The 56427-nt window shown below is 59.9% G+C and carries 56 protein-coding genes (1 of these 56 only partly in view); 20 read left to right on the top strand and 36 right to left on the bottom strand.

Annotated elements, in window-relative coordinates; translation table 11 throughout:
- Together PMI26_RS14505 and PMI26_RS14510 are read right to left on the bottom strand one after the other, a co-directional pair.
- On the bottom strand, window positions 1-767 hold the 5' portion of the coding sequence (locus PMI26_RS14505) for a catalase family protein (RefSeq protein ID WP_007974988.1). It extends 370 nt beyond the left edge of the window; the window shows 767 of its 1137 coding nt (coding positions 1-767); it begins with the start codon at window positions 765-767; its stop codon lies off the left edge, out of view.
- A gap of 28 nt (window positions 768-795) precedes the next feature.
- Window positions 796-2598: a di-heme-cytochrome C peroxidase gene (locus PMI26_RS14510; RefSeq protein ID WP_007974986.1), complete on the bottom strand. Its 1803-nt coding sequence runs from the start codon at window positions 2596-2598 to the stop codon at window positions 796-798.
- A 267-nt stretch (window positions 2599-2865) separates the two neighbouring features.
- Here PMI26_RS14510 and PMI26_RS14515 point away from each other — a divergent pair, with 267 nt between their 5' ends.
- The 5 genes from PMI26_RS14515 to PMI26_RS14535 all read left to right on the top strand — a co-directional run bounded on the left by PMI26_RS14515 (window position 2866) and on the right by PMI26_RS14535 (window position 5562).
- A complete protein-coding gene (locus tag PMI26_RS14515; RefSeq protein ID WP_007974985.1) occupies window positions 2866-3582 on the top strand; it encodes an FKBP-type peptidyl-prolyl cis-trans isomerase in 717 nt (238 codons plus the stop codon).
- A gap of 292 nt (window positions 3583-3874) precedes the next feature.
- On the top strand, window positions 3875-4330 hold the full coding sequence (locus PMI26_RS14520) for a YkvA family protein (RefSeq protein ID WP_007974982.1): 456 nt from the start codon (window positions 3875-3877) through the stop codon (window positions 4328-4330).
- 114 nt (window positions 4331-4444) lie between these two features.
- A complete protein-coding gene (locus PMI26_RS14525; RefSeq protein WP_007974980.1) occupies window positions 4445-4786 on the top strand; it encodes a helix-turn-helix domain-containing protein in 342 nt (113 codons plus the stop codon).
- Window positions 4783-5154: a hypothetical protein gene (locus tag PMI26_RS14530; RefSeq protein WP_003223109.1), complete on the top strand. Its 372-nt coding sequence runs from the start codon at window positions 4783-4785 to the stop codon at window positions 5152-5154. The genes PMI26_RS14525 and PMI26_RS14530 overlap by 4 nt, the downstream gene beginning before the upstream one ends.
- Window positions 5155-5562 carry a hypothetical protein gene (locus tag PMI26_RS14535; protein WP_007974976.1) on the top strand — a complete coding sequence of 136 codons (408 nt, stop codon included), beginning with the start codon at window positions 5155-5157 and terminating at the stop codon, window positions 5560-5562.
- Window positions 5563-5664: 102 nt separating this feature from the next.
- Here PMI26_RS14535 and PMI26_RS14540 read toward each other — a convergent pair whose 3' ends face one another.
- Both PMI26_RS14540 and PMI26_RS14545 read right to left on the bottom strand, forming a co-directional pair.
- Window positions 5665-7455, bottom strand: a complete 1791-nt coding sequence (locus PMI26_RS14540) for a bifunctional diguanylate cyclase/phosphodiesterase (protein WP_007974974.1) — start codon at window positions 7453-7455, stop codon at window positions 5665-5667.
- A 144-nt stretch (window positions 7456-7599) separates the two neighbouring features.
- The gene (locus PMI26_RS14545) at window positions 7600-9681 is read right to left on the bottom strand and encodes a carboxy terminal-processing peptidase (protein ID WP_007974972.1); all 2082 of its coding nucleotides are present in this window, start codon (window positions 9679-9681) and stop codon (window positions 7600-7602) included.
- A 138-nt stretch (window positions 9682-9819) separates the two neighbouring features.
- On the opposite strand from PMI26_RS14545, the gene PMI26_RS14550 reads away from it, so the two are divergent.
- A complete protein-coding gene (locus tag PMI26_RS14550; RefSeq protein WP_007974970.1) occupies window positions 9820-10782 on the top strand; it encodes a zinc-binding dehydrogenase in 963 nt (320 codons plus the stop codon).
- A gap of 112 nt (window positions 10783-10894) precedes the next feature.
- On the opposite strand, the gene PMI26_RS14555 is transcribed toward PMI26_RS14550, so the two are convergent.
- From PMI26_RS14555 to PMI26_RS14580, 6 genes are all read right to left on the bottom strand, one after another.
- On the bottom strand, window positions 10895-11548 hold the full coding sequence (locus tag PMI26_RS14555; RefSeq protein WP_007974968.1) for an HAD family hydrolase: 654 nt from the start codon (window positions 11546-11548) through the stop codon (window positions 10895-10897).
- 34 nt (window positions 11549-11582) lie between these two features.
- Window positions 11583-12572, bottom strand: coding sequence for an ABC transporter ATP-binding protein (locus tag PMI26_RS14560; protein ID WP_007974966.1), 990 nt, complete (start codon window positions 12570-12572; stop codon window positions 11583-11585).
- The gene (locus PMI26_RS14565; RefSeq protein WP_007974964.1) at window positions 12569-13369 is read right to left on the bottom strand and encodes an ABC transporter permease; all 801 of its coding nucleotides are present in this window, start codon (window positions 13367-13369) and stop codon (window positions 12569-12571) included. Before PMI26_RS14565 ends, PMI26_RS14560 begins: the two co-directional genes overlap by 4 nt.
- Window positions 13356-14192 carry an ABC transporter permease gene (locus PMI26_RS14570; RefSeq protein ID WP_162130284.1) on the bottom strand — a complete coding sequence of 279 codons (837 nt, stop codon included), beginning with the start codon at window positions 14190-14192 and terminating at the stop codon, window positions 13356-13358. The genes PMI26_RS14565 and PMI26_RS14570 overlap by 14 nt, the downstream gene beginning before the upstream one ends.
- A 5-nt stretch (window positions 14193-14197) precedes the next feature.
- Window positions 14198-15004, bottom strand: coding sequence for an alkaline phosphatase family protein (locus tag PMI26_RS14575; protein WP_007974960.1), 807 nt, complete (start codon window positions 15002-15004; stop codon window positions 14198-14200).
- Between the two features lie 178 nt (window positions 15005-15182).
- The gene (locus PMI26_RS14580; RefSeq protein ID WP_007974957.1) at window positions 15183-16247 is read right to left on the bottom strand and encodes an ABC transporter substrate-binding protein; all 1065 of its coding nucleotides are present in this window, start codon (window positions 16245-16247) and stop codon (window positions 15183-15185) included.
- Window positions 16248-16610: 363 nt separating this feature from the next.
- Between PMI26_RS14580 and phnR the strand changes: the two genes are divergently transcribed.
- Window positions 16611-17324, top strand: coding sequence for a phosphonate utilization transcriptional regulator PhnR (phnR, locus tag PMI26_RS14585; RefSeq protein WP_007974952.1), 714 nt, complete (start codon window positions 16611-16613; stop codon window positions 17322-17324).
- Window positions 17325-17389: 65 nt separating this feature from the next.
- Here the strand turns inward: phnR and PMI26_RS14590 are convergent, their stop codons facing one another.
- The 7 genes from PMI26_RS14590 to minC all read right to left on the bottom strand — a co-directional run bounded on the left by PMI26_RS14590 (window position 17390) and on the right by minC (window position 24295).
- Window positions 17390-19492: a mechanosensitive ion channel family protein gene (locus PMI26_RS14590; protein WP_007974951.1), complete on the bottom strand. Its 2103-nt coding sequence runs from the start codon at window positions 19490-19492 to the stop codon at window positions 17390-17392.
- A 126-nt stretch (window positions 19493-19618) separates the two neighbouring features.
- Window positions 19619-19795: a hypothetical protein gene (locus PMI26_RS31605; protein WP_008048365.1), complete on the bottom strand. Its 177-nt coding sequence runs from the start codon at window positions 19793-19795 to the stop codon at window positions 19619-19621.
- A 170-nt stretch (window positions 19796-19965) separates the two neighbouring features.
- Window positions 19966-21255 (bottom strand): M18 family aminopeptidase, encoded by a 1290-nt coding sequence (locus tag PMI26_RS14600; RefSeq protein WP_007974949.1) that lies wholly within the window; start codon window positions 21253-21255, stop codon window positions 19966-19968.
- A gap of 215 nt (window positions 21256-21470) precedes the next feature.
- The gene (locus PMI26_RS14605) at window positions 21471-22106 is read right to left on the bottom strand and encodes an RluA family pseudouridine synthase (protein ID WP_007974948.1); all 636 of its coding nucleotides are present in this window, start codon (window positions 22104-22106) and stop codon (window positions 21471-21473) included.
- A gap of 179 nt (window positions 22107-22285) precedes the next feature.
- Entirely contained in the window at window positions 22286-22540 is a 255-nt protein-coding gene (gene minE / locus PMI26_RS14610; protein WP_007974947.1) for a cell division topological specificity factor MinE, read from the bottom strand.
- Window positions 22541-22543: 3 nt separating this feature from the next.
- Complete coding sequence (minD, locus tag PMI26_RS14615) at window positions 22544-23356, bottom strand: septum site-determining protein MinD (RefSeq protein WP_007974946.1); 813 nt, start codon at window positions 23354-23356, stop codon at window positions 22544-22546.
- 201 nt (window positions 23357-23557) lie between these two features.
- Complete coding sequence (minC, locus tag PMI26_RS14620) at window positions 23558-24295, bottom strand: septum site-determining protein MinC (RefSeq protein WP_007974945.1); 738 nt, start codon at window positions 24293-24295, stop codon at window positions 23558-23560.
- Window positions 24296-24413: 118 nt separating this feature from the next.
- Between minC and PMI26_RS14625 the strand changes: the two genes are divergently transcribed.
- The 3 genes from PMI26_RS14625 (at window position 24414) to PMI26_RS30110 (ending at window position 29536) form a co-directional block, all read left to right on the top strand.
- On the top strand, window positions 24414-25346 hold the full coding sequence (locus PMI26_RS14625; RefSeq protein WP_007974944.1) for a lipid A biosynthesis lauroyl acyltransferase: 933 nt from the start codon (window positions 24414-24416) through the stop codon (window positions 25344-25346).
- 164 nt (window positions 25347-25510) lie between these two features.
- Window positions 25511-26680, top strand: coding sequence for a patatin-like phospholipase family protein (locus PMI26_RS14630; protein ID WP_007974942.1), 1170 nt, complete (start codon window positions 25511-25513; stop codon window positions 26678-26680).
- Between the two features lie 72 nt (window positions 26681-26752).
- On the top strand, window positions 26753-29536 hold the full coding sequence (locus PMI26_RS30110) for an RHS repeat domain-containing protein (protein ID WP_007974940.1): 2784 nt from the start codon (window positions 26753-26755) through the stop codon (window positions 29534-29536).
- A 91-nt stretch (window positions 29537-29627) separates the two neighbouring features.
- Here PMI26_RS30110 and PMI26_RS14635 read toward each other — a convergent pair whose 3' ends face one another.
- From PMI26_RS14635 to puuE, 8 genes are all read right to left on the bottom strand, one after another.
- A complete protein-coding gene (locus PMI26_RS14635) occupies window positions 29628-30413 on the bottom strand; it encodes an outer membrane protein OmpK (RefSeq protein ID WP_007974939.1) in 786 nt (261 codons plus the stop codon).
- A gap of 377 nt (window positions 30414-30790) precedes the next feature.
- On the bottom strand, window positions 30791-31576 hold the full coding sequence (locus PMI26_RS14640) for an outer membrane protein OmpK (protein WP_007974936.1): 786 nt from the start codon (window positions 31574-31576) through the stop codon (window positions 30791-30793).
- 169 nt (window positions 31577-31745) lie between these two features.
- Window positions 31746-33104: a nucleobase:cation symporter-2 family protein gene (locus PMI26_RS14645; protein WP_007974934.1), complete on the bottom strand. Its 1359-nt coding sequence runs from the start codon at window positions 33102-33104 to the stop codon at window positions 31746-31748.
- 192 nt (window positions 33105-33296) lie between these two features.
- The gene (locus PMI26_RS14650) at window positions 33297-34595 is read right to left on the bottom strand and encodes a urate hydroxylase PuuD (RefSeq protein WP_007974933.1); all 1299 of its coding nucleotides are present in this window, start codon (window positions 34593-34595) and stop codon (window positions 33297-33299) included.
- 50 nt (window positions 34596-34645) lie between these two features.
- Window positions 34646-35149, bottom strand: coding sequence for an ureidoglycolate lyase (locus PMI26_RS14655; protein ID WP_007960046.1), 504 nt, complete (start codon window positions 35147-35149; stop codon window positions 34646-34648).
- Between the two features lie 124 nt (window positions 35150-35273).
- Complete coding sequence (gene alc / locus PMI26_RS14660) at window positions 35274-36269, bottom strand: allantoicase (RefSeq protein ID WP_007974931.1); 996 nt, start codon at window positions 36267-36269, stop codon at window positions 35274-35276.
- An 89-nt stretch (window positions 36270-36358) separates the two neighbouring features.
- Window positions 36359-36874, bottom strand: coding sequence for a 2-oxo-4-hydroxy-4-carboxy-5-ureidoimidazoline decarboxylase (uraD, locus tag PMI26_RS14665; protein ID WP_007974929.1), 516 nt, complete (start codon window positions 36872-36874; stop codon window positions 36359-36361).
- The gene (puuE, locus tag PMI26_RS14670; protein WP_007974927.1) at window positions 36871-37797 is read right to left on the bottom strand and encodes an allantoinase PuuE; all 927 of its coding nucleotides are present in this window, start codon (window positions 37795-37797) and stop codon (window positions 36871-36873) included. The genes uraD and puuE overlap by 4 nt, the downstream gene beginning before the upstream one ends.
- Before the next feature lie 434 nt (window positions 37798-38231).
- Between puuE and uraH the strand changes: the two genes are divergently transcribed.
- Entirely contained in the window at window positions 38232-38585 is a 354-nt protein-coding gene (uraH, locus tag PMI26_RS14675) for a hydroxyisourate hydrolase (protein WP_007974925.1), read from the top strand.
- Between the two features lie 194 nt (window positions 38586-38779).
- On the opposite strand, the gene PMI26_RS14680 is transcribed toward uraH, so the two are convergent.
- The 3 genes from PMI26_RS14680 to PMI26_RS14690 form a co-directional block, all read right to left on the bottom strand.
- Entirely contained in the window at window positions 38780-39406 is a 627-nt protein-coding gene (locus PMI26_RS14680; protein ID WP_007974921.1) for a LysE family translocator, read from the bottom strand.
- Window positions 39407-39478: 72 nt separating this feature from the next.
- Window positions 39479-40828, bottom strand: coding sequence for an NCS2 family permease (locus PMI26_RS14685; protein ID WP_007974918.1), 1350 nt, complete (start codon window positions 40826-40828; stop codon window positions 39479-39481).
- 336 nt (window positions 40829-41164) lie between these two features.
- On the bottom strand, window positions 41165-41611 hold the full coding sequence (locus PMI26_RS14690) for a MarR family winged helix-turn-helix transcriptional regulator (RefSeq protein WP_007974917.1): 447 nt from the start codon (window positions 41609-41611) through the stop codon (window positions 41165-41167).
- 82 nt (window positions 41612-41693) lie between these two features.
- Between PMI26_RS14690 and PMI26_RS14695 the strand changes: the two genes are divergently transcribed.
- The gene (locus tag PMI26_RS14695; protein ID WP_007974916.1) at window positions 41694-42860 is read left to right on the top strand and encodes an aminotransferase-like domain-containing protein; all 1167 of its coding nucleotides are present in this window, start codon (window positions 41694-41696) and stop codon (window positions 42858-42860) included.
- Window positions 42861-43019: 159 nt separating this feature from the next.
- Here PMI26_RS14695 and PMI26_RS14700 read toward each other — a convergent pair whose 3' ends face one another.
- The 5 genes from PMI26_RS14700 to PMI26_RS14720 all read right to left on the bottom strand — a co-directional run bounded on the left by PMI26_RS14700 (window position 43020) and on the right by PMI26_RS14720 (window position 45797).
- Window positions 43020-43391, bottom strand: a complete 372-nt coding sequence (locus PMI26_RS14700) for a glutathione S-transferase N-terminal domain-containing protein (protein ID WP_007974915.1) — start codon at window positions 43389-43391, stop codon at window positions 43020-43022.
- A 104-nt stretch (window positions 43392-43495) separates the two neighbouring features.
- Window positions 43496-44041, bottom strand: coding sequence for a GTP cyclohydrolase I FolE (gene folE, locus PMI26_RS14705; protein WP_003204506.1), 546 nt, complete (start codon window positions 44039-44041; stop codon window positions 43496-43498).
- Window positions 44042-44118: 77 nt separating this feature from the next.
- Window positions 44119-44676, bottom strand: a complete 558-nt coding sequence (locus PMI26_RS14710; protein ID WP_007974913.1) for a Smr/MutS family protein — start codon at window positions 44674-44676, stop codon at window positions 44119-44121.
- 78 nt (window positions 44677-44754) lie between these two features.
- Complete coding sequence (locus PMI26_RS14715; protein WP_007974911.1) at window positions 44755-45075, bottom strand: hypothetical protein; 321 nt, start codon at window positions 45073-45075, stop codon at window positions 44755-44757.
- Window positions 45076-45206: 131 nt separating this feature from the next.
- Window positions 45207-45797: a cysteine hydrolase family protein gene (locus PMI26_RS14720; RefSeq protein WP_007974909.1), complete on the bottom strand. Its 591-nt coding sequence runs from the start codon at window positions 45795-45797 to the stop codon at window positions 45207-45209.
- Window positions 45798-46036: 239 nt separating this feature from the next.
- Between PMI26_RS14720 and prmB the strand changes: the two genes are divergently transcribed.
- Complete coding sequence (gene prmB, locus PMI26_RS14725) at window positions 46037-46945, top strand: 50S ribosomal protein L3 N(5)-glutamine methyltransferase (protein WP_007974906.1); 909 nt, start codon at window positions 46037-46039, stop codon at window positions 46943-46945.
- A gap of 83 nt (window positions 46946-47028) precedes the next feature.
- Here the strand turns inward: prmB and PMI26_RS14730 are convergent, their stop codons facing one another.
- Together PMI26_RS14730 and PMI26_RS14735 are read right to left on the bottom strand one after the other, a co-directional pair.
- Window positions 47029-47820: a hypothetical protein gene (locus PMI26_RS14730; RefSeq protein WP_007974905.1), complete on the bottom strand. Its 792-nt coding sequence runs from the start codon at window positions 47818-47820 to the stop codon at window positions 47029-47031.
- A gap of 95 nt (window positions 47821-47915) precedes the next feature.
- Complete coding sequence (locus PMI26_RS14735; RefSeq protein ID WP_033047900.1) at window positions 47916-48914, bottom strand: alpha/beta hydrolase; 999 nt, start codon at window positions 48912-48914, stop codon at window positions 47916-47918.
- An 83-nt stretch (window positions 48915-48997) separates the two neighbouring features.
- On the opposite strand from PMI26_RS14735, the gene aroC reads away from it, so the two are divergent.
- The 5 genes from aroC to mtnC are packed head-to-tail and all read left to right on the top strand — an operon-like array spanning window position 48998 to window position 53147.
- Window positions 48998-50089: a chorismate synthase gene (gene aroC / locus PMI26_RS14740; RefSeq protein ID WP_007974902.1), complete on the top strand. Its 1092-nt coding sequence runs from the start codon at window positions 48998-49000 to the stop codon at window positions 50087-50089.
- 29 nt (window positions 50090-50118) lie between these two features.
- Entirely contained in the window at window positions 50119-51270 is a 1152-nt protein-coding gene (locus tag PMI26_RS14745) for an MFS transporter (RefSeq protein ID WP_007974899.1), read from the top strand.
- A complete protein-coding gene (locus PMI26_RS14750) occupies window positions 51267-51893 on the top strand; it encodes a methylthioribulose 1-phosphate dehydratase (protein WP_007974897.1) in 627 nt (208 codons plus the stop codon). Before PMI26_RS14745 ends, PMI26_RS14750 begins: the two co-directional genes overlap by 4 nt.
- 20 nt (window positions 51894-51913) lie before the next feature.
- Window positions 51914-52459, top strand: a complete 546-nt coding sequence (locus PMI26_RS14755) for a 1,2-dihydroxy-3-keto-5-methylthiopentene dioxygenase (protein ID WP_007974895.1) — start codon at window positions 51914-51916, stop codon at window positions 52457-52459.
- 4 nt (window positions 52460-52463) lie between these two features.
- Window positions 52464-53147 (top strand): acireductone synthase, encoded by a 684-nt coding sequence (gene mtnC / locus PMI26_RS14760; protein ID WP_007974894.1) that lies wholly within the window; start codon window positions 52464-52466, stop codon window positions 53145-53147.
- A gap of 118 nt (window positions 53148-53265) precedes the next feature.
- On the opposite strand, the gene PMI26_RS0129630 is transcribed toward mtnC, so the two are convergent.
- Window positions 53266-53544, bottom strand: a complete 279-nt coding sequence (locus PMI26_RS0129630) for a DUF3509 domain-containing protein (protein WP_033047898.1) — start codon at window positions 53542-53544, stop codon at window positions 53266-53268.
- 355 nt (window positions 53545-53899) lie between these two features.
- On the opposite strand from PMI26_RS0129630, the gene PMI26_RS14765 reads away from it, so the two are divergent.
- The gene (locus PMI26_RS14765; protein ID WP_007974890.1) at window positions 53900-55738 is read left to right on the top strand and encodes a long-chain-acyl-CoA synthetase; all 1839 of its coding nucleotides are present in this window, start codon (window positions 53900-53902) and stop codon (window positions 55736-55738) included.
- Between the two features lie 97 nt (window positions 55739-55835).
- The gene (locus PMI26_RS14770; RefSeq protein ID WP_007974888.1) at window positions 55836-56354 is read left to right on the top strand and encodes an ankyrin repeat domain-containing protein; all 519 of its coding nucleotides are present in this window, start codon (window positions 55836-55838) and stop codon (window positions 56352-56354) included.
- Window positions 56355-56427 lie beyond the last annotated feature (73 nt).

Genomic DNA, 56427 nt, shown 5'->3' with positions numbered 1-56427 from the left:
TTGTAGGCCGGGCAACTGCCCGGATCGGGCATGACCCGGAACTTGGCATTGGCTTCACCGAATTTGTAGGGTGAAACCGAAAAGTACGTTGTCCGGGTTGGGCTTGATGGAGCAGGGGACAAGGTCGCCAGGGCAATAAACAGGTGGCGAACCTGCCACGATCGCGGATCCCAGCCCGGAAAAAACGCCATCATTTTTTTACCCTCGGCCTGGGCGGCGACGTTCTGACGGTATTCGGCCACGTTACTTACAAAGAAGTTCGGATGGCTGAACATCACAAAGTCCTGTTCGCCTCGCCCCGGCTGATCACTCAACAGTTGTTTGCCCGGTACATCGAACAGCTTGATCGCCATGCCCCGGGCATCGCGGATGCTGTCGAACTGCGGGTAGGCGTTGCCATTGGACAGGCGCATCGTCGCTTGCCAGGTTTTGCCCGGCTCGCTGAACACGCCCTGGCGCAATTCGCTGGCCAGTTCCGGCAACACCTGGACTTCGGCTTTCACGCAGCCGTGGGCCTTGGCGTGGGCATCGCGCAGGTAGCGGGTGCTTTCGCGGTGTTGATCGACGATGCGCACGGCGGTCTGGATGATGTCCCGGGTCATCGCGGCTTCACCGTCCGCAATCGACTCCTGCGCCGACACAGGTCCGCGCTGCTGCCAGGCAAACCAGGCGGTGGCCAATGCCCAGCCAAGCGCGCCGAGAACCAGCAGCCACAGCAACAGCCTGCTGAGGAAGGCGCCCAGGCGCAGCCAGAGTGTAATCAGCATGAGAGCGTCCTTTTGGCTGAGGTTGTGGTCATGGCAATTGCGCTTCCAGCGGGCCGCCGAGCACTTTCAGATATTCCAGCAGTGCCCAACGCTCCTGCGGCTGCAGCCAGCGGCCGATCACGCCATTGCCGAGTTTACCGGCACGGAATTCATGACCACTGTTGTGGTTGCCGGTGATTCGCGTGTCGAACAGGAAACCGTTGGCAAAGGCTTCGGTGCGGTAACCCAGGTGGCCCGGGTCATATTCGAAAGTGCCTTTGTAGAACGTGGTTGCACGCTCATCCTGCGGCGACAGCAATTGATAAATGCTCGGTACCGAACCGTTGTGCAGAAACGGCGCCGTTGCCCATACACCCGCCAACGGTCGGGCTTTGTACGAACGTAATTCGCGTACGCCGATTGGCAGGCCGAATCCGTCCATTTCCGGGCGCTCGGCGGGGGTGACATTGGCATCCTGATAGGCGCGGTCGCGGACAAATGCCGTGACATAGGCCAGCCCCGTGGCCACGGACATCTTGCTCAGGTCCAGTGGTTCGTCGGGTTTCGGCTCTACATCGAGTTTTTCCAGTTCCGCCTGCTTCCATTGCAGCGCTGTCAGGTCGAAGCGATGGTCGGCGATGTTGTTGGCCGCGCCCGGGTCTGTGCCGATGTCATCCACCGGGAGCATTTTCAGGTGCTGAACGTATCGTCCCTCGCCCTGGGTGGTTCGCGGTACATGGCAGCCCGCGCAGTTTTCCGTGAACAGGGTGCGCCCCTTGGCGGCCAGCGGCTTGTCGATCGCGCCCAGCAGGTCTTCCGGCCAGGCCGGCGGCGAGAGTCGTTGCAGGGTTTCTTCGATCAGGTGCAGGTCGCGCACACGGACGCTGGAGGGATAGCGGGCATCGCCCATCAGCGGCTGGCCGTTCTGGTCGAAGAAGTTCAGCGTGGCACCGACGCCCAACGCCTCGCCGATGTTGCGGGCCATCGGTTGTTTCGCCGAGCCGTTCCACTGCACCCATTCGAACGTCCACATGTCCCACAACTGCGGATAATCGACCGGAGCATTGGCCACGCGGTAGTTGTCGGGGGAAATCGCGTCACCGAAGCTGGCGTTGGCAATGCGCCCGAAGGCATCGGTGCGCCCAGGGCCTTCCTCGGTTGGATAGAGCCCGCGATGGGTGTCGTTCCAGGCCACTTTGAGGAATGTATCGAGCGAAGTCTTGAGTTCTTTGCGCAGTTGCTTGTGGCGCGTCTCGTAGTCCTGGCCCAGTACGTTGCGTGCGAAACGTTCGAATTTCCACGGGTTGTAGTAGGTCGAGACCAGGCTGGCGACCAGCGCTTGTCCGAAACTGCCTCCTTTGAGCGTAGGAACGCTGGACGGCAACACATGCTGCGCCGAACCGCCGTCGATACGCACCGCTTGCCCCTTGAAGCGCAGTTCGCCGGTATGGCAGGCCGCACAGGTGATGTCCAGAAATACCTCCGGGCTGCCGGCATTCTGATGCCGGGTAAAGCCTGCGGGGAGGTTGCCGGGGTTGTTCGGTGTCGGTTTCTGGCCGGGGTCCACCAGAAAACCGAAGCGCGCGAGGTACTCGGGGGCGGCGAAGCGTTGCTGTGAGAAGGGCAGTTCGAGGGCGGTGAACCAGTCATAGCGCAAGCCTTTGACCTGGGTGCCCTGGGGTGTGAAGTAATAAGTCTCTCGGTCGACGGCGCTCCATTGGTCCAGGTAATGCACCTGTTGTGCAGGCGACCAGGCCGGTAGTTTCGGGTTGGCGACGTAATAAAGAACCACAGCCAGGGCCAGCCCGAGCAGGACTGCGATGAGAGCCAGCAATCGTAGGAAGAGGCGCAAGATAAACATCCTTGTCGAATTATCATGCCGTTATGCCCGAGTACCCAAGGTGCGGCAAGAGGCCATTACGCCAGATTGCAGGTTCAGGAATCAGCCTCTGTCGGAGCAAGATGAAGGAAGCTTCATCACTGGAATTGTGAAAAGCGTTTAAACACCTGAACTTATCAATTGATTCCGGCTCTCATGCCGGTAGCCATTGGTCGTGGCGGCCTGATAAGCTCGCGGCTTTACTCGATTGCCCTTTAGGCGCATGAACAAGGAAATAGCATGAAACAGCATCGGTTGGCGGCGGCGGTGGCCCTGGTTGGCCTGGTACTTGCGGGTTGTGATTCGCAGACCAGCGTAGAGCTGAAAACTCCGGCGCAAAAAGCTTCCTACGGCATTGGCCTGAACATGGGCAAGAGCCTGGCTCAGGAAGGCATGGATGACCTGGATTCCAAAGCTGTAGCCCAGGGCATCGAAGACGCCGTCGGCAAGAAAGAGCAGAAGCTCAAGGACGAAGAACTGGTCGAGGCGTTCGCCGCACTGCAAAAGCGTGCCGAAGAGCGCATGGCCAAGATGAGCGAAGAGTCGGCCGCTGCCGGCAAGAAATTCCTCGAAGAAAACGGCAAGAAGCCTGGCGTGACCACCACCGCTTCGGGCTTGCAGTACGAAGTCGTGCAGAAAGCCGATGGCCCTCAGCCTAAGCCGACTGACGTAGTGACCGTTCACTACACCGGCAAGCTGACCAACGGCACCGTCTTCGACAGTTCCGTAGAGCGCGGCAGCCCGATCGATCTGCCGGTCAGCGGTGTAATCCCGGGTTGGGTCGAAGGCCTGCAACTGATGCACGTTGGCGAGAAGTACAAGCTGTACATCCCTGCTGACCTGGCTTACGGCGCTCAAAGCCCGAGCCCGGCGATTCCGGCCAACTCGGTGCTGGTATTCGACCTGGAACTGCTGGCCATCAAGGACCCGGCAAAAGAAGACGCCGCTGCCAAGTAACCAGCGCCTGCTTCGACAACAACGCCTCGCTCATGCGGGGCGTTGTTGCATCTGGCGTTCGGCAGGGGTAAACAAAACGAACAGACGCTCTAGGCCGGAGTCTTAGGCATAGTAGTCTCGGCGGTAGACGCACAAGGCCGCCAAGTCAATGAAATTATGGGTTTTTTTTGATGAGTAAAAAACGCCCGATCTGAACGCAGGCCTTGTAAGACGGGGCTTACAGCGATGAAAAGCAGCTCTGTTCACAAGGTTATCCACAATTTGTGTGGATAACATTTCAACGGGAGGAATGATGAAAGCACCCTGGAATTTCGCTCGTTTCCTGCCACTGGCCGGACGTCTGCTGGCACGCGGTCGATTGCCTACCCTGTTGTTCGCAGTCGCCAGTAAAGGCGCAAGCCAGGGCAATCGACTGGGCAAGATCAAGGACGACCTGAAGCTGTTGCAGGCACTCTGCCTGGCCTACTGGCGCGGCGAGTATCGCGCCATCAGCCCCAAGGCGCTGCTTTCGGTTGTCGCGGGCCTGATGTACTTCCTCAGTCCGGTGGATGCGATCCCGGATTTCATTCCGGTGTTCGGCATGTTCGATGACATCGCAGTCCTGGCGTGGTTGATGAAAGTGCTCGACGACGAGCTCAATGCCTTCCGCGCCTGGCGCAAACGGCAGGTCCCGGAGAAGCTCGCGGTGGTTGAGCGCCTGCCCGATACCCCCGAGCAACTTCAACTGCAAGGCCCGAAAAAACGCTGAGTCGATTTTCACGACTTCATAGATTGATGCCCCCCGCGACCTTGGCCGCTGTTAGGATTACACTTCTAGGGAAAAGTGCCGACTCGCTAAGTGTTGTTGTCCTACGGGGTAGTGATGGATATTCAGATAATTACACGCGAAGGCGAGCCCGAGTATGCGGTTCTGCCATGGGCTCAATATCAGGCGTTATTGAAAGCAGCGGGCATCAAGGAGCAAGCGTCGCCTCAAGCCACGAAGCCTCAGGCGGCGACACCAGACGCGATTCTTCCGGGTCTGGATCAACTACGCAGTTTGCGCGAGGGGAAGGGCATCGCCATCGAGGCGCTGGCCCGCACGGTAGGCATCAGCCCGTCTTACCTGGCCATGATCGAAAGTGGCGAGCGTCTGCCCGACGCCGCGATTCGCCGCAGCCTGGCTTGGGAATTGACGGTGCCAGGATGGAGGGATGAATCGTGAGTGTACGCATCAGCCGTCAACACTGGGACGGATTGCTGGGCGAACTGGATCAGGCGCGGCGCCAGCGCCATCTGTTGACGTATCGGGCATTGCTGGAACGTTTGCAGCTGCCGACCCCGGCCATGCAGACCCTGACGGCGGCCCTTGAGCATCTGGCGGCTCTGGACGCCAAGGCGGAGCAGCCATTGCGCAGTTCGCTGGTGATCAGCCAGGGCGCCAGCCGTTTGCCGCGCACCGGATTCTTTGAGTGTGTCGAGCGTCTCGGGCGTTTTTCCGGGCCGTCGGACGGCGTTGCCGCCGCGTCCTGGCACGCTTCGGAAGTGGTGCGGGTGTTCGAGTACGAATACCCGGAATCGGCCGAGGCCTGAATGTTTTTGCAACTCAAGGCGCGAGCCGGGTACTGGCTCGCGCGCCGGTTGTTTCACTGGTCGTGGTTTGTTCGCCAGCCGCAGGGCTGGCGCTGGCTCGAAGGCCAGTTTGCACGCATGGCCAACCTGGGCGACGTCGGCGCCCAGAGCTTCTATGGGCACATCCTGACGTTTCGTGGTGTCGGCTTCGGTGCTCGTGAGGAGGGCGTGCGTTTGTTGCGCCTGGCGGCATTGGCGGGTGATGGCAAGGCGGCGTATCAAGTGGGCGTGATCTGTTTGGCCGGGACGGCGAGCAAGGCGCCGGATCCGCTTGAAGCGGCGCGGTTTTGGGGGATGGCTGCAAAGGCCGGGCATCCGTTGGCGCCGATCAAGTTGCAAGAGCTGGCGTCTCGCGAGTCTGACCTATAATCCTGGGCTGGCGGGGGGATGAAGGGAATAGTCGAGGATCAATTCAAGTTTCGGGTTGTTTGATCGGGCACCTTCGACTTGCCCGCGATGGCGTCCTGTCAATCACCGCTGCCCCATCAGGCAAGCACCTTCATGTTCCTGCCCCACCAGGCTATCAATCACATGCACGCTATAGCCCTGCACATTCTTCGCATGGTGCTTGGCTTGTGACGCCATTTCCGCCAACTGGCTCGCATCGAGTTGTCCACAGGCCTGTGGATGAAGGTGCACCACGCCGATCGACAGCGACAACAGCGCAAACTCCTGCCGCACGCCCTGGCGATTCGGTGCGATGAAGCAGCCGGCCTCCAGGTGCTCGCTGCGGTAGAAGCGTCGGCATTGGCTCTGGAAGTCGTCGAGCAACTGGTTCAAACGCTTGCGCCAGTCTTCCGGGCCGAGCACCAGCAGGAAATCATCACCGCCGATGTGGCCGACGAAGTCGCGGGACGGGTCGACGCGGTCGTTCAGGCATTGCGCCAGGCACAGCAGGACTTCGTCCCCGCGGCCATAGCCGTAGATGTCGTTGAAAGGTTTGAAGCTGTCGATGTCCACGTAGCAGATCACCGATTCCCGTTGCTGTTGCAGCAACCGCGTCAGGCATTGCTGGATCGGCACATTGCCCGGGAGCAAGGTCAGCGGGTTGGCGTAGCGGGCTTGCTGGATCTTCAGTTCGGTGATCAGTTTGAGTACGTCTATTACGCGGCCCAGCCCGAGATAGCCGCCATTAAGGGTGATGATGAAATCCTCTTCGATGCGCTGGCGGGCACGGCCTGTGATCAGGCGGCTGACTTGTTGCAGCGACTGACTCAGCTCGACGGCGAGGAAGTCATCGTTCATCAGGCGGCTGATGGGTTTGCGGGCGAACAGATCGGTGGCAAAGGGCTTGAGCAGGGCATCGGAGAGCGAATGTCGATGGACGATACCGCAAGGCTGACCCTGAGCATCCAGGACCGCCAGCGAGTTCAGGTTGGCCTGGCGGCGGAAGGCTTCGAGCACCGTGGCGGTCGGGGTGTCCCGGTTCACGGCGGGTTGCTCGTTGAGCAGTGCGCTGAGGTCGCTGCCGTCTTCGCTCAGTACAACGCTGGTGCTGTCCTGGCGGGGCATCATTGCCCGGGCATCCCGTGGCGCATGTTCCTGGGGGCGGCAGAGCAGATAGCCCTGGACCAGATCAACGCCCATCTCGGTCAGTACCGTGAGCTCTTCCGGTAACTCGATACCTTCGGCAATGACTTGCGCCCGCGAGGCCTTGGCGATTTGCAGGATCGAGCCGACGAACTCGCGCTTGAGCGCATCCTGATGGATGCCATCAATGAAATGCCGGTCGATTTTCACGTAATCCGGCCGCAGTTCGGACCACAAGCGCAAACTCGAATAACCCGCCCCCAGATCATCCAGCGCAATCGAAAATCCCATCGCCCGATAGTGATGCAGGGCGGTTTGCAGCAGCTGGAAATCATCCGTCGGCGTCTGTTCCGTGAGCTCGATGACCACCTGACTCGGCGCAATGCCGAAGTCCTGCAGCAATTGCAGGGTGCGTCCCGGTTGATGGGCCGCTTCGAGCAGGGATTCCGGGGATACGTTGAGGAACAACAGACCGGGCAGTTGTTGTTCATTGAAGCGTCGGCAAGCGCTTTCGCGGCAGGCAATTTCCAGCTCGCTCAAACGACCGGCCTGGCGGGCGACGGCGAACAGCGCGAGAGGGGAGTGCAGAGGGCTGTTGGACGGGCCGCGACTGAGGGCTTCGTAGCCGAGAATGCGCCGCTCAGAGAGGCTGATGATCGGTTGGAACAAACTGTGCAAACCGCCTTGAGTCAGGATCGAGCTCAATGCACTCAGCTGTTCGGTTGTGGTCATGGCGATCTCTGGCGAAAAAAAAGGACTGGCGTGGTCCCTTTCACAAGGAGCACGCCAGTCCCGTATTTCACGACAGAATGATGACTGTTTGATGACGCCCCGGAGGGCGTTAGCATTAAATTGCCATCAGCTGCTTGCAAGCACTCAGTGCTTCGCCACTGCTGTGTTGAGTTTCAGGTAGTCCAGCAGAATCCGCCCGGTTTCGCTCAGGTAGGCATCGTCTTCCGGTTTGGTCTTGTCGTCCTCGGCCGCGATGGCATCCTCGTCTTCTTTCTTCAGCTCTTTGAGCGGTTCTTCGCCCTTGGCCTTGCGACGGATGTTTTCCATGGTCAGCTGCTTGGCTTCGATGTCGGCGTGCTGGGCACGACGCTCGGCTTCATTGAGGCTGACGGTCTTTTCGGCCATCAGTTTCTGCGCCAGGGCCAGCTTGTCGCGGATGAACACGAACTCCGCATCCTTGGCCGTACGAATGTCATGCTCGGACTTGAGCTGCGAAAGGTACGGCTTGAATGGGTCGACCGCCGGCTTGATCGCCGCCTTGATGGTGTCCCACGGCATGGCTTCGGGCAGGGCGCTTTCGCCGATTTCCTTGGTGTCGATGATCGATGGGTAATCGATGTCCGGCAAGACGCCCTGATGCTGTGTGCTCTGCCCGGAAACCCGGTAGAACTTGGCCAGGGTCAGTTTCAGCTCGCCATGGTTGAGTGGCTGGATGGTCTGCACGGTACCTTTGCCGAAGGTCTGGCCGCCGATGATCAGTGCGCGGTGGTAGTCCTGCATGGCGCCGGCAAAAATCTCCGAAGCCGAGGCTGACAAGCGGTTGACCAGCAAGGCCATCGGGCCTTTGTAGAACGCACCCGGGTTTTCATCTTCCAGCACGTCTACACGGCCATCGGCGTTACGCACGAGCACGGTCGGGCCTTTGTCGATGAACAGGCTGGTCAGCTCGGTGGCTTCCTGCAAGGAGCCGCCGCCGTTGTTGCGCAGGTCGATGACCACGCCGTCGACTTTGTCTTTCTGCAGTTCAGTCAGCAGTTTCTTGACGTCGCGGGTGGTGCTCTTGTAATCCGGATCGCCGGCACGGAAGGCCTTGAAGTCCAGATAGAACGCCGGGATCTCGATCACGCCGAGCTTGTAGTCCTTGCCGTCCTGCTTGAGGTTCAAGACCGACTTCTTCACGGCCTGGTCTTCGAGCTTCACCGCTTCACGGGTGATCGGCACGATCTTGGTGGTCTGGTCGTTCGGCGCATTGCTGGCCGGGATCACTTCCAGGCGCACCACGGTGCCTTTCGGACCACGGATCAGCTTGACCACTTCGTCCAGGCGCCAGCCCACCACGTCGACCATTTCCTTGTTGCCCTGGGCAACGCCGATGATCTTGTCGGCCGGTGCGACCTGCTTGGTCTTGTCCGCCGGACCTGCCGGCACCAGGCGCACGACTTTCACCTGGTCGTTATCGCTCTGCAACACGGCGCCGATGCCCTCGAGGGACAGGCTCATGTTGATGTCGAAGTTCTCCGCGTTATCCGGCGACAGATAGTTGGTATGCGGGTCGTAGGACATGGCGAAGGTATTGATGTACGCCTGGAAGATGTCTTCCGCGCGGGTCTGGTCCAGGCGCGCCAGCTGGTTCTTGTAGCGCTTGGTCAGGGTTTCCTGGATCTGTTTGGAATCCTTGCCGGCGATCTTCTGGCGCAGGACCTCGTCCTTGACGCGTTTGCGCCACAGGTCGTCGAGTTCCGCGGTGGATTTGAGCCAAGGGGCGTCCTTGCGGTCGATCAGCAAGGTTTCCTTGGTGTTGAAGTCGATCTTGTCGACGCCCTTGTTCAGCTCGGCAAGGGCAAAGTCCAGACGCGCCTTCACGCGGTCCAGGTAGCGCTTGTAGATGGTGAACCCGGCGTTCAGGTCGCCGCTCTTGAGGAAGTCGTCGAACTGCGTCTTCCACTTGTCGAATTCGGCAATGTCGCTGGCCATGAAATAGCTGCGCGATGGATCCAGCAGCTTGAGGTAGCTGTCGTAGATGATCACCGAGCGCGCGTCATCGAGTGGCGGCTTGCTGTAGTGGTGGCGTTTGAGCAATTCCACGACGTTCAGACTGGCGATCACTTCGTCACGATCGGGTTGAAGCTTGTCCCAGCTATTGGCTGCGAATGTATTGCTCGACATCGGCAGCAAGCCGATACCGATGAATAAGGCGAGGGCAGTGCTGGGGAACAGATGCTTCATGCTGATTCGACGCGGGGACAATTGATAACGCATATTAGGCCGTCTTTGAAGTCGCCGGCTCTTTGGGAACCGGTCGCATAATGCAAAAAGCCCGGCGCTATAGCTTCGGGCTCAGTCCAGACTCACTATGGAGGCACTGTGAAAGCATTGCAAGGCGTTGACGGTCAAGTGGTATGGGTTGATGAACCCGGTCCTGCATGCGATGTAGGGCAAGTTCGTATTCGAGTGGCGGCAGCGGGCCTAAATCGCGCCGATTTGTTGCAGAAGGCCGGTCTATATCCGCCACCGCCAGGGGCCAGCCAGGTGCTCGGTCTAGAGTGCTCGGGGGTCATCAGCGAGGTTGGCGCGGGCTCCTCCTGGCAGGTGGGCGATCGGGTTTGCGCCTTGCTGGCCGGGGGCGGGATGGCCGAAGAGGTGGTTGTCGACGGGCGGCATGTACTGCCGGTTCCCGACGGAATGTCACTGGTCGAAGCGGCGGCATTGCCCGAAGTTTATGCAACAGTCTGGCTGAATTTGTTTCAACTGGCTGCGCTCAAGCCGGGACAGAAAGTTCTGCTGCATGCCGGAGCAAGTGGCATTGGTTCAGCGGCCATTCAGCTGTGCAAGGCCTTCGGTAATCCGTGTTGGGTCAGCGTCGGCTCTGCCGAGCGACTGGCGTACTGCGAAGCGCTCGGTGCCCAGGGCGGCGTGGTGCGTAACGGTGATCTGGAGAGCTTGCGCGATCTGGGGCCGTTCGACGTGATTCTCGACCCGGTGGGTGGCAGTTACGCGGCCTTGAACCTGAAGTTGCTGGCTCAGGATGGTCGCTGGGTGTTGATCGGTCTGATGGGCGGGCGCGAGGCCAAGCTGGATCTGGCCCAGGTGCTGGCCAAGCGCGTGCAGTTGCTGGGCTCGACCCTGCGCAGCCGGGATGATCAGTTCAAGGCAGATCTGTTCAGTGATCTGGGCCTGCATGTGTGGCCGTTGTTCGCCGAGGGGCGCTTGAGTGCGCAGCTGGCCAGGACTTTTGCGATCAAGGATGCCGAAGCAGCGTTTGCAGAACTGGCGAGCAATAACGTGGCGGGGAAGGTGGTGTTGGTGATTGACGAGAGCCTGAACTGACAACGAGAAATCTGTGGGAGCGAGCTTGCTCGCGATAGCGGAGTGTCAGTTGATATTAAGGCAACTGACTCGCCGCCATCGCGAGCAAGCTCGCTCCCACAGGGGGGCCGGGTTATTTCCAGAGGTGGATCGGCCACCCGGCCTTTTCGGCCTGCTCGCGCAACACCGGATCCGGATTGACCACGTGGGGGAAATCCACCTTCAGCAACAACGGCAGGTCATTGCGTGAGTCGGAATAGAAGCTCGCGCCTTCGAGGTTTTCCTCTTGCGCATCCAGCCACTCCAGCAAGCGGGTGATCTTGCCTTCGCGGTAGGTCAGGGTGCCCACGGTATGGCCGGTGTAAACGCCCTGAGCCACTTCCAGTTCGATGCCCAGAATCTCGTCGATCCCCAGGCGCTCGGCGATGGGGCCGACCAGGTGAGTACCCGAGGCCGAGATCACCAGAATCCGGTCGCCGGCCTTGCGATGCGCCGCGATGGCCTTGGTGGCGTCGCTGAAAATGATCGGCTCGATGTAGTCTTCCACCCAGGGGCCAACCAGATGCTCGACCTCTTGTGGCGTGCGGCCGATCATCGGCTCCAGGCTGAAGGTCATGAAGTCTTCCATGCGCAATTTGCCGTGGCTGTAAGCGTCCATCAGCTCGTTGTTCTGTCGCATGAACGATTCGGGGTCGACCCAGCCCAGGCGGCCCATCTGCTCGCTCCAAAGGGTGGCGCAGTCGCCGTGGATCAGGGTTTCGTCCAGATCAAAAATTGCCAGGGCCATCAGTGCAGTTCTCTCTTCAGCATAAGCAAAGGCATCAGGCTACCTCACACAGGGCCGTCGGATCGATGGAAAGCGCCAGGCGCTGACCATCGGGATGCAGGTCGGCCGCCGAGCGGTTCAGCACATCCACCACCAGTTCCACGCCCCGGGCTTCGACCCGGTAGCGGATTACGTTGCCCAACAGGCTGTGGCTGCGTACCTGCGCGTCCAGTTCACCGTTGAGGCTCAGTTCGATGGCTTCCGGGCGAATGGCGATGCGCTTGTTGATTGGCCGCTGCAGCAGCTTCGAGGCGCTGTCGGCGTCCAGCAGGTTGTAGTTGCCGATGAAACCGGCAGCGAATACATCCACCGGCGCAGTGTAGAGGGTTTCGGCGTCGCCACTTTGTACGATTTTTCCCTGATTCATCAGGAAAATCCGGTCAGACATGGTCAGGGCTTCCTCCTGATCGTGTGTGACGAAAATCGTGGTCAGGCCCAGTTCGCGCTGGATCTGCCGGATCTGTTCGCGCAGGTGCTTGCGAATGCGCGCATCCAGTGCCGACAGCGGTTCGTCCAGCAGTAACAGGCGTGGCCGGGTCACCAGCGAGCGGGCGAGGGCGACGCGCTGGCATTGGCCACCGGACAGCTGATGGGGATAGCGTGCGGCGAAGTCCTGCAGCTCCACCAGTTTAAGTACTTCGGCGACGCGTTTGTGGCTGTCATCGGCATTGACCTTTTGCATGCGCAGACCGAAGGCGACGTTTTGCTCCACGGTCATGTTGGGGAACAGCGCATAGCTCTGGAACACCATGCCGATCCCGCGTTTCTGCGGACTCACCGGCACGATATCGGCACCATCGAGCAGGATTTTGCCGCCATCCACCGAAGTCAGGCCGGCGATGCAGCGCAGCAGGGTGGATTTGCCGCAACCGGACGGTCCGAGCAGGGTGACGAACTCACCTTTCTGGATTTCGCAATTGATGTCGCTGAACACCGTGGTGCCGGCGAAGCTTTTCTGAAGATGTTGGACGCTGACATAGCTCATTCGCTTTTGTCCCTGTTCAAGATATTGGCAATCCAGGTCAGAACCAGCACAAAGAAGAAGTAGGAAATCACCAGCGCGCTGGTGAAATGACCGCTGCTGTTGCGCATGTTGTTGAGGTAGACCTGCAGGGTTTCGTAGCGGGTGCCGACGAGGATGTTGGCGAACACGAACTCACCGAACAGGAACGAGAACGACAGCAGCAGCGCCACCATCAGGCCCTTGCGCAGGTTCGGCAGCACCACCAGGAGGGCGGCTTGCCAGGTGCTGGCGCCGAGCAACTGGGCGGCGTCCATCAGGTCGCGCAGGTTGATCGCTTGCAGGTTGTTGGTGATCGCCCGGTACATGAATGGCAGCGCCACGGTGAAGTAGCAACCGATCAGGATCCAGGGTGTACCGACCATGGCGAACGGCCCGGAACCATAGAGCTGCAGCAGCCCCACCGACGACACCACTGGCGGCACGGCGAAGGGCAGCAGGATCAGGATATTCATCAGCGCATCGAGTTTCGGGAAGTGGTAATGCACCACGAACAGCAACGGCAGGATCAGCACCACGGAAAGAACCAGTGAGCCCACGCAGACCAGCAGCGATTGCCCGAACGCATGCAGGAAGCGCGGATCGCTCCACAGCTGGATGTACCACTTGAGGGTGAAACCGCTGGGCAGAATGGTTGCCGACCAACTGCTGGCGATCGAGTAGACCAGCGTGCCGGCCAGCGGCAACAGCAGGATGGCAAACAACAGGTAAACCACGACGCGGTGGTAGACACCGGCGGGCCCCAGTTCAGCGCGAGACATGGTAGCTCCTCTTCAACAGCAACTGATGCACGATGGTCACCAGGGTCATCAAGGCCACCAGCACCACGGCCAGGGCGCTTGCCAGGTTCGGGTCAAGGGAAATGTCACCGGACACCATCGCCGCGATGCGGATCGGCAGCACGTTGAAGTTGCCGGTGGTCAGGGCGTACACCGTGGCGTAGGCACCGAGGGCGTTGGCCAGCAGGATCACGAAGGTGCCCAGCAGTGCCGGCGTCAACACCGGCAATCCGATGTGCCGCCAGTACTGCCAACCGTCGGCGCCGAGTAGCGCAGCGGACTCGCGCCAGTCTTCGCGCAGCGCATCGAAGGCCGGGTACAGCAGCAACACGCCGAGGGGAATCTGGAAGTAGGTGTAGAGAATGATCAGCCCGGTTTTCGAGTACAGGTTGAAATCCTGAATGATGCCGGCCTGCTTGAGCATGATGGTGAAGCTGCCGTTGAAGCCGAGCAAAATGATGAACGCGAAGGCCAGGGGCACGCCGGCGAAGTTGCTGGTCATGTTGGCGAAGGCGTTGACGAAATTGCGCAGTTTCGAATCGACCCGGCGCAGGGAGTAGGCGCCCAGTATCGCGATGATGATCCCGAACACGCTGGACCAGAAACTGATCTCAAGGCTGTACTGGATCGCCTGCAGGTAAAACTTCGAACTGAAGATTTTATTGAAGTTGGCCAGGCCCCAGCCGAATTCTTCCGATTGCAGGCTGTTGATCATCACCCAGGTCAGCGGTGCGATCTCGAACACGATGAAGAACAGGGCGAACGGAACCAGGCATAAGGCGGCCAGCCATTTACTGCGGGTCATGGCATTCACTTGAGCAGCTCCCGGCAGACCGGTTTGTCGTGGGGCGCGCCCAGCAACTCGCAGACGGTGCCGCAGATCTCGGTCTGTTTCGGCGTTGCGCCGGCGTCGAAGCTGAACGCGTCGCCGAGAACGAACAACGGCACCTCACGTTCTTCCGGCAGCAGGCCGTTGTGGGAGCGGTCGTTGTTCATGCCGTGGTCGGCGGTGACCAGCACCTGATAACCGGCATCGAGCCAGCCTTGCAGGTAGTCGGCCAGGATGATGTCGACCGAGCGCGCGCTGTTGCGGTACTGCGGGGTGTCGAGGCCGTGCTTGTGCCCGGCGTCGTCGATGTTCATCGGGTGGATCAGCAGGAAGTGCGGCGCATGGCGCTGGCGCAGGTTTTCGGCGTCGGCGAACAGGTGCGAATCGGGGTAGTGATCGTTCCAGTAGAAATGCCCATGCTGGATCGGCAGTTGCGGGTCGTCGGTGTGACGGTCCCGTGCCGCCACGAAGGGCGAACGGTTGTACAGTTCACTGACCCAGTGATAGGCCGCCGCGGCGGTGACAAGACCTGCGTCGGTGGCGTAGTGATAGATGCTGCGCTGGTTGGACAGGCGCGAAACGTTGTTGTGGACGATACCGCTGTCGATGGGCGCAACGCCGGTCAGGATGCATTCGTACAGCGGGCGGGACAGGGCCGGCAACTCGCACTCCAGCTTGTAGAGTGCTGCACGTCCTGCACCGACGTACGCCTGCAGGTGCCCCATGGCGTGACGGGCGACCTCATAGTTGAGGCCGTCGAGCACCACAAGGATGACGTTGTGCTTCATAGGGGCAAAAACTCCGTGTAACAGATATTCGAAGCTCACTCGATCCACTGTGGGAGCGGGCTTGCTCGCGAAAGCGGACTGACATCCAGTATCGATGTCGACTGACACACCGCTTTCGCGAGCAAGCCCGCTCCCACATTTGGATCGCCATCAGATCCCGAAATGGGGATCTTCCCGGTTATTGCATATTGATGATGACTTCTTCCTGCCACTTCTGAGGAAGGGCCTTGGAGGTCTTTTCCCACGCATCCGCGTCTTTGATCGGCGTCACTTTCTTGTACTGCTCGTTAGGCAGCAGCTTGGCCTTCACGTCGGCCGGCAGTGTGATGTGCTCGGCACGGATCGGACGGGCGTTGCCCTTGGCCAGGTTGATCTGGCCGGCGTCGCTGAAGATGTATTCGCGGGTCAGCTTGGCGGCGTTCGGGTTTTTCGCGTACTTGTTGATGATGGTGGTGTAACCGGAAATCACCGAGCCGTCGGACGGGATCAGCACCACGTAGTCATCCGGGTTGGCCATCTTGGCCTTGTAGCTCAGGCCGTTGAAGTCCCAGACCACGCCGACTTCGATTTCGCCTTTTTCCATGGTGGCAATCGTCGGGTTGGACATCGACAGGCGACCTTGCTTGGCGATGTCGGCGAACAGCAGCAGGGCAGGCTGCAGGTTTTTCTCGTCGCCACCGTTGGCCAGAGCCGCGGCCAGTACGCCGTTGGCTGCCTGGGCCGCGGTGCTCACGTCACCGATGGACACCTTGTATTTGCCGCTCTTGAGGTCAGCCCATTTAGTCGGGGCTTCGGAGCCGTGCAGCAACTTCTTGTTGACGATGAAAGCGATGGTACCGGTGTAGGCCAGTGCCCAGTTGCCGTCCTTGTCCTTGGCCCAGGCTGGTACCTGATCCCAGGTGGAAGGCTTGTAGGGCTGGACCACGCCTTGCTTGACCGCGATCGGGCCGAAGGCTGCACCGACGTCGCCGATGTCGGCGCTGGCGTTGTCTTTCTCCGCGGCGAACTTGGCGATCTCCTGGGCCGAACTCATGTCGGTGTCGATGTGCTTGAGGCCGTACTTATCGCTCAGGTCTTTCCAGGTGCCGGCCCAGTTGGCCCAGTCATCGGGCATGCCGACGCTGTTGACGGCGCCTTCCGCTTTCGCAGCGGCTTCCAGGGTTTTCAAATCATCGGCCGCCATGGCGGCGGTGCACATTGCGATGGTCGAGCCTAACAGTGATGCCAGGAAAAGCTTTTTCATTCCGAAGCTCCTTGGGTCGTGTTCAACGCTGCGATTGCGGTTTGTGTTGGTCTAGGTCAGCAATACCTGAGCCAATTTAAGGGGGCTGGATGACACTTTGATGTCGCTCGTCGCCCTGGAGGACTTTTTGTTCAGCGGTATCGCGACTGGCCTGATAAGCGTAGACCATGGTCAAGGCCTCGGCTGGCAAGGGACTTGGCCGATGAATTGCAGGTTTTCGCGTTCGCAGAATGGCGACCGTTGGGCAGCTTTGTCACACCTCGGTCATCTACGCTGCCTACGCTTGCAGACTATTGAATGAGCCGGATTGCGCGGCGGTTCTGCCCTGAATTGGTGCTGGTCTAGTCCAGAAAGGAAACGTTGATGCGTGAAGAGGCAACAAAAGCGGTAACAGCCATCGGCCAGGTGCTTCAGGAGCAAATCGACCACGGCCTGTTGGCCCCCGGCAGCAAATTGCCGGCCGAGCGCAAACTCAGTGAATTGTTCGGCACCACGCGGATCACTTTGCGTGAGGCGTTGTTGCAGTTGGAGTCGCAGGGGCAAATCTACCGCGAGGAGCGTCGTGGCTGGTTCGTCTCGCCGCCACGCCTGGCGTACAACCTGATGCAGCGCAGCCACTTTCACGCGATGGTCAGTGCCCAGGGGCGGGTGCCGTCCACCGAGGTGATTTCGGCACGATTGCAACCGGCGTCGGCGGCCGTTTGTGCCTGGCTGCAATTGCCGGCGCTGTCGAGCGTGATCCAGATCTGCCGCTCTCGGCGGATCGACGGGCGGCTGGTGTTGTATGTGGAGCACTATCTGAACCCGCAGTACTTTCCGGGAATCCTTGATTTCGACTTGAATCAGTCGATCACCGAGTTGTATGCGCGGCACTACGACCTGCACTACGGACGGGTGCGCTTCGAGATTGTGCCCACGGCGTTGTCGGTGGATGCGGCAGCGGCGTTGAAGGTGTCGGCGGGGAGCCCGGGCTTACGGATTGCCCGGGTCAACTATGACCAGCATGAACGCCTGATCGACTGCGACCTGGAGTTCTGGCGACATGATGCGATTCATGTCGGCGTTGACGTGGTTTGACTTTGTAGGAGCTGCCGAAGGCTGCGATCTTTTGATTTTTAAAAGATCGCAGCCTGCGGCAGCTCCTACAGGGGTTGTTCCGGGGAACCGGCGGTGACCTGAATGCTCATCCGCGGTGTCGCCAGGTCCAGTCCGGCTTCATCCATATGCCGCTTGAGTGACAGGTTGAACGCTCGCGACACTTCCCACTGCTTGATCGGCGCGGTCTTGAACCGGGCGCGCAGGATCGCGTTGCCCGACTCGAAACTTTCCACCCCCTGAAACTCCAGCGGCGACCAGATATTGCGCCGCTGCAACGGATCGGTGCGCATTTTCTGGCCGACTTCGCGCATCAGTTTGATGGCGTTGTCGATGTCCATGTTGGCCGGCACCGCGACCCGGAAGATCGCGTAGCCGAATTCCCGGGAGTAGTTCTTGATGCTTTTGATTTCACTGAACGGAATGGTGTGGACGATGCCGTCGATGTCCCGCAGGCGCACGGTGCGGATGGTCAGGCCTTCGACCGTGCCGAGGTGGCCGCCGACATCCACGTAGTCGTCGATGGCCAGTGAGTCTTCGATGATGATGAACAGCCCGGTAATCAGGTCGGCTACCAGCGATTGCGCACCAAAGCCGATGGCCAGGCCGATCACACCGGCACCGGCCAGCAGGGGCGTGACGTTCATGCCCATGTTCGCCAGGGCAACGATCAGCGCGACAATGAAAATGGCCACGAACAGCACGTTGCGAATCAGCGGCATCATCGTCTGCGCGCGGGCATTGGCCAGGCCTTTGCGCGAGCGGGTCAGTGCGTGGTGCACAGCGGTGTCGCTGAGAATCCAGATCAGCCAGGCGAACAGCAGCGTGCCGGCGAGGCTGAACAGCTTGACGCTGACTTCGTGGCCGTCGCCTTCGGTAAAGCGGATCAAGGACATGCCCCAGACCCGCAGGCCGAGCTCGATAAAGGCCAGCCACACCAACAGGTGGAGGATTGTGTAGAAGAAGTTTTTCAACCGTTCCGAATACACGGCGTAACGCCGGATGCCACGCTGGGGCTTGAGGGCGTGGCGGCGTACCAGGCCGTTGATGACCATGCACAACACCAACAGCACGGTGCAGATTAGCGACTGGCGCAGGGCCGTGCTGGTGTCGCCGGCGGAAATGAACGTCGCGAACAGGGAAATGGCCACCAGCACCAGCGCCGGCACGTACCAGAAGGTGCCGAGAATCGACAGGGTGTCGTTGAGGGCGCGGCGGGTCAGGCGTCGGGACAGCGGCTGGTTGCGGATCAGGTGGGCGATCGGGCGGCGGAAACGCAAGATGAACCGGGCCGTGGACAAAGCTGCCAGGACATTGGCAATCGTGGCAGCCGTATGGGCCAGATGGCTGCCGAGGCTGTCGACCAGTTTTGGATCGCTCAGCGCTTCGCCAAACGCAGCGAAACTGCCGATCAGCCACAGCGGTCGAAACGCCTGGTGCCGCAGAATGTACAAGGCGCGGTGGCGGTGTGGGCCGTCGAGCAGGGAAAAGGCAATCACGCAGATGGCCGAGAAGCAGGTGCCGACGACCAACGCATAGGCCAGCACCATGGCCAGGCTTTTGCCCAGGGACGAGGGCAGGGCATAGCTCATGTAGATCGTGATCACCAGGGCGATCAGCCATGGCCCGAGCTTGCGCAAGGCAAAGCGCAACATGTCCAGGGCACGGGGGTGTTGCGGCAGTTCTTCAGTCAGGCCGAAACGCATGCGCACGCGGTGGCTGATCCAGATGAGCGCGGCGGCCAGCAGGCTCCAGACCATCAGGATCATGGCGAACGCAAAAAGCATCGGCAGCCATTCATTGGCCGGCAGCGCCAGCGCCATCAACTCTTCCTGGGCCTGGTCGAACTCGCTGGACCAGCGCGTGAGCGGACTGTCGTCGCCGGAAAATTTCTTTTCGATCGTGGCCAGGGTTCCGCCAATCAGGCCCAGCACGCCTTCTTCGGTAGTCGGCTGGGCCTTTTTGGTGGTGTCACGCAGCCTTTTCAGATCGGCCAGCAGCTTGGTGCGTTGCTGATCGTTTTCCAGTGACTTGATCACTTCGTCCAGGGACTGCCCCAGCGGTTCCTGTGCTTCGGGCTGCGCCTTGGCCTGGCTGCCGAGCAGGCTCGGCAGGCCGGCCGCCTGGGCAGGTGCCACTGGCAGTAGCATCAGGCAGACAAGGAAAAAATACGGAAGGGCAAAAAGACGAGCGAACACTAGGCGGTCAACCTCGCAACGAGCGGATCGACCGAGTGTACGAGCCCGTCAAAATCAATGCGAGCCAAGGGCGATGAATTATTCGTTGAGTTTGGCGAGGATCTTGATCACCACGGTGGCGAGGATGGTCAGCATGCCGATCCACATGGCGAACACACCGGCGTTTTTGTCGCGAAAGTTGAAGCCGACGGCCAGCAGGAGCATCCCGGCAAGAATCGGGATCAGCATGGCGTGAAAGGTGGACATCGAAATCATGGAGACAGCCTTGTCGAAGGGATACTTGAAGTCTAGGCCGCTTTTGACGCGGCCGAATGATGTGTGTGTAGGAGCGAGCTTGCTCGCGATGGATTTCAGGGCGCCGCGTCTATCCAGAAGGCACCCATAATCGTTCACGTCCATCGCGAGCAAGCTCGCTCCTACAGGGGTTACGGCAACTCGCGGCAGGCGTAGAACGCGCTCAGTACCTTGACCAGGTGCGCCAGGTCGTGGCTGCCGCACAGTTCGCGGATCGAGTGCATGGCGAACGTCGGCAGGCCGATGTCCACGGTGCGCACGCCCAGGTGACTGGCGGTGATCGGGCCGATGGTCGAGCCACAGCCCATGTCGCTGCGCACCACGAAGCTTTGCACCGGCACTTCTTCAGCCATGCACAGATGACGGAAGAACCCGGCGGTTTCGCTGTTGGTGGCGTAGCGCTGGTTGCTGTTGACCTTGATCACCGGGCCGGCGTTGAGTTTCGGGCCGTGGTTGGCATCGTGCTTGTCGGCGTAGTTCGGATGCACGCCGTGGGCGTTGTCAGCCGAAACCAGCAGGGATTTCTGAATCGTGCGTACGAATTCATCACCTTCAGGCAGCAGGCGACGCAGGGTTTGCTCAAGCATCGGGCCGTCGGCACCGCAGGCCGAGCAGGAGCCGACTTCTTCGTGGTCGTTGCAGACCAGCACGCAGGTTTCGTCGGTGTCGGCCGTCAGCAACGCTTGCAGGCCGGCGTAGCACGACAGCAGGTTGTCCAGGCGCGCGCCAGCGATGAAGTCGCCATGCAGGCCAATGACTGCAGCGCTTTGGGTGTCGTAGAAACTCAGCTCGTAATCGAGTACCACATCGGCATTCAGGCCGTGTTCGCGGGCGAGCTGGTCGGTGAGTACCGCGCGGAAGTCCACCCGCTCGTCACCGGCGAATTGCGCGAGGATCGGCGGCAGTTCGGTCTGGGCGTTGATGGCCCAGCCCATGTTGGCTTCGCGGTTGAGGTGAATTGCCAGGTTCGGAATGATCGCGACCGGGGCCTTGAAGTCGATCAACTGGCTCTCGACCTTGCCGTCACGCCGGAAGGTCACGCGGCCGGCCAGGGACAGGTCGCGGTCGAACCACGGTGCCAGCAGTGCGCCGCCATAGACTTCGACACCCAGTTGCCAGAAGCCCTGGCGCTGCAGCTCCGGTTGCGGTTTGACGCGCAGGCACGGGCTGTCGGTGTGGGCGCCGACCAGGCGAATGCCGCCGTGCAGCGGCGAATGGCGGCCCATTTTGATCGCGACAATCGAAGAGTCATTGCGGGTGACGTAGTAGCGACCGTTGGCTTCGGTATTCCACGGCTCGCGCTCGTCGAGGCGTTGATAGCCCGCCGCTTCCAGGCGCTGAACAAGGCTGGCGGTGGCATGGAACGGGGTAGGGGAGGCCTTGAGGAAATCGATCAGGCCTTGGTTCAACTCTTCGCGCATAAAGTAGCTCCAGACAGCAGTGGCGCCAGTTTAACGTATTGGCTTGGTAAATGGCGTCGCACTGAATGGCGGGGATGGCCACGGAAATCGAATCTGGAGGAGATCCCTGTGGGAGCGAGCTTGCTCGCGATGGCGGAGTGTCAGCCAGCATCAATGTTGGATGTGCCGGCCTCATCGCGAGCAAGCTCGCTCCCACAGGGTTTTGCGTAAAGTGCCTAGAACGGTGCCGGGCACTCGAAGCGCAGGCGCTCGCCGGTCTGGGGATGGGTGAAGGTCAGCATGCTCGCGTGCAGGCACAAGCGCGGCCAGGCCGCCAGCGCCTGCTCGTGGGCATAGAGGCCGTCACCCAGCAGCGGATGACCGATCGAAAGCATGTGTACGCGCAACTGGTGGGAGCGGCCGGTGATCGGTGTCAGCTCAACGCGGCACCAGTCGCCGCAACGCTCCAGCACGCGCCAGAAGGTCAGCGCATGTTTGCCGAATTCATGGTCGACCACATGCCGCGGCTTGGTTGGCGGGTCGTAGCGCAAGGGCAGGTCGATGCTGCCGCTGTCCAGTTCCGGCTGACCCCAGCACAGGGCGGTGTAGGCCTTTTCGGTCTCGCGGTCGTGAAATTGCCGGGACAGCTCGCGATGGGTATCCGGGTCGCGGGCCAGCAGGATGATGCCGGACGTTTCCCAGTCCAACCGATGGACGATTCGCGCTTCCGGGTAGCCGTTTTCCTGCAGGCGGGTAATCAGGCAGTCCTTGTTGTCATCGGCCCGGCCAGGGACGGAGAGCAACAGGGTCGGTTTGTTCACCACCAGTACGGCAGCGTCCTGATGGATGATGTGGATGTTGGACAACGGCATTAAAACAGCCTCGTAACAAACGCCAACGGCGGCTCAGGCCCCTCGTTCCCCGTAGGAGCTGCCGCAGGCTGCGATCTTTTGATTTTGCATTTCAAAAACAAGATCAAAAGATCGCAGCCTGCGGCAGCTCCTACAAAGGCCCGAGGGGCCTGAGCCGCCGTGGCTCCTGGCGGATCGACTCAGCGATCAGGCAGGGTGATGTTGAGTTCCAGAATCGAGCAGCTGCCCTGGCTTTCCAGTGCGACATGCACGTCATCGGACCCGATATTGACGTACTTGCGGATCACCTCGACCAGTTCCTTCTGCAAGGCCGGCAGGTAGTCCGGGGTGCTGCGTTGGCCGCGTTCGTGCGCCACGATGATCTGTAGACGCTCTTTCGCTACCGACGCGGTGCTTTGCTTTTTGTTGGCACGAAAGAAGTCAAAAAGGTTCATTGCTTAGTTGCCTCCAAACAGGCGCTCGAAGAATCCCTTCTTCTGTACATCAAGGAATCGATGATCCACGGTCTTGCCCAGCAGGCGGTCAACGGTATCGCTGTAGGCCTGGCCGGCATCGCTCTGGTCGTCGAGAATCACCGGAACGCCCTGGTTGGATGCCTTGAGCACCGCCTGGGATTCAGGGATCACGCCGAGCAGGGTCACCGAAAGGATTTCCTTGACGTCTTCTACGCCGAGCATTTCGCCTTTGCTCACACGCTCCGGGTGATAACGGGTAATCAGCAGGTGTTCCTTGATCGGGTCTTCGCCGCGTTCTGCACGACGGGACTTGCTGGCCAGCAGGCCAAGCATGCGGTCGGAGTCACGTACCGAGGAGACTTCCGGGTTGGTCACGACGATCGCTTCATCGGCGAAGTACATGGCCAGGTGGGCGCCTTTCTCGATGCCCGCCGGGGAATCGCAGACCACGAACTCAAAGTCTTCCTTGAGTTGCATCAGGACTTTTTCCACGCCTTCGACGGTCAGCGCGTCTTTGTCGCGGGTCTGGCTGGCGGCCAGTACGTAGAGGTTTTCCAGGCGCTTGTCTTTGATCAGGGCCTGTTGCAGGTTGGCTTCGCCGTTGACCACGTTGACGAAGTCATACACCACGCGGCGCTCGCAACCCATGATCAGGTCGAGGTTACGCAAGCCCACGTCGAAGTCGACGATCACTGTTTTGTGGCCGCGCAGAGCGAGGCCGGTACCGATAGCGGCGCTGGTGGTGGTCTTACCCACACCACCCTTGCCGGATGTAACCACGAGAATCTTGGCCAAGGTGTTTCACCCCTAAGGAAAAAGGACTTTTCAGCCCCTGAAAAACATCTCCTGAAAAACTACTGCAGTCGGACAGCCTTGGCTGGAATCGGGTTTTAAGCGGCGTTTACCCCCGGTAAACACTGCTTTCGGCCTTTTCCTACTTCGTTTGAGCCGTTTTCGCTACGTTTTAGAGATGCTTGGAAAATGCGGCAGTATCCGTTAAAGCCGAATGATGTTCAACACGTCGCCGGACAGGCTGACCTGCACACCCGAACCCCACAGAGGATCGCGGCGCAGATCTTCGGAAACCTTGTAATGCCCGGCGATGGAGATCAGTTCAGCACTCATTTGCTGACAGAAAATCCGCGCCTTGGTGTCGCCCTTGACGCCGGCCAACACACGACCACGCATCGGGCCGTATACATGGATGTTGCCATCGGCGAGAAGTTCCGCCCCCGGGCTGACCGAGGAGATCACCACCAGATCGCTGCCCTGGGCATAGATCTGCTGGCCACCGCGTACCGGCGAGGTGATGATTTTGGTCGGCTTGATGGTCGGCTCGGGCGGTTTTTCCGGTTTTTTCTTCGGTTCGCCTTCGGTCAGGTCCAGTGGACGCTCCCGGGCGCCGGAGGGCGGCAGCACCGGCAGGTCGACCGCAATGGCGGCGGCAATGTCTTCGATGCGGCTGGCGCGGATCGCCAGGGTGCGCAGGCCATGCTGGCGGCACACGCGCATCAGGCCGGGCAGATCGACGGCGCCTTCGTTGGCCGGGAGTTTGTCCAGGGCCAGTACCAGTGGCGCGTTGCTGAAGAAGTTGGGCGCCTGGGCGACCTTGGCGGCCAGTTGCCGATCAAGGCTTTCCAGGTCGTTACGGGCCAGTTCCAGCACCGTAATGGCCAGCATGCTGCCCTTCAACTGGAACACGGGATCTTGGTCTAGCGGTTCGGTTTGGCTCATGGTCGGCATACAACGACTTGTCACTAAAAGTGCCGAGACTTATAACGAGAACGCCCGCAGGCCGCAAGCCGGGTCGAACGATGTAGAATGCGCGGCCATTGTCATTCCGGAAGCATTAATGGACCGCCCGCGTTTTCGAAAAGCATTTCTATCTCCACGTTTCTGGCCACTGTGGTGTGGCCTGGGGCTGTTGTGGCTGATCGTCCAGTTGCCGTATCCGGCACTGCTGTGGATCGGTCGCGTCCTGGGTTCATTGATGTATCGCGTGGCCGGCGACAGACGGCGCATTGCCAAGCGCAACCTGGAACTGTGTTTTCCGGAAAAAACCGCCGCCGAACGCAAACGCCTGCTCAAGGAAAACTTCGCCTCCACCGGTATCGCATTTTTTGAGATGGCGATGAGCTGGTGGTGGTCGCGCAAACGCCTGGCGAGTCTCGCTCACGTTGAAGGGCTGGAGTATCTGCAGCAGGCCCAGCGCGAAGGCAAGGGCGTGATCCTGATGGCGCTGCACTTCACCACGCTGGAAATCGGCGCGGCATTGCTCGGTCAGCAGCACACCATCGACGGCATGTACCGCGAGCACAAGAATCCGCTGTTCGACTACATCCAGCGCCAGGGCCGCGAGCGGCACAACCTCGATTCGCTGGCGATAGAGCGTGAAGACGTGCGCGGCATGCTCAAGTTGCTGCGCTCGGGCCGCGCGATCTGGTATGCACCGGATCAGGACTACGGCGCCAAGCAAAGCATCTTCGTGCCGCTGTTCGGCATTCAGGCGGCGACCGTCACCGCCACGAGCAAGTTTGCGCGGCTGGGCAAGGCGCTGGTGGTGCCGTTCACCCAGGAACGCCTGGCGGACGGCAGCGGTTATCGCTTGGTGATCCATGCGCCGCTCGAAGGCTTCCCCGGTGAAACCGAGGAAGAAGACTGCATTCGCATCAACCAGTGGATCGAAGGCGTCCTGCGCGAATATCCCGAGCAATACCTGTGGGCCCACCGCCGCTTCAAGAGCCGTCCACCGGGCGAGCCGAAGCTGTACGCCAAACGCCGTTGAACCCCGATCCCCTGTAGGAGCGAGCCTGCTCGCGATGGTGGTCAACGATTACGCGGGGCATCTGACACTCCGCAGAATTTTCATAACCATCGCTCGCAAGCTCGCTCCCACAAGGGAACAGGCCGTAATAACGAAACCCCATCAAGCACCATGGAGAGTTGTGCATGAGTCCAGCTGAACCGGTTACAGGGCTGATTCTTTCCGGCGGCGGGGCTCGGGCGGCTTATCAGGTCGGGGTGCTGGCGGCGATTGCCGAATTGCTGCCGCCGGGGGCGAGCAATCCGTTTCCCGTGATCGTCGGCACCTCGGCGGGCGCGATCAACGCCGTCAGCCTCGCCAGCGGGGCAATCGACTTTCGTCATGCCATCCAACGCCTGACGGCCTTCTGGCAGGGCTTTCGCAGCCCTCTGGTATTGCGCAGCGACTGGCCCGGGGTCATTCGCCAGGCCACTCGCTTTGTCAGCCACAGTTTGCTCGGCATCGGCTCCCAGGTTCCGGTGGCGCTGCTCAACAGTTCGCCGCTGCGGGATCTGCTCAACGACAAGCTGCATATGGGTGGCATCGCCGAAGCGATCGCCCAGAAGCAATTGCATGCGGTGGCGGTCACGGCGTTCGGCTATGAGTCCGGCCAGGCCGTCACCTTTTATCAGGGTGGCGGCAAGATCGATGCCTGGTTGCGTCATCGACGCATTGGCGTTCCCACCCAACTGTCGGTTGAACACTTGCTCGCCAGTTCGGCGATTCCGCTGCTGTTCGCCCCGGTGAAAATCGGCGAAGAGTATTTCGGTGATGGCGCAGTGCGTCAGTCGGCACCGATCAGCCCGGCGCTGCATCTGGGCGCCAGTCGGGTGCTGGTGGTGGGCGTCAGCGGCAACCCCCGCGGTATCGACCCGCAACAACCCTTGCAGCGCAGCTACACCGGTCAGCAGCCGACACTGGCGCAGATCGGTGGGCACATGCTCAACAGTACGTTCATTGACAGCCTGGAAAGTGACATCGAGCTGTTGCAGCGCCTGAACCAGTTCAGTCACCTGATGCCTGACGGCACACCGACTCGCGCATTGGGCGTGGCGCCGGTGGACGTGCTGGTGATTTCACCGAGCCAGCCGATCGACGAGATTGCCGCACGACATCGTCAGGAATTGCCGCCGGCATTACGCTTGTTTTTACGCGGACCGGGCGCGACCAAGACCAGCGGGGCAGGGGTGCTGAGCTATCTGTTGTTCGAGGCGGGGTACTGCAGCGAGTTGATCGAACTGGGGCGGCGAGATGCGTTGGCCAAGCGCGGAGAGTTGAGCCGGTTTCTCGGGCTCTCGGTGGCTGAGGCCGTTTGAACTGTCAGATCTGACAGTAGCTGTGGTCAGGTTTTTTCATCAGATTGAAGCCCTCAGGCAGAGGGTTCGAAGATGGCGGCTGCACAATGGATTGATGCTCACACACCGAGCCTGTCGGTGGTGGATTCACGCGGTTTGGCTGTGCGAAATGTCGCCTATTGCCGTCATCCACGGAACCCGTCCATTGAGACTCGCATCACCCGCAATCACTTTGACGCTGCCGGACGGCTGGTGGCTTCCTGGGATCCACGATTGTGGGGCACCGCGCCAAGACCGAACCTCGCCACGACGCACAATCTACAAAGTCAGCCTCTGCTGGTCGACAGCGTCGATGCCGGTTGGCAACTGAGTTTGCTGGATCAGGCCGGTATGGCGCGCTCGTTCTGGGACGGTCGCGGGAGCCAGCGGCACACTGAGTTCGATGGGCTTCAGCGTCCGACGAGCGTGACTGAGCAGATGAGGGATGAGATGTCGCGCGTCTCCGAGCGTTTTGCTTACGGCGGTGCGGGAGAAGAGTCTGCTGTTTATAACCAATGTGGCCAACTGATTCGCCATGACCATCCGGCTGGCCGGCACAGCCTTTGCGAATATGGCGTGGGTGGTTGGCTTCTGGCGGAAGAAACCCGCTTCATGCTCGATCTGGACCCGCCGGATTGGTCGGCCGAATCCGCCGATGCGCGCCTGGAGGACGAGGTTTTCAGGACCGTTCAACAGCATGGGCCTTCAGGGAAAATGCTCTGCCAGACGGACGCCAGGGAAAACATGCGAACCTTCGCTTACAACCTGTCTGGCGAGTTGCTGGAAACCCGACTGAGGTTGGCTGGCGCTTCCGGCCCTCCTCAAGTACTGGTGGGTGACATCCGATATGACGCCCTTGGCAAGGTTGAAAGTGAGCTTGCGGCAAATGGCGTCCTGACTGCAGCCCGGTACGCGGCTGAAGATGGGCGGCTGGCCGGATTGCTCTCTTGCGATGCCCGAGGCGAGCCGCTTCAGCACCTCGAATATGCCTACGATCCGGTTGGCAATATCTCAAGTGTCGAAGACAAGGTGGCGTTGACGCGCTATTTCAATCATCAGCGGATCGACCCGATCAACCGCTATCGCTATGACAGCCTGTATCAACTGGTTGAAGCCACTGGCCGGGAAGTCAGCCAGCCCGGTCATGGTCCCGCATTACCTGCCTGGCAAACCACACCGTTGGACCCCAACCAACTGCGCAATTACACGCAATCCTTCAACTACGACGCTGCCGGCAATTTGCAGACTCGTCACCATAGCGGTGCGGAAACGTTTGAGATGTTTACCTCGCCCGACAGCAATCGCAGCGTTGCGGAGGAAGGCAATCTGGCGGATGGCTTCGATGCCAATGGCAATCAGCGGGAACTGTTGCGCGGTCAGGCAATGAGTTGGGACATTCGCAATCAATTGAGTCGCGTGACGATGGTGCGGCGTGAGGATGGGCCCGACGATACCGAGTGTTATTTCTACGACAGTCCCGGGCATCGACTGAGAAAAGTCCGACTCACCGAGACGGCTCGTCGCACACTGCGTGCTGAAGTACGTTACTTGCCGGGGTTGGAAATCCATCGGGATACGGCTAACGGCGAAGAGCGGCATGTGCTCAGTGTCGAGGCGGGGCTTGGCCGTGTGCGGGCCTTGCACTGGGTTGAGAAATTGCCCAGGGGCGTACGCAATGACCAATTACGTTTTTGCCTGAGTGACCATCTGAACTCGTGCACGCTGGAGTTGGATGAACTGGGAGCGCTGCTGAGTAGGGAAGTTTATTACCCATTTGGTGGGACAGCGGTGTGGGCGGGGGCAAGCGAGACCGAAGCTAAGTACAAGACAATTCGTTACTCGGGTAAAGAACGGGATGCGACGGGGCTTTATTATTATGGGTTTCGTTATTATGCGCCTTGGTTACAAAGGTGGGTGAGTCCTGATCCAGCGAAAGATATTAATGGGCTAAATCTGTTTTCTTTTTGTGGTGATAGCCCTGTTTGTCGATCGGATAAAAACGGGTTGTATTGGCCCGAGCTCAGGGTTTCTCTTGGTTATGGTGGTATTGGTGAGTTGGATGCTATAGCAGGAGAGTACGGGGATGACGCAAGAAAAGTTGTCAGGAGTGGCTATGATAATGCAGTCGCAAGCTTAAATACGGTTTTAAGCGAGTTGGAATTTACTAAGGAGGAGATTGTTCCGGAGCTTGTGCTGGCCAGAGGGCTTGCTGTGGATAATTTTGGGATGGATGTCGATTTTGATAATCTGATCTCTAACTTAAAAACGTTGCGGGGTGCATTGGAGTTTTACAGTGATAACTTGCAATATAATGTGTTGGTTGAACGTTCCGATCCGCTAACGGTGGTCGGTAATGTCTTGGGTGCCTCTAAGAAGCTCTACGCAGGGGTACGTATTCTCCCATTTGATCCCTATAAACGAATGGCTATTTCGGAAAAGGAATTGAACAGCGTCGAGACATTGCATGTTGCTCTACTCCATGCGGCCGCTATTGATGCGCTGGGCGCTCATGAAATAATGCCGTATGAGAGAGGGTATCCCATGGTCGCAGAAAATTTATCTCACATGAAAGAATACGAGTTGTGGGTTGGAAGTTTTGACTCTGAAATTGCCGCGCGTTCACGAAAATCCTTATCTGATAAATCTTTGATGCAGTATTTTGGCAGTAAATCGCAGTTGGGGATCGAGTTTGCTATGGCGTTAGAACCGTCACGAAGGACCAGGTTTTTAATGAATGATGCGGGGACCATTTCTAACTATGTGGTCGAGGCTTTTACCGCTTTGCGGAGAGTTAGTAATCGATTTGATGTGGTGGCTGGGCCAGCTACAAAAAGCTGAATTAGTCAGTTCGTCTTTTTAAAATGTCAGCATGCTTGAGCCGTTCTATTTTTGAATGAGGCATCAAACATGCTGACAAAGCGGATCTTGATTAGAAGTGAACCTTAACCAGGAAACTGGTCACGCTCTGATCCGTCTTGAAGCCTTGGCTGTCTTCAATCCCGTACTTGTTTTTCCAGTAGTCATACTCGACACCGACGTACAACTGCTTGGCACCCAGGTTCAGCGCCTTGCCCAGGTCGTATTTGACCTGTGGGTTGAAGTGCAGGTTGGCGTGGTATTCGCCTTTGCTGTTGACGTCGTTGTCGACGACCCAGTCCATGAAACCGTCGATCAGCACGTCCGATTCACCCACCGGGATGGTGTAGGACCAGACCGGCGAGACCTGCCAGATGTTGTCGCCCGGGCGGTCGCCTTCGGTGTGACGGTTGTAGAAGTTCAACTGGAAGTAGTCGAAGCCCGGGATGGCCAGGTCGAAGCCAGGGCCGATCAGGTACGACTCGGTGTCGTCTTCGCCGAACTCGTAGGTCATGGCCAGCAGAACGTCCTTGATCGGGCCTAACTCGAACTTCTGGTCGAAGATCTTGTTGAACGACAGGCGCGGGCTGAGCTCGCCATAGTGGGTGTTTTCACCCGCGAAGTGGTCTTCCTTGCCGTTGTAGAAGATCTTGTCGATGAAGAAGAAGTTGTCGCCGTACTTCCAGCCATCGGCGTGTTCGAAGGTCACCGTCTGCTGGATGCGCGGGTTGACCTGGAAGTCCTTGCCATACAGGTAGGTCAGGCTGTTGGTCTGCCACTGCAGCAAATCGCCGGCCATGGCCTGGCCCCCGGCCAGCATCGACCCCGCCAGCATCAGGCTAGTGCACGTACGTTTCATTCGGTTGCTCCCAAAAAGTAGGTGGTTCCACGTTATTTTTTTAAGGTCGGCGCTCTGGTGTGGCGCCTGTTTCCGTAGCGGTAAAAAATCATCCAGTCGGTCAGCTTTGGTGCTGTTAGCAAGAGCTGAGCCAAGGCTTTCAAAAAGCAAAAAAACTCCCGCTCGACGGCTCAAGAGCAGTCGATTGAGAGGGGTTTTGGGGTGCCTTGGTGCCTGCCAGCGCCGGGATAAGTTGGCCTGCTGGTCAGGTTTTACATCCGGGCTTTTTTTTAAACCGGATTCGGGCGGCCGCGGAGAATACTGACTCCTCGGCCAGGTCTCAAGTGCTCCGCAACGGCGCACCGACGACAGGTTTGGCGCACGGTTGCGGGGCAACATCAGAAATGCACCTTCACCAGCAGGCTGGTGGTGTTTTCATTGGTGTCGAATTTGCCGCTGTTTTCGATGCCGTACTTGTCTTTCCAGTAGCTGTATTCGGCGCCGACGTACACCTGTTTCTCCCGCCAGCCCAGGGCTTTGCCCAGGTCGTACTTGATCTGCGGGTTGAAGTGCAGGTTGGCGTGATAGGTGCCATGGGCGTTCTGGTCGTTATCCACGACCCAGTCCATGTAGCCGTCGATCAACAGGTTCGAGTTGCCCAGTGGCAGGGTGTAGGACCAGGCCGGCGTGATCTGCCAGACGTCGTCGCCGGGACGCGAGCCTTCGGTCTGGCGGTAGTAGAAGTTCAAGGTGAAAAAATTGAAGCCCGGTACCGCGAGGTCGAATCCGGGGCCGATCAGGTAGGCCTCGGTGTCGTCTTCGCCGTTCTCGTAGGTCATGGCCAGCAGCACGTCCTTGATCGGGCCGAATTCGAAGCGACGGTCGAGGATCTTGCCCAGGGAGAGGCGCGGGCTGAACTCGCCGTAGTAGGCGTGGACGCCTTTGTTCCGGTCTTTCTCGCCGTTGTAGTAGGTGCTGTCGATGAACATGAAGTTGTCACCGTACTTCCAGCGATCGGCGTGTTCGAAGGTTATCGTCTGCTGGATCGACGGGTTGACCACGAAATCCTTGCCGTACAGATAGCTCAGGCTGTTGGTTTGCCACAGCAGTAAATCGCCGGCCATGGCCTGACTCGCAGCCAGCAGGCCAGCACCCAACAGCAGGTTGGTTTGTGTCCGAATCATCTGTTGCTCCCTCTTGTTTTTATTTTTAAGGCGCAGGCAGCCCTTGCCCCTGTAGGAGCGAGCTTGCTCGCGATGGTCGCTAACGATTACGCGTGTTAGCTGGATGAACGCGGTGTTCTTGCGTTCATCGCGAGCGAGCTCGCTCCTACAGGGGGCAGTGCCTATTCAGTCAATGTTGGTGTGCTTGGCAGTCGTTGATGGCCGCGCGTTCGGCGCCACCGAGGATGTTGAACAGCAGGTTCAGCGTCAGCGCGCTGAGGGTGGCCATGGCGATGCCGCTGTGGGTGATCGGGCTCATCCACACAGGCAGGTGGGCGAAAAACTCCGGGCGCACCACGGGGATCAGGCCCATGCCGATGCTCACCGCCACCAGCAACTGGTTGCGACGGTCACCGATGTCGGCTTCCTGGAGAATCTTGATCCCGGTGGCGGCGACCATGCCGAACATTGCAATCGCTGCGCCACCCAGGACGGCCGGGGGGATCGAGGCCACCAGGAATGCGGCCTTGGGGAGCAGGCTCAGGACGATCAGCAAGCCGCCGGCGACGATGGTCACGGAGCGGCAGCGCACACCGGTCATCTGCACCAGGCCGATGTTCTGGGCAAAGGAGGAGTGGGTGAAGGTGTTGAAGAACCCGGCGAAGAACGAGGCGCCGGCATCGCACAGCAATCCGCGACGCAGCATCCGTGGGCAGACTTCCTGGCCGGTGATCTTGCCCAGCGCAAGAAACATCCCGGTGGACTCGACGAAAATGATCACCACCACCAGGCACATCGACAGGATCGGTGCGAGTTCGAATTTCGGCATGCCGAAGTGCAGCGGGGTGACGAATTGCAGCCATGGCGCCTGCGCCATGCCGCTGAGGTCGACCATGTCGAGCAGGCCGCAGAGCACGTAGCCCAGGCACATGCCGATCAGCACGGAAATATTGACCCAGAAGCCGCGCATGAAACGGTGGACCAACAGGATGGTGCCCAGCACGAGGGCGGCGATGGTCAGGTAGATCGGCGAGCCGAATTGAGCGGCGCTGGCACCGCCGCCGGCCCAGTTCACGGCCACGGGGAACAGCGACAAACCGATCGAGGTGATGACCGTGCCGGTCACCAGCGGCGGGAAGAAACGTACGACCTTGGACATGAACGGCGCGATCAGCATGCCGAAGAAACCGGCGGCGATGGTCGCGCCGAAGATCCCTTGCAGGCCGATACCGGGCATGCCGGCCATGGCGACCATGCTGCCGACGGCGGCGAAACTGGCCCCCATCATCACCGGCATGCGAATGCCCATGGGGCCGATGCCGAGGGACTGGACGATGGTGGCAATGCCGGCCACCAGCAGGTCGGCGTTGATCAGAAAGGCGATTTCTTCACGACTCAGGCCAGCGGCCTGTCCGATGATCAGCGGCACCGCGATGGCGCCACCGTACATCAGCAGAACATGTTGCAAACCGACCAGGATCAGTTGCAAGAGGGGCAAACGCTGAATGGCGGGTGCGTCGGGGATGCGCGCTGCGGATAGCTCGGACATGCAACACCTCGGATCTTTTTTATTCTTGTGATTTTGTGCGTCAGGCAAACCTGTGGGAGCGGGCTTGCTCGCGAAGAGGCCATAACATTCAACATCGTTGTTGACTGACCTGACGCTTTCGCGGGCAAGCCCGCTCCCACAGGATCTGTGTTGCCTGTGTGGGAGCGAGCCTGCTCGCGAAGCTTTTAACGATTAATTGGTCTGGGCTCCCTGCACAATCCAGGCACCGATCAGGTCACGTTCCTGCTGGGTCATCTGTGTAATGTTGCCCAGTGGCATGATCTGGCTGGTGACGGCTTGCGCCTGGATCCGCGGTGCGTTCTGGCGGATCTGCTCGGGGGTGTCGAACATCACACCGGCAGGGGCCGCACTGAACAGCGGGCTGGTGGGCTTGGCCGAGTGGCAAACCGCGCAACGTTCCTGAATCACGCTGTGCACTTTGTCAAAGCCTGGGCCGGCGTTGGACGCTTGCGCCGGAGCGGCTGGCGTTTCTGCAGGTTTGGCTTCAGCGGGTTTCAAACCACCGCCCACTGCGGTTTCCGGCAGCGGCTGGTATTCGATCTTCGCGGGTGCCTTGGCCACTTCCGGGCTGTTCAGCGGTGCAGGGCCGGTGACGTAAGCCAGGCTGATCATGCCGACGGCTGCGACTGGAAGCGTCCAGGCAAACTTGTGGCTGTCATGACGGGTGTTGAAGTAGTGACGCACCAACACTGCCAGTACCGCGATCCCGGCCAGGATCAACCAGTTGTACTGGCTGCCGTAGGTGCTCGGGAAGTGGTTGCTGATCATGATGAACAGCACCGGCAAGGTGAAGTAGTTGTTGTGACGCGAACGCAGCAGGCCTTTGGCCGGCAGGGCCGGATCCGGCGTGCGGTTCTCGGCGATCGCCGCCACCAGTGCGCGCTGTGCCGGCATGATGATGCGGAACACGTTGCCGACCATGATGGTGCCGATGATCGCGCCGACGTGCAGGTACGCACCGCGACCGCTGAACACCTTGCTGAAGCCATAGGCCGCGCCGATGATCAGCACGAACAGGATGAAGCCAAGCAGGGCAGGGCGTTTGCCCAGGGCCGAGTCGCACAGGAAGGAGTAGACGAACCAGCCGATGAACAGCGAGCCGATACCGATGGCCACGCCTTCAGGACCGCTCAGGGTACTGCCCGGAGCCAGCAGGTAGAGCGTCGGGTTGGAGTAGAACACCACGCACAGCAGCGCGATCCCCGACATCCAGGTGAAGTAGGCTTCCCATTTGAACCAGTGCAGGTTGTCCGGCATGGTCGGTGGGGCCAGCTTGTATTTTTCCAGGTGGTAGATACCGCCGCCGTGGATCGCCCACAAATCGCCGGCCAGGCCGGTTCTCGGGTTGACCCGGTTGAGGTTGTTTTCCAGCCAGACGAAATAGAACGACGCACCGATCCAGGCCACGCCAGTAATCATGTGAACCCAGCGCACGCTCAGGTTCAGCCATTCCAACAGATGTGCTTCCACAGTCTTTACCTCTCGCCTGTCACTCTGTTGTCGAGTGATCAGACCTTCTCTTATTGGTGGGGGGCGAGGATCAAACGCTCATCCTCTTTGAAAAAATGCTCATCGCAGTTATTGCCTGTGCCACTGCGATCAACCACCAGGAAGTCATCCCGCTTTTCGATCGTCAGCACCGGGTGGTGCCAGACGCCGCGATGGTAATTAATGCCCTGCCTGCCGTTGGTGACGAAGGCGCGGACCAAGCCTGATACAGGTTCATCGCCAAGTGGCGCGACCACGATCAGAAAGGGGTTGCCGAGCAGCGGAATGAAAGCCTGGCTGCCCAGCGGATGGCGCTCCAGCATGCTGACGGTCAGCGGCATGTCCTGCGCGTCGGCGCGGAAGATGCTGATGATCGCGTTGTCCTCTGGCGTAGCGGTTTCGACCGTGGCCAGTTTATGGAAGCGCATGGTCGAACCGTTGTTGATCATGAAGTGATCGCTGCCGTCGGTTTCGATCACGTCACCGAAAGGGGCGAAGGCTTCTTTGGTCAGCGGTTCAATCGTCAGTGTGCGCATGCTGTTCTAATCCGAATTCTGTGTTGTTTGTTTTGACGCCATCGCGAGCAAGCTCGCTCCCACAGTGGACTGTGGCGTTCACAAAACCTGTGGGAGCGAGCTTGCTCGCGATTGGGTTCAGCGCTTATTTAGCGACCTTGCCCAATACGCGCAGGCGGCTCACACCACCATCCGGGAACACGTTCAGGCGGATGTGGGTGATCGGGCCCAGTGCCTTGATCTGCTCGGCAAAGGTGTGTTCGGCGTGCATTTCCAGCTTCTGGCTTGGCAGCAGTTCGCGCCAGAACAGCGATTGGGTTTCGATCTGGCTGTCGGTGCCGCCCTTCACGAAGGCGCCCTGGATCGAGCAGCTGTCCGGGTAGTTGCCCTTGAAGTGCAGGGTGTCGACGATGACTTTCTCGACTTCACCGGCATGACCCAGCGCGACGATGACCCAGTCATTGCCCGGGGTACGGCGACGCGCGGTTTCCCAGCCGTCGCCCATGTTGATGCCACGGCCCGGGTTGAGGATGTTGCTCATGCGGCCGAAGTGTTCATCGGAGCAGGCGAGGGCGCGGCCACCGTTGAGGGCCGCGGCCAGGTCGACTTGCTCGTTGTCGCCGATGGCCGACCAGTCGCGGAACGGCACGCCGTACACACGCAGACGAGCCACGCCGCCATCCGGGTAGATGTTGAAGCGCAGGTGGCTGAAGGCCTGGTCGTTGCTGATTTCGTGGTAGTGGTGGCTGTTGCCTTGCAGCTCGACGGCGGACAGCACTTCAGTCCACTGGGTGTTTTCATCAGGCTCGCCCGACGCCAGGAAGCAGGCTTCCAGGGACGCCGATGGCGGGAAGTTGCCGGTGAAGAATGAAGTGTCGATGTCGACGCCCTTGATCGAACCCGGTACGCCCAGGCGGATCACGGCGCTGTCGAAGCCTTCGAAGCGCTTGCGGCGCGATTCCCAGCCGTCCATCCACTTGCCGTTGTCATCGAACACGCCCTCCTTCCATACGGCCGGGGTCGGTTGGAACAGACGGTTGGCGTCTGCGAACCAGTCATCGGTGACCGAGATGATTTTGGTGCCCAGGCGGGCGTCGGCCAGGTTGACGAACTTCTCGAAAGGTACGGCGTAAGCTTTCATTCTTCTTGTCTGCCTTTAAATAAGTGGCTTGGGATGCTTGCGAGGCCCTGTGCGGATTCGGCGTTCTTGAATTCGCTGGGCCAGGCTTGCTATAGGGTCAGTAATCGGAACAGGGCGATCTTGTTGATCTGCGCCAGCGCGCACTTGAACTCGGTGTCGACCGGGTTGTGGATGCGCGTTTCGAACGCTGCGAGGATCTGATGCCGGTTGCTGCCTTTTACCGCCATGATGAAGGGAAACTTGAACTTGGCTTTGTAGGCGTCGTTCAGCTCGGTGAAGCGCTGGAACTCTTCGGCCGTGCATTGGTGAATACCGGCGCCAGCCTGTTCATTAGTGCTGGCTTCGGTCAACTCGCCCTGGACGGCGGCTTTGCCGGCCAGGTCCGGGTGAGCGTTGATCAGAGCCAACTGGCTTTCGTGATCGGCGCTCAACAGGATGTCGCTCATGCGCTGGTGCAGGGTTTCGATCTCGTCGATCGAGGCGTCCTGGCCCAGGTCGAAGGCCTTTTCGGCCACCCATGGCGAATGTTCGTAGATGTCGGCGAAGGCTTTGACGAAGGCGTCGCGGCTCAATGTCGATGGTTTCAATGTTTGAAAGGCGCTCATTTTGCGGCCCCTTGGTACGGGTGGGTTTCCTGCCAGTGGCGCGCGATGTCGACGCGACGGCTGAACCACACCTGTTCATGACTTTTAGCGTATTCGATAAAGCGCTTGAGCGAAGCCAGACGCGCCGGACGGCCGATCAGGCGGCAGTGCAGGCCGATCGACAGCATCTTCGGTGCTTCGGCGCCTTCCGCGTAGAGCACATCGAACGCATCCTTGAGGTATTCGAAGAAGTCGTCGCCCTTGTTGAAACCCTGGACCTGGGTGAAGCGCATGTCGTTGGTGTCCAGGGTGTACGGGATCACCAGGTGCGGCTTGCCGGTCGGGTTGTTCGGCTCCCAGTAGGGCAGGTCGTCGTCGTAGGTGTCGCAGTCGTAGAGGAAACCGCCTTCTTCCATCACCAGGCGACGGGTGTTCGGACCCGTGCGGCCGGTGTACCAGCCCAGCGGGCGTTCGCCGGTGATTTCGGTGAGGATGCGGATCGCTTCGAGCATGTGCTCGCGTTCCTGGGTTTCGTCCATGTACTGGTAGTCGATCCAGCGGTAGCCGTGGCTGCAGATCTCGTGGCCGGCATCGACCATGGCGCGGATCACGTCCGGGTGACGCTGGGCGGCCATGGCCACGGCGAAGATGGTCAGTGGAATGTCGAATTCCTTGAACAGCTTCAGGATCCGCCATACGCCGGCACGGCTGCCATACTCGTAAAGGGATTCCATGCTCATGTTGCGCGCGCCTTGCAGCGGCTGGGCAGACACCATTTCCGACAGGAAGGCTTCGGATTCTTTGTCGCCGTGCAGGATGTTGCGCTCGCCGCCTTCTTCGTAATTGAGTACGAACGACAGGGCAATACGGGCATTGCCCGGCCAGTGTGGATGAGGAGGGTTACTGCCGTAACCGACCAGGTCGCGTGGGTAGTCAGCGCTCACTGCAGGCTTCCTTCTTGTTCGATGATGACGGTTGGTGTGACGTAGCTGAAGATTGGGTGGCAGGCTGGCGTCACAGCGATGGGCTGATTGTATACAACTTTATATTCACTTTGTAAGCCTGAATTTTTGCATTTTTAACCGACTGTCATCTTTTACTGCTATTGGCGTGAGCCTGCAAGAAATCTGCCTGACTGGTCAGTAATTTGATGAAGGCTTCATGGACTGTGCTGTTCGGCGGGAAATCGGCGGTAAATGTGCAGGTGCCGGGTATGGCGCGAAAAATGTCGTTTTTATTGTGTACAATTTTTTTGAAAAGTGTCTTAATCAGTCGCTCGCCGCAACTTTTCGTGCTCCGAATCGGTGCGGTCTCCTTTTCAACTGACTTCGGGAGGCGCGAAGTCTGACTGCTCCACGCAGGCAGGCGCGCAGAATCAATGGGACGTTTGACTACACACGTTTTGGACGCAGCACACGGTTGCCCGGGCAGCTCGATCAAGGTCGAGTTGTACCGTGTTGAAGGATCGCACCTGGAATTGGTCGCCAGCGCGATAACCAACAGCGATGGCCGTGTCGATGCACCGCTGCTGCAAGGCGATGACTACCGCACCGGGGTCTACCAGGTTCAGTTTCATGCCGGCGATTACTACCGCGCCCGCGGCGTCAAGCTGCCGGAGCCGGCCTTCCTGGATGTCGTGGTGCTGCGTTTCGGCATCTCCGCCGAGCAGGATCACTACCACGTGCCGTTGTTGATTTCGCCTTACAGCTACTCCACCTATCGCGGCAGCTGATCCCCCAGGCAGCTGCTGCACCCTGGAAGCGACTGCGCATATAGCTTCTTTGGTCTTTCGCCCGCTCACACTGCGGGCTTTTTTTCGTCTGTAGGAGCGAGCTTGCTCGCGATGGAGGCCCAGACAACGCGGGCATTCAGATGGCCCGCGTCATCGTTGACGTCCATCGCGAGCAAGCTCGCTCCTACAGCTGTTTAGCGGCTCAGCAGGGACGCAGCCCCCGCACCACTGAACAACCCGGCACTGATCCGGTTGAACCAGCTCTGCCCCTTGCCACTGCGCAGATACCGCGCCGCACCATGGGCGCCGAGGCCGTAGGCGAGCTTGCACAGCAGGTCGAGCAGGGTCCAGGTCGCAATCATCACCAGCAGCTGCGGCAGGAACGGCTGTTCGGCACTCAAGAACTGCGGCAGGAAAGCGGCGAAGAACAGGATGTCCTTCGGGTTGCTGGCGCCCAGCATGAACGCACGCCCGAACAGCGCACGAAAGCGTGGCACCGGCGCAGCCTGTGGCACTTCAGCGCCATGGGAAGGCAGGCGCGATTGCTGCCAGCTCTGCCAGGCGAGGTAGAACAGGTAAAGGGCACCCAGAATCTTCAGGGCGTTGAACAGCTGTTCCGACGCCAGCAACAACGCACCCAGGCCTAGCGCCGAAGCACTCAGCAGGCAGATCGATGCGGACACGCCGCCGAGAAAGGCCGGGTAAGAGCGGCGCAGGCCGTAATTCAGACTGTTGCTGATCATCAGCAAAGACAGCGGCCCCGGGATCAGGATCACTATCAGCGCAGCGCCGCTGAACAGCAGCCAGGTTTCCAGACTCATCACTTTCCTCCATTTGCACAAAAGCCTCACCCGACGGGGTGAGGCTGTTTTGAAGCGGGTCCCGCGTAAGGCTTACAGGAAGATGAACTTGGCGATGAAGATCGCGCAGAGCACCCACAGGCTGACGGAGATTTCCTTGTACTTGCCGGTGCCGGCCTTCAACGCCACGTAGGTGATGAAGCCCAGCGCGATGCCATCAGCGACTGAGAAGGTCAGTGGCATCATGATTGCGGTGACGATCGCCGGAATGCTGTCGGTCGCTTCATCCCATTCGATGTGGGCCATGCCGCCCATCATCAGCATTGCGACATAAATCAGTGCGCCCGCGGTGGCATAGGCGGGAATCATGCCGGCCAGTGGTGCGAAAAACATTGCCGCTATAAATAGCACACCCACGGTGACTGCGGTAAGACCAGTCCGACCACCCGCAGCGACACCGGCAGCACTTTCCACGTAGCTGGTGACCGGTGGAACGCCGACTACTGCACCGAATACGCTGGAAGCACTGTCGGCTTTCATGGCGCGGGAGAGGTTTTCGATCTTGCCGTCAGCGCCCACCAGGTTGGCGCGCTGGGCAACCCCCATCAAGGTGCCGGCGGTGTCGAACATGTGTACGAAGAGGAACGCCAGGACCACGCTGATCATGCTGACGTTGAACACGCCGGCGACGTTCATGGCCATCCAGGTCGGAGCCAGGCTTGGCGGGGCCGACATGATGCCCTCGTAGTGCACCAGGCCCAGACCCCAGCCAGCGAGGGTCACGGTGATGATGCTGATGAGGATCGCGCCGAACACCTTGTGATAGCTGAGGATGGCGATCATCAGGAAGCACACGGCGGCGAGTAGCGGGCCGGGTTCGCGCAGGGAACCGAGCTTGATCAGCGTGGCCGGGCTATCGACGACGATACCCGCGGTTTTCAGGCCGATCAGCCCCAGGAACAGACCCACGCCGGCGCCCATGGCGAAGCGCAGGCTGACCGGAATGCTGTTGAGCAGCCATTCGCGGATCCGCGAGAAGGTCAGGATCATGAACAACACACCGGACACAAACACCGCACCGAGGGCGGTTTCCCAGTTGTAGCCCATGGTGCCGACCACGGTGTAGGTGAAGAAGGCGTTGAGCCCCATGCCTGGCGCCAGGCCGACCGGCCAGTTGGCGTACAGGCCCATCAACAGGCAACCGAGGGCCGCAGCGATACAGGTGGCGACGAATGCCGCACCGTGATCGATCCCGGCGTCGGCCATGATGTTGGGGTTGACGAAAATGATGTAAGCCATCGTGATGAAGGTTGTCAGACCGGCAATCAGCTCGGTCTTCACCGTGGTGCCGTGCAAGCTGAGTTTGAACAGACGCTCCAGCAAGCCAGTGCGTAATGGCGGCGAGAGATCCAGCGTCGATGCTTCGGATTTGCGGCTTTCCACAGCGAATACTCCTCAAGAGTTTTATTGTTATTTCCAGGGCCGGACCCATGAGGGTGGCAGCGGCCCTTTGAGGCACTTGCGAATTTGTTGACCGCTTGGTCAGGAACTCGCACGAAGTGGATTATGCTTTTGTATACAAATAATGCAAATAATGTTTTTGGTTTTGTCGACGAAAAGTTTGGCTTTAGGGATATATCGCCTGTTCCGGCCCCTTCGCGGGCAAGCCCGCTCCCACAGGAAACCCGGTCAGGCACAAGATTTGTGAACACCACCCATCACTGTGGGAGCGGGCTTGCCCGCGAAGAGGCCGGAACAGCCAGCATCAAAATCAGCAATTCAGTCGGTATGGGCCTGACTTTTCCCCAACGCCAGATTCACCGCCAGCCACCCATTCACCGCCGTCTCCCCAGCCTCGGCAAACACCCGCTCCAGCAATTTCACCTGCTCACGCCTCAATGCCTGCTCAAACCGCACGCCTTCAGCAGTCAACTCCAGCAGACGCTTACGCTTGTCCGTCTCGGACGCGACGCTCTCGACCAGATGCATCTCCAGCAATTGCCGCAACGGCATGTTCAGCGCTTGCTTGCTCACGCCAAGCAAGGCCAGCAGTTCCTTGACGCTCAGGTTCGGATAGCGGGCGATGAAAAACACGATGCGTTGATGCACCCGGCTCAGGCCGCGGCGTTCGAGCATTTCATCGGCCTTGGCGGTGAAAGCCTGGTAGCCGAAGAAAAACGCTTCCATGGCTTGCTGTTGGGAAAGCGGGTTTTTAAGGTCAAGCATGTTGACGTATCCATTCGAAGAAGCGTAATTTCGGTCAACAAGTTTGACTCATTTTCCTCATGCCTCGCTACCGGTGATCCCCATGGCTTTTTCCGAACGTGTCTCGCGCCTTAAAAGTTCTTTGATCCGTGAAATCCTTGCCGCGGCCCAGCGCCCGCAGGTGATGTCGTTTGCCGGCGGTTTGCCTGCCGAAGCCATGTTGCCGAAAGTCGATTGGGCCGAGATGCCGCTTTCCATGGGCCAATACGGCATGAGCGAGGGCGAACCGGCGCTGCGTGAGGCGCTGGCCGTCGAGGCGCGAGCGCTGGGTGTGGCATGTGAGGCAAGCCAGGTACTGGTGGTCAGTGGTTCACAGCAAACTCTGGATCTGGCCGCCAAGCTCTACATCGACAAGGGCACCGAAATCCTGCTCGAAGCGCCGACTTATCTGGCGGCATTGCAGATTTTCCAGCTGTTCGGCGCCGATTGCCTGACCGTGCCGCTGGAGGCTGACGGGCCGAACCTGGCAGAACTGCGCGCTCGCCTGGAGCAACACCGCCCGGCCTTCATCTACCTGATCCCGACCTTCCAGAATCCTTCGGCGGTACGTTACAGCGAAGCCAAACGCGACGCGGTGGCAGCACTGCTCGACGAGTTCGGCGTCACCCTGATCGAAGACGAGCCTTATCGCGAGCTGACCTTCGACGGTGGCAGCGCCACGCCGATTGCCGGTCGTTTGAAAAAAGCCAGCTGGATCTACACCGGGACCGTGTCGAAAACCCTGTTGCCGGGTTTGCGCGTTGGCTATCTGATTGCCAGCCCGGACCTGTTTCCCCATCTGTTGAAACTCAAGCAGTCGGCGGACCTGCACACCAACCGGGTAGGCCAGTGGCAGGCGCTGCAATGGATCGGAACCGAGAAGTATCAGCAGCATCGCAGTGAGCTACGGGATTTTTACCGGGTGCGCCGGGATGCGTTCCAGCGGGCACTGCAAACCCACTTTTCTGATCTGGCGGACTGGAACGAACCACAGGGCGGGCTGTTTTTCTGGTTGAAGCTCAAGCAGCCGCTGGACACTCGAACCTTGCTCAATGCGGCGTTGGCCAAGGATGTGGCGTTCATGCCGGGCGAGCCGTTCTTCCCCGATCCGGATAACCATCCGGGGTATTTGCGGTTGAATTTCAGTCACATTGACCCGGCGCGGCTGGAGGAGGGGCTCAAGCGGCTGGCGGCGGTGGTGCGACAGGCGCAGGCGGCGCAAGCGGCCTGAAAACAAATAAACCGGCGCAAGGGCCGGTTTATTTTTGTCTGAAGTTTGCGGTGCCTGTGCCGGCCTCTTCGCGAGCAAGCCCGCTCCCACAGGTGACCGAGTTCCCCCTGTGGGAGCGGGCTTGCTCGCGAAGGCGTCCGTCAGAACACCACAAGCAAATCAGGCTGCCGCGAAACGCTTGTCCAGATAATCAATGATCACCTTGGACTCATACATCCAGGTGGTCTGGCCATTCTCTTCGATACGCAGGCACGGCACCTTGATCTTGCCGCCTTGCTCGAGCAAGGCCTGGCGATCCTGTTCGTTGTTCTTCGCATCGCGCAGGGCCACCGGCACGTTCAGGCGGCGCAGGGTGCGGCGAGTCTTCACGCAGAACGGGCAGGCGTGGAATTGATACAGGGTCAGCCCCTTGGCGGCGGATTCAACCTGGGCCTGGGCGGCGGCAGGGCGCTGCTTTTTGCTTGGGCGAGTCAGGAAGTCGATGAAGATGATCAGTTGGCCAAGGCCGACACGAAGCGCTTTTACGAACACGTTGAAAGCCTCACGGTGCTAACGAAGAAGGGCGCGCAGCTTACCTGATTTTTCGCGGACGAAAAAAAACCGGCGATGAATGCCGGTTTTCTTCGTGCCGCGAATTACTTGATGAGGCTGAGGAATTCGCTGCGGGTGGCGGCGTTCTCGCGGAATTCACCTAGCATCACCGAAGTGATCATCGACGAATTCTGCTTTTCCACGCCGCGCATCATCATGCACATGTGCTTGGCCTCGATCACCACTGCAACGCCCAGGGCGCCGGTGACTTGCTGGACCGCATCGGCGATCTGGCGGCTGAGGTTTTCCTGGATCTGCAGGCGGCGGGCGTACATGTCGACGATCCGCGCCACCTTCGACAGGCCCAGGACCTTGCCGCTCGGGATGTAGGCGACGTGCGCCTTGCCGATGAACGGCAGCAGGTGGTGTTCGCACAACGAGTACAACTCGATGTCCTTGACCAGCACCATTTCGCTGTTGTCGGAGCTGAACAGGGCACCGTTGGTGACCTCTTCCAGTGTCTGTTCATAGCCGCGGCAGAGGTACTGCATGGCTTTGGCGGCACGTTTTGGCGTGTCGAGCAGGCCTTCGCGGGAAACGTCCTCGCCGAGCTGGCCGAGGATCGCCGTGTAATTCTGTTCCAGGGACATGAAACTACCTGTGGGATTTTACGCAAAGGGCAAGGGTACGGTGACGGACACGACGCTGCAAGCGTGGCGCATCAGCTTTACTCGTCGCGGCCTTCCATCATGGTGCGTTTGAGCATCACATAAACCGCCCCGGCACCGCCATGTTTGGCCTGGCACGAGGTGAAGCCGAGCACTTGCGGATGCTGGCGCAGCCAGGTGTTGACGTGGCTTTTGATCATAGGCCGCTTGCCGTCCAGGCGTACCGCCTTGCCATGGGTGACGCGCACGCAGCGGATTTCGAATCTGGTTGCTTCGGCGAGGAACGCCCAGAGGGTTTCCCGGGCCTTTTCCACGCTCATGCCGTGCAGGTCGAGGCTGCCTTCGAATGGAATCTGACCGATCTTGAGCTTGCGCATCTGGCTTTCCTGCACGCCGTCACGCGCCCACATCAGCTCGTCTTCAGGGCCGACGTCGATGACGAACTGATCGGACAGACCGTCAACGGTGGTGGATTCGGTGCGCACGGTGGCCGCTTGACGCAGTTTGGCAATCTGCGCACGGTCAGCCTTGGGTTTGCCGGTTTCGGCGCGATCGTGCTTGATCGGCTTGACGCCTTGGATCGCGCTTTTGAACAGGGAAAAATCGTCGTCTTGCATGTCAGCCTCCGCGAAGGGCGGCCAGTTTACCCAACTCGAAGCGAATCGGGCGCGACAAAAACGCGCGCGGCGCTTGGCTCAGTCGTGTTTTTTCATCAGGTGCGGGGACATGGCCAGTTCCCGCGACTGCCGCGAGCGACGGCGGCACCGGCGCCACAGCCAGACACCGAGGTACAGCACGAACAGGCCGATGGCCAGGATCACGGCAGCACCGGTGCGGCTGGTGTTCAATTCTCCCAGGGCGGGAGCGTGGCCGAGCAGGCCGGCGGCACCGGCCATGGCGAGCAACACGCCGCACATCGCCAGCAATGCCGCGAACGTCGCGCCGATTCGAAAACGCCAGTTGCGTTGGCCTTTGGGCCGCAAGCGGCGAGCGTCAAAACCATCGGATAACTTCATTCCGACCTTCCTCAATGGGTATCGGCCCTTCGACCGGGAGTTGACCGGGATGTTCCTGAGGCTAAGACAATTACGGCAAATGCGAGGTTTTTGCGGATGAGCGGCGCTCCAGGCCGCTCATTGAGCGTCGATCAGATCAGTTCACAGGTCAGAGCGAGGGTGGCGAAGTTGTCGCCCATGATCGCCATTTCGGTCTGATGAACGTGCGCGGCGCTCAGGACACCGCCCTTGTAGGGCAGGTCGCGTGTGGCGCAGGCGTCTTCGATCAGCGTGCAGCGGAAACCCAGGTTCTTCGCGGCGCGCACCGTGGTGCTGACGCTCGAGTGACTCATGAAGCCGCAGACGATCAGGTCGAGGGCGCCGAGGTCCTCCAGGCGTTTGGCCAGTTCGGTCCCGTGGAACGCACTCGGCAATAATTTGCCGATGATGGTTTCGTCGCTTTGTGGCTCAAGACCCGGAATGAATTCACCACCGACGCCTTGCGGGTTGAACATGCCACCGAGCGTGCCCAGGTGGCGGACATGCACGATCGGCCGGCCGGCGGCGCGGGCCGCGGCGAGTAACTGCTTGATGTTCGCGACGGCCTCATCCATGCCGCTGAGGGCCAGCGGCCCGCTCAAATACTCTTTCTGGGCATCGATGATGATAAGGGTCGCATGACTCAGTTTGGCTGCCGGATAACCGCGACCGCTGAGTTGAAACATCGTTTTTGGAACGGACATTCTGGGGCTCCTTGGAGTGGGGCTTTTGCGCCATTGTCCTCTGGCTGAGCGGTTCTGTGAATCGCTACGATCGTAGGTGCCGTGGTTGCTGGCCTGTAGCCTTGTCAATAGTCACGTTTTGTTCAATAGCCTGGCGAAAAAACGGATAACTCCTACATTTCGGTCGGTCGTTTTCCCGCGTCGTCGTGGCGTCGTTTGACTGGTAGAATCGCCCGTCGATTTTTCTGGAGTTTGCCGTCGTGATCACTTCCCGCCTTCGCACCCTGCGTGACCATATCCGTTGGGCCGTCAGCCGCTTTCATGGGGAGGATCTGTTTTTCGGCCATGGCACCGACAACGCCTGGGACGAAGCCCGTCAACTGGTGCTGGGCGCGCTGCACCTGCCGTGGGAAATCGCCGACAGCTACCTCGACTGCAATCTGGAAGAAGACGAAGTGGTTCACCTGCAGCTGCTGCTCAAGCGCCGCATCGAAGAGCGCGTGCCAACGGCCTACCTGCTGGGCGAGGCCTGGTTCTGCGGCATGTCGTTCATCGTCGATGAGCGCGTGCTGATTCCGCGTTCGCCGATTGGCGAACTGATCGAAAACCGTTTTACCCCGTGGCTGGCCAACGAGCCGGCGCGGATTCTCGACCTGTGCACCGGCTCCGGTTGCATCGGCATCGCCTGCGCCTACGAGTTCCAGCATGCCGAAGTGGTGCTGGCCGATCTGTCGTTCGAAGCGTTGGAAGTGGCCAACCAGAACATCGAGCGCCACGGTGTCGATGAGCGCGTGTACACGGTGCAGGGGGACGGTTTCGAGGGCCTGCCGGGACAACGTTTCGACCTGATCGTGTCGAACCCGCCCTACGTCGATGCGGAAGATTTCGCCGACATGCCGGACGAATACCAGCACGAACCGGAACTGGGCCTGGCCTGCGGCGATGACGGTTTGAACCTGGTGCGACGCATGCTCGCCGAAGCGGCGGATCATCTGACCGAGAAAGGCTTGCTGATTGTCGAAGTGGGCAACAGCCAGGTGCACGTCGAGGCGTTGTACCCGGAAGTCGACTTCGCCTGGCTGGAATTCGAGCGCGGTGGTCACGGTGTGTTCATGCTGAGCGCGCAGCAGTGCCGGGAGCATCAGGCGTTGTTTGCTTCCCGCGTTTAGAAAGCAAAAGATCGCAGCCTGCGGCAGCTCCTACAGGGATACGCATTCCATGTAGGAGCTGCCGCAGGCTGCGATCTTTTGATTCAACGGTGCGTGGCAATCCAGATCAACAACCCCGCCTGAAACACCGCAAACGCCACCAGGCACGTAATGGTGAAACGCAGCGCGGCGTCTTCGCGTTTGTATTTGCTGACCTTCTCTTCGTGTTTCTTGAGTTTGACTTCCTGCTCGGCCAGGTTCTGCTCGGCTTGCTGGAGCATCTGTGCCGCCTCGAGAATCTCCACGACCTGCAGTTTTTCGCTGTTCCAGTCCCCCGCAAGGTCGCCGACCTTGACTGCTTGGACGCTGCCTTTCAAATGCTGGGCATCGGCATACACCACGTCGAAACCGTGCACGCGCAAAAAATGATCGCGGCGCTGGCGGGTGTCTTCGTTGAGCGCTTCCTTGTTGTTCAGGTCAAAGCCGTCGACGGTGTAAGTGGGCCAGCGCTTCTTCGCCCAGTTGATGCCCTGGGCGATCATGAATCGGCCGATGCCGCGGTTCAGAGGTTCGACCTGCAAACCGCTTTCCGGTCCGAAATGCACGCGCTTTTCAGCGTGATCAACCCACACATCCAGCTGATTCTGTTCATTGCGCACGCGCTGGGCGGGCAGGGTGATGCTCATGCGCATCAGGCTGCGCGCCTTGTCGTTGCGCTCGGCATAGCCGAACTCGACAAAGCGCAATGGGCGCCCGCCTGTATTGCGGTCAGTCTTCAGCGGCGCCAGACGGAGCATCTTGTGGTGCTCGACGTGGACGTCCGCCCAGGGCAGCTCGACCGCTGGCGGTGCTTCTGTTTCAGCGGGGGTGTCGGGTGAAGTCTGGGTGTCAGTCATAACGGCGAGATCCTGTCCAAGCTCAGCTTGTCGCCAACCAATGTGTTGGCGACAAAGGCTTATCGGCCGTTTTTTTCAAGACTGGAGGGCAAACCTTAACTGGTGCGAAGTCCGTCAATAAACCCGAGGATTCGCGTGCCCAGTTCCGCCGCCAGAGGCAATTGCGGGTCCTTATAGGAAGCCAGCTGACGTTTGACGTCGTTGGGCACGATGCGCATGACGTGGTTCATGCCCTCGATCAGTGCCAGTTCGGCGTCCGGTTTGGCGGCCTTGAGCAGCCTGGCGTCATTGACGCCGACCTGGATGTCGTTGCTGCCCTGGATAATCAGCGCCGGCATTTTCAACTGAGCAAACGCTGCAGCCGGGTCCTGGCGAAACAGGGAAATCAGGTACGGCTGCACGCTCGGACGGAAAATGGCCTGCAAGGGTGGCGGCACATTGTCGTCCGGCTTCCCGGCCTTGAGGCTGTCGAGCAATTGGTTACTGCGCGCCAACAACGGCGGTGGCAGGCGATTGCCCAGTTGCTGGCGGATCACCTGATCGACCGGTCGCGCGCTACCCGAGACGGAAATTACCGCATCGGCGTCGATGGTTGGCGCGGCCAGGCTGGCGATCAAGGCGCCTTCGCTGTGCCCGAGCACGATCAGTTTGCCGAAACGCGGATCCGTCTTGAGCTTCTGGCCCCAGGCCTCGGCGTCGGAAACGTACGCGTCGACCGTCAGATTGCGTTCGTCCGGCGTCGCGGCCAGGCTTGCTGCAACACCGCGTTTGTCGTAACGCACACTGGCGATGTTGTGTTTGGCCAGTACCCAGGCCAAGCGCTTGAGACTGTCGTTACGTCCGCCGTCAGGGTTGTTGCCGTCGCGATCCGTAGGGCCGGAGCCGGAAATGATCAGGACAACGGGGACCGGGTTGTCGGACTTGGGCAGCAGCAAAGAGCCGAAAAGCTCGCCGGTGCCGGTGTCCAACGTGATCGGCCGTTGCAGGACAGTCGCCTGGGCGAAGCCGGAAATCAGGGTAAGGCTCAAGGCTAGAACTCGCAGCATCATCACGCCATCATCAAGAAGATGCCGGTTTGACTCACAGGCACCCATAAGGTTCGAGGATGAACTACTTGGGTAGCCTGCGTATACTGGCGCGCATTACGTATTCAGGTTCATTTCACGGAGCGTCCTGCATGTCCGGCAATACCTACGGCAAGCTGTTCACTGTCACCACCGCGGGCGAAAGCCATGGCCCGGCGTTGGTCGCCATTGTCGATGGCTGCCCGCCGGGCCTGGAGATATCCCTGGAGGATCTGCAGCGTGACCTCGACCGCCGCAAGCCCGGCACCAGCCGCCACACCACCCAGCGCCAGGAAGCCGACGAAGTCGAAATCCTCTCTGGCGTGTTCGAAGGCCGCACCACGGGGTGCGCCATCGGCCTGTTGATCCGCAACACCGACCAGAAGTCCAAGGACTACTCGGCGATCAAGGACCTGTTCCGCCCGGCCCACGCCGACTACACCTACCACCACAAGTACGGTGAGCGCGATTACCGTGGTGGCGGTCGCAGCTCGGCCCGCGAAACCGCGATGCGCGTCGCGGCCGGTGCGATTGCGAAAAAATACCTGGCCAGCCAGGGCATCGTGATTCGCGGCTACATGAGCCAGCTCGGGCCGATTGAAATCCCGTTCAAGACCTGGGAATCGGTCGAGCAGAACGCCTTCTTCAGCCCGGATCCGGACAAAGTGCCGGAACTGGAAGCCTACATGGACCAGTTGCGCCGCGACCAGGATTCGGTCGGCGCGAAAATCACCGTGGTGGCCGAAGGTGTGATGCCAGGCCTGGGCGAACCGATCTTCGACCGTCTCGATGCCGAACTGGCCCATGCGCTGATGAGCATCAACGCGGTCAAGGGCGTGGAAATCGGCGCCGGTTTCGCCAGCGTCGCCCAGCGCGGCACCGAGCATCGCGATGAAATGACCCCGGAAGGTTTCCTCAGCAACAACGCCGGCGGCATTCTCGGCGGCATTTCCTCCGGGCAGCCTATCGTTGCGCACCTGGCGCTGAAGCCGACGTCGAGCATCACCACGCCGGGCCGTTCCATCGACATCCATGGCAACCCGGTGGAAGTGATCACCAAGGGCCGTCACGATCCGTGCGTCGGTATCCGTGCCACGCCGATCGCCGAGGCGATGATGGCCATCGTGCTGATGGATCATCTGCTGCGTCACCGTGGGCAGAATGCCGATGTGCGTGTGAGCACGCCGGTGCTGGGTCAGCTGTAAATGGCTGACCTCCTGGTCGCAGCCGTCTGATGGCGACTGCGGCGCTCCCGTACTGGCGGCTCTCCAGTTTCTATCTGTTCTATTTCGCCTTGCTCGGTTCGACAGCGCCGTTTCTGGCGCTGTATTTCGATCACCTGGGATTCAGTGCCGCGCGCATCGGCGAGCTGGTGGCGATCCCGATGCTGATGCGCTGCGTGGCGCCGAACATCTGGGGCTGGCTGGGCGACTTTACGGGGCGGCGGCTGGCCATCGTGCGCTTCGGCGCGGTGTGCACGCTGCTGACCTTCTCGCTGATTTTTGTCAGCAAGACCTACGCCTGGCTGGCGATGGTCATGGCCTTGCATGCGTTCTTCTGGCACGCGGTGTTGCCGCAGTTCGAAGTCATCACCCTGGCGCACTTGCAGGGGCAGACCTCGCGCTACAGCCAGATTCGCCTGTGGGGATCGATCGGTTTCATCATCACCGTGGTCGCGTTGGGCAGGTTGTTCGAATGGCTGAGCCTGGACATCTACCCCGCGGCGCTGGTGCTGATCCTGGCCGGCATCGTGCTCAGCAGCCTGTGGGTGCCGAACGCTCAACCGGCACCGGGTAACCGGGTGGCGGGGGAGGGATTCCTCAAGCAACTGCGCAGCCCCGGTGTATTGGTGTTTTACGCCTGCGTGGCGCTGATGCAGATGAGCCATGGACCGTATTACACGTTTTTGACGCTGCACCTTGAGCGGCTGGGTTACAGCCGCGGTGTGATCGGCATGCTCTGGGCGGTCGGTGTGGTGGCCGAAGTTTTGATGTTCATGGCCATGAGCAGGATCCTCACGCGCTTCTCATTGCGTCGGGTACTGATGGCCAGTTTTCTGCTGGCGGCGCTGCGTTGGCTATTGCTGGGCTCGCTCGCGGAGTTTCTGTGGGTGCTGTTGTTTGCCCAGGTGTTGCACGCGGCGACGTTCGGCAGCTTTCACGCCGCTGCCATTTCATTCGTGCAACGTAGCTTCGGCGCACGCCAGCAAGGGCAGGGCCAGGCGTTGTACGCCGCCCTGGCCGGTACCGGCGGTGCATTGGGTGCGTTGTATTCCGGCTACAGCTGGAACGCCCTTGGCGCCGCATTGACCTTTAGTATTGCCAGCCTCGCAGCGCTCGCGGCTGCCGTTATCATTGCCACATGTATGCAAGAGGACAGGCCATGAGCCTTACCCGTGAACACCTCGCCCAGGAAATCATCGACGCCGGGCGTTTTCTCTATGGCCGCGGCTGGTCGCCGGCCACCAGCAGCAATTACTCGACCCGCCTGTCGCCGACCGAAGCCTTGCTGACCGTCTCCGGCAAGCACAAGGGCCAGTTGGGCATGGATGATGTGCTGGCCACCGACCTGTCAGGCAATAGCCTGGAGCCTGGCAAGAAGCCGTCCGCCGAAACCCTGCTGCACACTCAGCTTTACAGCTGGCGGCCCGAGATCGGCGCGGTGCTGCACACCCATTCGGTGAATGCCACCGTGCTGTCACGCCTGACGCCGCAAGACTTCATCGAGTTCGAAGACTACGAACTGCAAAAAGCCTTCAGCGGCGTGACGACCCACGAGTCCCGGGTGCGTGTGCCGATTTTCGACAACGATCAGGACATTGCGCGCCTGGCCACCAAGGTGCAGCCTTGGCTGGACGCCCATCCCGATTGCGTCGGCTACCTGATTCGCGGCCATGGCCTGTACACCTGGGGTGCGCGCATGAGCGATGCCCTGCGGCAGATCGAGGCCTTTGAATTTTTGTTCGAGTGCGAGTTGAAGATGCGCTCGCTCTTGAACGTTAAAGCATGAATCGTTAAGGAGTTGCCCTGATGAGCAGCCTGTCCGTTTATCACGTCTCCAGCCCTGAAATCCCCAACAAGGTGCTGACCCATTTCGAAGACATCGCCTCGACCCTGGCCGAACAAGGCGTACGCTTCGACCGTTGGCAAGCCGCCACCCGGCTGCAGCCGGGTGCCACCCAGGAAGAAGTGATTGGCGCCTATCAAGCGCAAATCGACCAGTTGATGACCGAGCGCGGTTACATCACCGTCGACGTGATCAGCCTCAACAGCGATCACCCGCAAAAAGCCGAACTGCGCGCCAAGTTCCTCAACGAACACCGCCATGGCGAAGACGAAGTGCGATTTTTCGTTGCCGGCCGTGGCCTGTTTACCCTGCACATCGACGATTACGTCTACGCCGTGCTGTGCGAGAAGAACGATCTGATCTCGGTGCCGGCCGGAACCAAACACTGGTTCGACATGGGCGAGCACCCGCATTTCATTGCGATCCGCCTGTTCAACAACCCGGAAGGCTGGGTGGCCAATTTCACCGGTGAAGACATCGCCAGCCAATTCCCGCGTCTGGAGGACTGAGTCGATGCCGATCAAAGCGATTCTCACCGACATCGAAGGCACCACCAGCGCGGTGAGTTTTGTCTTCGACGTGCTGTTTCCCTATGCCACCAAACACCTGCCGGCGTTTGTTCGAGAGCACGCCGGGCGCGCCGACGTGGCCGAACAACTGGCCGCCGTACGCCGCGACAGCCATGAGCCGGACGCCGACGTCGAGCGGATCGTCGAGATCCTGTTGGGCTGGATTGCCGAAGACCGCAAGGCCACGCCGTTGAAAGCGTTGCAGGGCATGGTCTGGGAGCAGGGCTATCAGGCCGGGCAGTTGCAGGGCCACGTGTACCCGGACGCCGTTGATGCGCTCAAGCGCTGGCATCAGGATGGCCTTCAACTGTTTGTTTACTCGTCCGGTTCGATCCAGGCCCAGCAGTTGATCTTCGGCTGTTCGGTGGCGGGGGACCTGACGCCGCTGTTCAGCGGCTACTTCGATACGACTTCGGGCCCCAAGCGCGAGGCGCAGTCCTACGTCAACATCACCCAGGCGATCAACCTCGAGGCGGGGCAGATTCTGTTTCTGTCGGACATAGTCGAAGAACTCGACGCGGCGCGCGCGGCAGGAATGGCCACTTGCGGCCTGGCTCGCGAAGGCGGGGAGCTGGTGGGGCATGTCACCGTGGACAGCTTTGCGCGGATCGATCCCGCTATTTTCTAAACGCCACAAACCCTGTGGGAGCGGGCTTGCTCGCGAAAGCGGTGTGTCAGTCAACATTAACGTTGGATGACACTCCGCTTTCGCGAGCAAGCCCGCTCCCACAGTTTTATTTACCGTTTTACAGCGAGTGATAAGTCGGCAAGGCAAACCGTTGCTGGCTTTGCAGCAAGGAAATCTGCGGCAGTTCGCTGGCTTGTTCGGCAAGGTCGCGGCGAATCGCACTGATGACCCACGTCAGTTGGTCGCCGTTGTGCAATTGCTGGTAGGAAATCGAGCGTTTGAACACTTTGCCTTCGCCGCCGCTCAGGGTCAGCAGGATCCCGCCATCAGGGCGGGGATGGGTGGCGACTGTGTAGTTGGAGAACAGGGACGAAAACTTTTCCTGGATTAGGCTCATGTCGTTCAGCTCCGTGATGACTTGAATGGCGTGGAGAGACCGTTGCAGCCTTTGTGCCAGTGTTTTTAGTTGGCTAATATCAATAAAAATCAATGGTTTACTGTTTTTGATGATTTTTGTAGTCGTGCAATCTGCATGATTGACCATCGTGCATCCTGCATTTTGCGAGGTCGCTTGGCGATTCGATGGAACCATTGCTCAAGTCGGGGTTCTCGCCGGGCAACCTATCGATCGCGGATCAAGATCGCAGATACAAAACATTTCAAAAACCGCGTGTACAGCTCAAGAACCCTTGACGTATTTTCGGCCTCAGACATCGCCGCCCGACAATAAAAAAACAGCGAACGGGAGCATCATGAGCCGCACGTCGAACGACACGATTACCTGGGGCATGATGCTCCGCAAGCTGCCTTCCATCGCCAAGGCCATCCCCCGGGTGGTCAAGGGCATGAAGGCCGCCAACGTCAAGGACCCGACCCAGGCGTGTGGTTTGGGCTGGAGTTTCGAGCAAGCTACATTGCGCAACCCGGACGGCCCGGCGCTGCTGCAGGACGACGTCACGCTCAGTTACTCCGAGGTCAACCAGTGGGCCAACCGCATCGCCCATCACCTGATCGGCCAAGGTATCGGCAAAGGCGACGTGGTGGCGGTCTTCATCGAGAACCGCCCGGAACTGCTGGTGACGATTCTGGCGGTGGCCAAGGTCGGCGCGATCAGTGCCTTGCTCAATACCTCGCAGACCCGCGACACCCTGGTGCACAGTGTGAATCTGGTGGCGCCGGTGGCGATCATTGTCGGTGAGGAGCTGGTCCCGGCCTACCAGGCGATACGGGATCGGGTGTCGATTCAGCCTGCCCGAACCTGGTTCGTCGCCGATCAGGACACCTCTCGCCAACCGGGTATCGCCCCTGAAGGGTTCATCAACCTGATGACCGTCAGCCTCGACGACGCCTGCGACAACCCGGCCAGCAGCCGGCAGATTTTCTTCGACGATCCCTGCTTTTATATCTACACCTCGGGCACCACGGGGCTGCCCAAGGCCGGAGTGTTCAAGCACGGCCGCTGGATGCGCAGCTCCGCGAGCTTCGGCATGATCGCGCTGGACATGCGCCCGGAGGATGTCGTCTATTGCACCTTGCCGCTGTACCACGCCACCGGCCTTTGCGTGTGCTGGGGCTCGGCCGTCAGCGGTGCCAGCGGGTTCGCCATCCGCCGCAAATTCAGCGCCAGTCAATTCTGGAGCGACGTTCGCAAATACCAGGCAACCACCATCGGTTATGTCGGCGAACTGTGCCGCTACCTGGTCGATCAACCACCGAGCGCCAACGACAGCCGGCACGATGTGAAGAAGATGATCGGCAACGGCCTGCGTCCCGGCGCCTGGAACGAGTTCAAGACCCGCTTTGCGGTGAATCACATTTGCGAACTCTATGCCGCCAGCGACGGCAATATCGGGTTCACCAATATTCTGAATTTCGACAACACGATCGGGTTTTCCCTGATGTCCTGGGAACTGGTCGCGTACGACCACGACAGCGGGGCGCCGATTCGTGGCGCCAACGGTTTGATGCGCAAGGTCGCCAAGGGCGAGCAAGGGCTATTGCTGGCAAAAATCGACGACAAGGCTCCGCTGGACGGCTACACCGATCCGCAGAAAACCGCCAAGGTCGTGCTTGAGGACGTGTTCGAAAAGGGTGACCGCTACTTCAACACCGGCGACCTGTTGCGCAACATCGGCTTTGGTCATGCGCAGTTTGTCGACCGCCTGGGCGACACCTACCGCTGGAAGGGTGAAAACGTCTCGACCACGGAGGTCGAGAACATCCTTCTGCAACACCCGCATATTTCCGAGGCCGTGGCCTACGGCGTGGAAATCCGCAACACCAATGGCCGGGCCGGGATGGCGGCGATCACGCCCGCCGAATCCCTGGCCACCCTGGACTTCAGCGAACTGCTGGCCTTTGCCCGCGAGCAAATGCCGGCCTATGCGGTGCCGTTGTTCCTGCGGGTGAAAGTGAAAATGGAAACCACCGGGACGTTCAAGTATCAGAAAACCCGGCTCAAGGACGAAGCCTTCGACCCGGGTAGGACCGGTGATGATCCGATCTATGCCTGGCTGCCGGGAACCCAGACTTACGTGCAGGTCACGGAGCAATTGTTGTCCGACATTCACGGCGGCAAGTACCGCTATTGAATCTGGCTATGGCGGCCCATGAGAAAAAACAAGTGACAGTGCCGGGACCGCTCGGGAAACTGTCGGCTTTTACGAATGACAGAAAAGGGAGTGCCCAATGTCAGACAAAAGCCGCCAGATGACCCCCGAAGAAGCCGCCGAATTTGCCGAACAGGTATTCAACAAGGCACGGGAGGGCGATGCGGCGATGATGGCCGCGCTGCTGACCAAGGGCTTGCCGCCGAACCTGCGTAACCACAAGGGCGATACCTTGCTGATGCTGGCCGCGTACCACGGTCATGTGGACACGGTAAAAGTCCTGCTGGAGCACAAGGCCGACCCGGAGATCCGCAACGACAACGGCCAGAGCCCGATTGCCGGCGCCGCCTTCAAGGGTGACCTGGCGGTGATCAAGGCTTTGGTCGAGGGTGGCGCGCAGGTTGAAGGCTCATCCTTCGACGGCCGCACGGCGCTGATGATGGCGGCGATGTTCAACCGCGTCGAAGTGGTCGACTACCTGATCAGCAAGGGGGCCGACCCGCAGGCCAAGGACGCCAATGGCATCACCGCGCTGGAGGCCGCCAGGACCATGGGGGCTGCCGATACGGTTGCGCAGTTGCAGAAACTGGTTGGCTGATTGCTTGAAAAGATCGCAGCCTTCGGCAGCTCCTACATTTGAACCGCGTGGACCTGTAGATACCGTCTTGAAC

This window comes from Pseudomonas sp. GM33 (genome assembly GCF_000282295.1).
Classification (GTDB): Bacteria; Pseudomonadota; Gammaproteobacteria; order Pseudomonadales; family Pseudomonadaceae; genus Aquipseudomonas; species Aquipseudomonas laurylsulfatiphila.
This window is presented reverse-complemented; position numbering and strand designations above follow the sequence as displayed.

Bases quoted from the DNA above. Each gene is read 5' to 3' on its own strand.
- PMI26_RS14730 (WP_007974905.1), bottom strand. From the start codon at position 47,820: ATGACTGACACCCAGACTTCACCCGACACCCCCGCTGAAACAGAAGCA.
- PMI26_RS14560 (WP_007974966.1), bottom strand. From the start codon at position 12,572: ATGAGCTATGTCAGCGTCCAACATCTTCAGAAAAGCTTCGCCGGCACC.
- mtnC (WP_007974894.1), top strand. From the start codon at position 52,464: ATGCCGATCAAAGCGATTCTCACCGACATCGAAGGCACCACCAGCGCG.
- PMI26_RS14690 (WP_007974917.1), bottom strand. From the start codon at position 41,611: ATGCTTGACCTTAAAAACCCGCTTTCCCAACAGCAAGCCATGGAAGCG.
- PMI26_RS14570 (WP_162130284.1), bottom strand. From the start codon at position 14,192: ATGACCCGCAGTAAATGGCTGGCCGCCTTATGCCTGGTTCCGTTCGCC.
- PMI26_RS14525 (WP_007974980.1), top strand. From the start codon at position 4,445: ATGGATATTCAGATAATTACACGCGAAGGCGAGCCCGAGTATGCGGTT.
- uraH (WP_007974925.1), top strand. From the start codon at position 38,232: ATGGGACGTTTGACTACACACGTTTTGGACGCAGCACACGGTTGCCCG.
- PMI26_RS14755 (WP_007974895.1), top strand. From the start codon at position 51,914: ATGAGCAGCCTGTCCGTTTATCACGTCTCCAGCCCTGAAATCCCCAAC.
- folE (WP_003204506.1), bottom strand. From the start codon at position 44,041: ATGTCCCTGGAACAGAATTACACGGCGATCCTCGGCCAGCTCGGCGAG.
- PMI26_RS14515 (WP_007974985.1), top strand. From the start codon at position 2,866: ATGAAACAGCATCGGTTGGCGGCGGCGGTGGCCCTGGTTGGCCTGGTA.
- minC (WP_007974945.1), bottom strand. From the start codon at position 24,295: ATGAGCCAAACCGAACCGCTAGACCAAGATCCCGTGTTCCAGTTGAAG.
- PMI26_RS14645 (WP_007974934.1), bottom strand. From the start codon at position 33,104: ATGTCCGAGCTATCCGCAGCGCGCATCCCCGACGCACCCGCCATTCAG.
- PMI26_RS14540 (WP_007974974.1), bottom strand. From the start codon at position 7,455: ATGACCACAACCGAACAGCTGAGTGCATTGAGCTCGATCCTGACTCAA.
- PMI26_RS14735 (WP_033047900.1), bottom strand. From the start codon at position 48,914: ATGGGTGCCTGTGAGTCAAACCGGCATCTTCTTGATGATGGCGTGATG.
- PMI26_RS14630 (WP_007974942.1), top strand. From the start codon at position 25,511: ATGAGTCCAGCTGAACCGGTTACAGGGCTGATTCTTTCCGGCGGCGGG.
- PMI26_RS14770 (WP_007974888.1), top strand. From the start codon at position 55,836: ATGTCAGACAAAAGCCGCCAGATGACCCCCGAAGAAGCCGCCGAATTT.
- PMI26_RS14565 (WP_007974964.1), bottom strand. From the start codon at position 13,369: ATGTCTCGCGCTGAACTGGGGCCCGCCGGTGTCTACCACCGCGTCGTG.
- PMI26_RS30110 (WP_007974940.1), top strand. From the start codon at position 26,753: ATGGCGGCTGCACAATGGATTGATGCTCACACACCGAGCCTGTCGGTG.
- PMI26_RS14590 (WP_007974951.1), bottom strand. From the start codon at position 19,492: ATGCTACTGCCAGTGGCACCTGCCCAGGCGGCCGGCCTGCCGAGCCTG.
- PMI26_RS14605 (WP_007974948.1), bottom strand. From the start codon at position 22,106: ATGCCGTTGTCCAACATCCACATCATCCATCAGGACGCTGCCGTACTG.
- PMI26_RS14555 (WP_007974968.1), bottom strand. From the start codon at position 11,548: ATGGCCCTGGCAATTTTTGATCTGGACGAAACCCTGATCCACGGCGAC.
- aroC (WP_007974902.1), top strand. From the start codon at position 48,998: ATGTCCGGCAATACCTACGGCAAGCTGTTCACTGTCACCACCGCGGGC.
- PMI26_RS14695 (WP_007974916.1), top strand. From the start codon at position 41,694: ATGGCTTTTTCCGAACGTGTCTCGCGCCTTAAAAGTTCTTTGATCCGT.
- PMI26_RS14715 (WP_007974911.1), bottom strand. From the start codon at position 45,075: ATGAAGTTATCCGATGGTTTTGACGCTCGCCGCTTGCGGCCCAAAGGC.
- PMI26_RS14655 (WP_007960046.1), bottom strand. From the start codon at position 35,149: ATGCGCACACTGACGATTGAACCGCTGACCAAAGAAGCCTTCGCCCCT.
- PMI26_RS14680 (WP_007974921.1), bottom strand. From the start codon at position 39,406: ATGAGTCTGGAAACCTGGCTGCTGTTCAGCGGCGCTGCGCTGATAGTG.
- PMI26_RS14545 (WP_007974972.1), bottom strand. From the start codon at position 9,681: ATGAAGCATCTGTTCCCCAGCACTGCCCTCGCCTTATTCATCGGTATC.
- PMI26_RS14600 (WP_007974949.1), bottom strand. From the start codon at position 21,255: ATGCGCGAAGAGTTGAACCAAGGCCTGATCGATTTCCTCAAGGCCTCC.
- PMI26_RS14535 (WP_007974976.1), top strand. From the start codon at position 5,155: ATGTTTTTGCAACTCAAGGCGCGAGCCGGGTACTGGCTCGCGCGCCGG.
- PMI26_RS14720 (WP_007974909.1), bottom strand. From the start codon at position 45,797: ATGTCCGTTCCAAAAACGATGTTTCAACTCAGCGGTCGCGGTTATCCG.
- alc (WP_007974931.1), bottom strand. From the start codon at position 36,269: ATGAAAGCTTACGCCGTACCTTTCGAGAAGTTCGTCAACCTGGCCGAC.
- PMI26_RS31605 (WP_008048365.1), bottom strand. From the start codon at position 19,795: ATGATTTCGATGTCCACCTTTCACGCCATGCTGATCCCGATTCTTGCC.
- PMI26_RS14575 (WP_007974960.1), bottom strand. From the start codon at position 15,004: ATGAAGCACAACGTCATCCTTGTGGTGCTCGACGGCCTCAACTATGAG.
- PMI26_RS14635 (WP_007974939.1), bottom strand. From the start codon at position 30,413: ATGAAACGTACGTGCACTAGCCTGATGCTGGCGGGGTCGATGCTGGCC.
- PMI26_RS14625 (WP_007974944.1), top strand. From the start codon at position 24,414: ATGGACCGCCCGCGTTTTCGAAAAGCATTTCTATCTCCACGTTTCTGG.
- PMI26_RS14765 (WP_007974890.1), top strand. From the start codon at position 53,900: ATGAGCCGCACGTCGAACGACACGATTACCTGGGGCATGATGCTCCGC.
- PMI26_RS14640 (WP_007974936.1), bottom strand. From the start codon at position 31,576: ATGATTCGGACACAAACCAACCTGCTGTTGGGTGCTGGCCTGCTGGCT.
- PMI26_RS14710 (WP_007974913.1), bottom strand. From the start codon at position 44,676: ATGCAAGACGACGATTTTTCCCTGTTCAAAAGCGCGATCCAAGGCGTC.
- PMI26_RS0129630 (WP_033047898.1), bottom strand. From the start codon at position 53,544: ATGAGCCTAATCCAGGAAAAGTTTTCGTCCCTGTTCTCCAACTACACA.
- uraD (WP_007974929.1), bottom strand. From the start codon at position 36,874: ATGAGCGCCTTTCAAACATTGAAACCATCGACATTGAGCCGCGACGCC.
- phnR (WP_007974952.1), top strand. From the start codon at position 16,611: ATGCGTGAAGAGGCAACAAAAGCGGTAACAGCCATCGGCCAGGTGCTT.
- PMI26_RS14750 (WP_007974897.1), top strand. From the start codon at position 51,267: ATGAGCCTTACCCGTGAACACCTCGCCCAGGAAATCATCGACGCCGGG.
- PMI26_RS14745 (WP_007974899.1), top strand. From the start codon at position 50,119: ATGGCGACTGCGGCGCTCCCGTACTGGCGGCTCTCCAGTTTCTATCTG.
- PMI26_RS14580 (WP_007974957.1), bottom strand. From the start codon at position 16,247: ATGAAAAAGCTTTTCCTGGCATCACTGTTAGGCTCGACCATCGCAATG.
- minE (WP_007974947.1), bottom strand. From the start codon at position 22,540: ATGAACCTTTTTGACTTCTTTCGTGCCAACAAAAAGCAAAGCACCGCG.
- PMI26_RS14520 (WP_007974982.1), top strand. From the start codon at position 3,875: ATGAAAGCACCCTGGAATTTCGCTCGTTTCCTGCCACTGGCCGGACGT.